The sequence below is a fragment of the Thalassobacillus pellis genome, assembly GCF_016908295.1.
Lineage (GTDB): Bacteria > Bacillota > Bacilli > Bacillales > Halobacillaceae > Thalassobacillus > Thalassobacillus pellis.
Genome location: NZ_JAFBDO010000002.1, coordinates 518,368 through 576,038, shown reverse-complemented (window position 1 = coordinate 576,038; position 57,671 = coordinate 518,368). Strand labels below are relative to the sequence as shown.

Annotated in this window: 55 protein-coding genes and 1 other annotated feature (1 of these 56 running past the window's edge); of the genes, 52 read left to right on the top strand and 3 right to left on the bottom strand. The window is 44.1% G+C overall.

Going from position 1 to position 57,671, the window contains the following annotated elements:
- The 33 genes from murD to JOC33_RS08525 form a co-directional block, all read left to right on the top strand.
- Positions 1-885: the 3' portion of a UDP-N-acetylmuramoyl-L-alanine--D-glutamate ligase gene (gene murD / locus JOC33_RS08680; RefSeq protein WP_205092096.1), read on the top strand. The gene continues 465 nt to the left of window position 1, outside the view; the window shows 885 of its 1,350 coding nt (coding positions 466-1,350); its start codon lies off the left edge, out of view; the stop codon is at positions 883-885.
- Positions 886-969: 84 nt separating this feature from the next.
- On the top strand, positions 970-2,052 hold the full coding sequence (spoVE, locus tag JOC33_RS08675) for a stage V sporulation protein E (protein ID WP_205092474.1): 1,083 nt from the start codon (positions 970-972) through the stop codon (positions 2,050-2,052).
- Between the two features lie 395 nt (positions 2,053-2,447).
- Positions 2,448-2,582 (top strand): hypothetical protein, encoded by a 135-nt coding sequence (locus JOC33_RS20530; RefSeq protein ID WP_275576977.1) that lies wholly within the window; start codon positions 2,448-2,450, stop codon positions 2,580-2,582.
- Positions 2,554-3,366: a cell division protein FtsQ/DivIB gene (locus tag JOC33_RS08670; protein ID WP_205092095.1), complete on the top strand. Its 813-nt coding sequence runs from the start codon at positions 2,554-2,556 to the stop codon at positions 3,364-3,366. The genes JOC33_RS20530 and JOC33_RS08670 overlap by 29 nt, the downstream gene beginning before the upstream one ends.
- On the top strand, positions 3,350-4,051 hold the full coding sequence (locus JOC33_RS08665) for a DUF881 domain-containing protein (protein ID WP_205092094.1): 702 nt from the start codon (positions 3,350-3,352) through the stop codon (positions 4,049-4,051). The genes JOC33_RS08670 and JOC33_RS08665 overlap by 17 nt, the downstream gene beginning before the upstream one ends.
- A gap of 5 nt (positions 4,052-4,056) precedes the next feature.
- A complete protein-coding gene (locus JOC33_RS08660; protein WP_205092093.1) occupies positions 4,057-4,782 on the top strand; it encodes a DUF881 domain-containing protein in 726 nt (241 codons plus the stop codon).
- A complete protein-coding gene (locus JOC33_RS08655) occupies positions 4,782-5,150 on the top strand; it encodes a small basic family protein (RefSeq protein WP_205092092.1) in 369 nt (122 codons plus the stop codon). Before JOC33_RS08660 ends, JOC33_RS08655 begins: the two co-directional genes overlap by 1 nt.
- Positions 5,151-5,335: 185 nt before the next feature.
- A complete protein-coding gene (gene ftsA / locus JOC33_RS08650) occupies positions 5,336-6,634 on the top strand; it encodes a cell division protein FtsA (protein ID WP_205092091.1) in 1,299 nt (432 codons plus the stop codon).
- 74 nt (positions 6,635-6,708) lie between these two features.
- Positions 6,709-7,866 carry a cell division protein FtsZ gene (gene ftsZ, locus JOC33_RS08645; protein ID WP_205092090.1) on the top strand — a complete coding sequence of 386 codons (1,158 nt, stop codon included), beginning with the start codon at positions 6,709-6,711 and terminating at the stop codon, positions 7,864-7,866.
- Between the two features lie 725 nt (positions 7,867-8,591).
- A complete protein-coding gene (spoIIGA, locus tag JOC33_RS08640) occupies positions 8,592-9,503 on the top strand; it encodes a sigma-E processing peptidase SpoIIGA (protein ID WP_205092089.1) in 912 nt (303 codons plus the stop codon).
- Positions 9,504-9,521: 18 nt separating this feature from the next.
- Positions 9,522-10,241 carry an RNA polymerase sporulation sigma factor SigE gene (gene sigE, locus JOC33_RS08635; RefSeq protein ID WP_205092088.1) on the top strand — a complete coding sequence of 240 codons (720 nt, stop codon included), beginning with the start codon at positions 9,522-9,524 and terminating at the stop codon, positions 10,239-10,241.
- A gap of 116 nt (positions 10,242-10,357) precedes the next feature.
- On the top strand, positions 10,358-11,137 hold the full coding sequence (sigG, locus tag JOC33_RS08630) for an RNA polymerase sporulation sigma factor SigG (RefSeq protein WP_205092087.1): 780 nt from the start codon (positions 10,358-10,360) through the stop codon (positions 11,135-11,137).
- A 296-nt stretch (positions 11,138-11,433) separates the two neighbouring features.
- Positions 11,434-11,700 carry a YlmC/YmxH family sporulation protein gene (locus JOC33_RS08625; protein ID WP_205092086.1) on the top strand — a complete coding sequence of 89 codons (267 nt, stop codon included), beginning with the start codon at positions 11,434-11,436 and terminating at the stop codon, positions 11,698-11,700.
- A 64-nt stretch (positions 11,701-11,764) separates the two neighbouring features.
- Positions 11,765-12,574 (top strand): peptidoglycan editing factor PgeF, encoded by an 810-nt coding sequence (gene pgeF, locus JOC33_RS08620; protein WP_205092085.1) that lies wholly within the window; start codon positions 11,765-11,767, stop codon positions 12,572-12,574.
- A 16-nt stretch (positions 12,575-12,590) separates the two neighbouring features.
- Entirely contained in the window at positions 12,591-13,262 is a 672-nt protein-coding gene (locus JOC33_RS08615; RefSeq protein WP_205092084.1) for a YggS family pyridoxal phosphate-dependent enzyme, read from the top strand.
- A 21-nt stretch (positions 13,263-13,283) separates the two neighbouring features.
- On the top strand, positions 13,284-13,733 hold the full coding sequence (locus JOC33_RS08610) for a cell division protein SepF (protein ID WP_205092083.1): 450 nt from the start codon (positions 13,284-13,286) through the stop codon (positions 13,731-13,733).
- Positions 13,734-13,737: 4 nt separating this feature from the next.
- Positions 13,738-14,001 carry a YggT family protein gene (locus JOC33_RS08605; protein WP_205092082.1) on the top strand — a complete coding sequence of 88 codons (264 nt, stop codon included), beginning with the start codon at positions 13,738-13,740 and terminating at the stop codon, positions 13,999-14,001.
- Between the two features lie 93 nt (positions 14,002-14,094).
- Positions 14,095-14,868, top strand: coding sequence for a YlmH family RNA-binding protein (locus tag JOC33_RS08600; protein ID WP_205092081.1), 774 nt, complete (start codon positions 14,095-14,097; stop codon positions 14,866-14,868).
- An 88-nt stretch (positions 14,869-14,956) separates the two neighbouring features.
- Complete coding sequence (locus tag JOC33_RS08595) at positions 14,957-15,472, top strand: DivIVA domain-containing protein (protein WP_205092080.1); 516 nt, start codon at positions 14,957-14,959, stop codon at positions 15,470-15,472.
- Between the two features lie 61 nt (positions 15,473-15,533).
- Positions 15,534-15,756 (top strand) — a binding site (T-box leader).
- A 224-nt stretch (positions 15,757-15,980) separates the two neighbouring features.
- Complete coding sequence (gene ileS, locus JOC33_RS08590; RefSeq protein ID WP_205092079.1) at positions 15,981-18,737, top strand: isoleucine--tRNA ligase; 2,757 nt, start codon at positions 15,981-15,983, stop codon at positions 18,735-18,737.
- Positions 18,738-18,993: 256 nt separating this feature from the next.
- Positions 18,994-19,464 (top strand): signal peptidase II, encoded by a 471-nt coding sequence (gene lspA / locus JOC33_RS08585; protein WP_205092078.1) that lies wholly within the window; start codon positions 18,994-18,996, stop codon positions 19,462-19,464.
- Positions 19,461-20,369: an RluA family pseudouridine synthase gene (locus tag JOC33_RS08580; RefSeq protein ID WP_205092077.1), complete on the top strand. Its 909-nt coding sequence runs from the start codon at positions 19,461-19,463 to the stop codon at positions 20,367-20,369. The genes lspA and JOC33_RS08580 overlap by 4 nt, the downstream gene beginning before the upstream one ends.
- A gap of 165 nt (positions 20,370-20,534) precedes the next feature.
- The gene (pyrR, locus tag JOC33_RS08575; RefSeq protein WP_205092076.1) at positions 20,535-21,074 is read left to right on the top strand and encodes a bifunctional pyr operon transcriptional regulator/uracil phosphoribosyltransferase PyrR; all 540 of its coding nucleotides are present in this window, start codon (positions 20,535-20,537) and stop codon (positions 21,072-21,074) included.
- Positions 21,075-21,399: 325 nt separating this feature from the next.
- Positions 21,400-22,791, top strand: a complete 1,392-nt coding sequence (locus JOC33_RS08570) for a solute carrier family 23 protein (protein WP_205092075.1) — start codon at positions 21,400-21,402, stop codon at positions 22,789-22,791.
- A 442-nt stretch (positions 22,792-23,233) separates the two neighbouring features.
- The gene (locus tag JOC33_RS08565; RefSeq protein ID WP_205092074.1) at positions 23,234-24,112 is read left to right on the top strand and encodes an aspartate carbamoyltransferase catalytic subunit; all 879 of its coding nucleotides are present in this window, start codon (positions 23,234-23,236) and stop codon (positions 24,110-24,112) included.
- Between the two features lie 2 nt (positions 24,113-24,114).
- On the top strand, positions 24,115-25,386 hold the full coding sequence (locus JOC33_RS08560; RefSeq protein ID WP_205092073.1) for a dihydroorotase: 1,272 nt from the start codon (positions 24,115-24,117) through the stop codon (positions 25,384-25,386).
- Between the two features lies 1 nt (position 25,387).
- Entirely contained in the window at positions 25,388-26,503 is a 1,116-nt protein-coding gene (locus JOC33_RS08555) for a carbamoyl phosphate synthase small subunit (protein WP_205092072.1), read from the top strand.
- Positions 26,482-29,679: a carbamoyl-phosphate synthase large subunit gene (gene carB, locus JOC33_RS08550; RefSeq protein ID WP_205092071.1), complete on the top strand. Its 3,198-nt coding sequence runs from the start codon at positions 26,482-26,484 to the stop codon at positions 29,677-29,679. Before JOC33_RS08555 ends, carB begins: the two co-directional genes overlap by 22 nt.
- Before the next feature lie 2 nt (positions 29,680-29,681).
- Complete coding sequence (locus JOC33_RS08545; protein WP_205092473.1) at positions 29,682-30,446, top strand: dihydroorotate dehydrogenase electron transfer subunit; 765 nt, start codon at positions 29,682-29,684, stop codon at positions 30,444-30,446.
- A complete protein-coding gene (locus JOC33_RS08540) occupies positions 30,443-31,354 on the top strand; it encodes a dihydroorotate dehydrogenase (protein ID WP_205092070.1) in 912 nt (303 codons plus the stop codon). The genes JOC33_RS08545 and JOC33_RS08540 overlap by 4 nt, the downstream gene beginning before the upstream one ends.
- Positions 31,355-31,356: 2 nt before the next feature.
- Positions 31,357-32,064 (top strand): orotidine-5'-phosphate decarboxylase, encoded by a 708-nt coding sequence (gene pyrF / locus JOC33_RS08535; protein WP_420825707.1) that lies wholly within the window; start codon positions 31,357-31,359, stop codon positions 32,062-32,064.
- Positions 32,057-32,686 carry an orotate phosphoribosyltransferase gene (gene pyrE, locus JOC33_RS08530; RefSeq protein ID WP_205092069.1) on the top strand — a complete coding sequence of 210 codons (630 nt, stop codon included), beginning with the start codon at positions 32,057-32,059 and terminating at the stop codon, positions 32,684-32,686. Before pyrF ends, pyrE begins: the two co-directional genes overlap by 8 nt.
- A gap of 60 nt (positions 32,687-32,746) precedes the next feature.
- Entirely contained in the window at positions 32,747-33,016 is a 270-nt protein-coding gene (locus JOC33_RS08525; RefSeq protein WP_239534065.1) for a hypothetical protein, read from the top strand.
- Positions 33,017-33,288: 272 nt separating this feature from the next.
- Here JOC33_RS08525 and JOC33_RS08520 read toward each other — a convergent pair whose 3' ends face one another.
- On the bottom strand, positions 33,289-35,025 hold the full coding sequence (locus JOC33_RS08520; RefSeq protein WP_205092067.1) for an Rqc2 family fibronectin-binding protein: 1,737 nt from the start codon (positions 35,023-35,025) through the stop codon (positions 33,289-33,291).
- Between the two features lie 224 nt (positions 35,026-35,249).
- Between JOC33_RS08520 and JOC33_RS08515 the strand changes: the two genes are divergently transcribed.
- The 14 genes from JOC33_RS08515 (at position 35,250) to spoVM (ending at position 49,191) form a co-directional block, all read left to right on the top strand.
- Positions 35,250-36,131 (top strand): YicC/YloC family endoribonuclease, encoded by an 882-nt coding sequence (locus JOC33_RS08515; RefSeq protein WP_205092066.1) that lies wholly within the window; start codon positions 35,250-35,252, stop codon positions 36,129-36,131.
- 144 nt (positions 36,132-36,275) lie between these two features.
- Positions 36,276-36,539, top strand: a complete 264-nt coding sequence (gene remA, locus JOC33_RS08510; protein WP_205092065.1) for an extracellular matrix/biofilm regulator RemA — start codon at positions 36,276-36,278, stop codon at positions 36,537-36,539.
- Between the two features lie 11 nt (positions 36,540-36,550).
- Complete coding sequence (gene gmk, locus JOC33_RS08505) at positions 36,551-37,171, top strand: guanylate kinase (RefSeq protein ID WP_205092064.1); 621 nt, start codon at positions 36,551-36,553, stop codon at positions 37,169-37,171.
- Positions 37,168-37,389, top strand: coding sequence for a DNA-directed RNA polymerase subunit omega (gene rpoZ / locus JOC33_RS08500; protein ID WP_205092063.1), 222 nt, complete (start codon positions 37,168-37,170; stop codon positions 37,387-37,389). Before gmk ends, rpoZ begins: the two co-directional genes overlap by 4 nt.
- 356 nt (positions 37,390-37,745) lie before the next feature.
- A complete protein-coding gene (coaBC, locus tag JOC33_RS08495) occupies positions 37,746-38,945 on the top strand; it encodes a bifunctional phosphopantothenoylcysteine decarboxylase/phosphopantothenate--cysteine ligase CoaBC (protein ID WP_205092062.1) in 1,200 nt (399 codons plus the stop codon).
- A gap of 1 nt (position 38,946) precedes the next feature.
- On the top strand, positions 38,947-41,355 hold the full coding sequence (gene priA, locus JOC33_RS08490; RefSeq protein ID WP_205092061.1) for a primosomal protein N': 2,409 nt from the start codon (positions 38,947-38,949) through the stop codon (positions 41,353-41,355).
- A gap of 16 nt (positions 41,356-41,371) precedes the next feature.
- On the top strand, positions 41,372-42,316 hold the full coding sequence (fmt, locus tag JOC33_RS08485; protein ID WP_205092060.1) for a methionyl-tRNA formyltransferase: 945 nt from the start codon (positions 41,372-41,374) through the stop codon (positions 42,314-42,316).
- The gene (rsmB, locus tag JOC33_RS08480; protein ID WP_205092059.1) at positions 42,313-43,662 is read left to right on the top strand and encodes a 16S rRNA (cytosine(967)-C(5))-methyltransferase RsmB; all 1,350 of its coding nucleotides are present in this window, start codon (positions 42,313-42,315) and stop codon (positions 43,660-43,662) included. The genes fmt and rsmB overlap by 4 nt, the downstream gene beginning before the upstream one ends.
- A 93-nt stretch (positions 43,663-43,755) precedes the next feature.
- On the top strand, positions 43,756-44,523 hold the full coding sequence (locus JOC33_RS08475; RefSeq protein ID WP_205092058.1) for a Stp1/IreP family PP2C-type Ser/Thr phosphatase: 768 nt from the start codon (positions 43,756-43,758) through the stop codon (positions 44,521-44,523).
- Positions 44,513-46,612, top strand: a complete 2,100-nt coding sequence (gene pknB / locus JOC33_RS08470) for a Stk1 family PASTA domain-containing Ser/Thr kinase (RefSeq protein WP_205092057.1) — start codon at positions 44,513-44,515, stop codon at positions 46,610-46,612. The genes JOC33_RS08475 and pknB overlap by 11 nt, the downstream gene beginning before the upstream one ends.
- Before the next feature lie 12 nt (positions 46,613-46,624).
- Complete coding sequence (gene rsgA, locus JOC33_RS08465) at positions 46,625-47,506, top strand: ribosome small subunit-dependent GTPase A (protein WP_205092056.1); 882 nt, start codon at positions 46,625-46,627, stop codon at positions 47,504-47,506.
- A 1-nt stretch (position 47,507) separates the two neighbouring features.
- On the top strand, positions 47,508-48,158 hold the full coding sequence (gene rpe / locus JOC33_RS08460; RefSeq protein WP_205092055.1) for a ribulose-phosphate 3-epimerase: 651 nt from the start codon (positions 47,508-47,510) through the stop codon (positions 48,156-48,158).
- 248 nt (positions 48,159-48,406) lie between these two features.
- A complete protein-coding gene (locus JOC33_RS08455) occupies positions 48,407-49,054 on the top strand; it encodes a thiamine diphosphokinase (protein WP_205092054.1) in 648 nt (215 codons plus the stop codon).
- Positions 49,055-49,110: 56 nt separating this feature from the next.
- Positions 49,111-49,191, top strand: a complete 81-nt coding sequence (gene spoVM / locus JOC33_RS08450) for a stage V sporulation protein SpoVM (RefSeq protein WP_205092471.1) — start codon at positions 49,111-49,113, stop codon at positions 49,189-49,191.
- Positions 49,192-49,258: 67 nt separating this feature from the next.
- Here the strand turns inward: spoVM and rpmB are convergent, their stop codons facing one another.
- A complete protein-coding gene (gene rpmB / locus JOC33_RS08445; protein ID WP_205092053.1) occupies positions 49,259-49,447 on the bottom strand; it encodes a 50S ribosomal protein L28 in 189 nt (62 codons plus the stop codon).
- Positions 49,448-49,707: 260 nt separating this feature from the next.
- Between rpmB and JOC33_RS08440 the strand changes: the two genes are divergently transcribed.
- Positions 49,708-50,073, top strand: coding sequence for an Asp23/Gls24 family envelope stress response protein (locus tag JOC33_RS08440; protein ID WP_205092052.1), 366 nt, complete (start codon positions 49,708-49,710; stop codon positions 50,071-50,073).
- A 46-nt stretch (positions 50,074-50,119) separates the two neighbouring features.
- On the top strand, positions 50,120-51,790 hold the full coding sequence (locus tag JOC33_RS08435) for a DAK2 domain-containing protein (RefSeq protein WP_205092051.1): 1,671 nt from the start codon (positions 50,120-50,122) through the stop codon (positions 51,788-51,790).
- A 338-nt stretch (positions 51,791-52,128) separates the two neighbouring features.
- On the opposite strand, the gene JOC33_RS08430 is transcribed toward JOC33_RS08435, so the two are convergent.
- Positions 52,129-53,406, bottom strand: a complete 1,278-nt coding sequence (locus JOC33_RS08430) for an NCS2 family permease (RefSeq protein WP_205092050.1) — start codon at positions 53,404-53,406, stop codon at positions 52,129-52,131.
- Positions 53,407-53,655: 249 nt separating this feature from the next.
- Between JOC33_RS08430 and sdaAB the strand changes: the two genes are divergently transcribed.
- From sdaAB to recG, 3 genes are read left to right on the top strand one after another with little or no spacing between them, the layout of a single operon-like run.
- Entirely contained in the window at positions 53,656-54,318 is a 663-nt protein-coding gene (gene sdaAB, locus JOC33_RS08425) for an L-serine ammonia-lyase, iron-sulfur-dependent subunit beta (RefSeq protein ID WP_205092049.1), read from the top strand.
- Positions 54,319-54,365: 47 nt separating this feature from the next.
- Complete coding sequence (sdaAA, locus tag JOC33_RS08420) at positions 54,366-55,250, top strand: L-serine ammonia-lyase, iron-sulfur-dependent, subunit alpha (RefSeq protein ID WP_205092048.1); 885 nt, start codon at positions 54,366-54,368, stop codon at positions 55,248-55,250.
- A 6-nt stretch (positions 55,251-55,256) separates the two neighbouring features.
- Entirely contained in the window at positions 55,257-57,293 is a 2,037-nt protein-coding gene (recG, locus tag JOC33_RS08415) for an ATP-dependent DNA helicase RecG (protein ID WP_205092047.1), read from the top strand.
- The last annotated feature ends 378 nt before the right edge of the window (positions 57,294-57,671 follow it).

Below are 57,671 nucleotides of genomic sequence, written 5' to 3'. Positions count from 1 at the left end.
GAAACCTCAGAAGAGGATCGCCTTGTTATTGAGCTGTCATCTTTTCAACTGATGGGCATTGATGAATTTAAACCCTCTGTAGCTGTCCTGTTGAATATATATGAAGCCCATTTGGATTATCATAAAACATTGGAAAATTATCAACAGGCAAAAGCGAACATTTTCAAAAATCAGACTGCTGAGGATCATCTTGTCTACAATGCGGAAAATGAAACGATACAGGCTTTCCTTGATCAGGCGGAAGGAAAGAAAGTTCCATTTTCAACTAAAAGAAAGGTGGAGCATGGCGGCTATTTAGAAGATGGATCTATTTTTTTCCAGGGAGAAAAAATAATCGACCTGGACGAAGTAGTGCTTGTCGGTGAACATAATTTAGAAAATATTCTTGCCGCGGTGTCTGCCGCAAAGCTGACTGGTGCCACCAACGAGGGCATTCGGGAAGTGCTGACAACCTTCAGCGGTGTCGAGCATCGCCTCCAGTTTGTGAAGAATTTGCACGACCGCTTTTTTTATAATGACTCAAAAGCTACAAACATTTTAGCGACATCGAAAGCCCTGGAAGCATTCAGTCAGCCGGTCCATTTACTTGCAGGCGGATTGGATCGTGGGAATGAATTCGATGAGCTCATCCCTTTTCTTGAAAATGTCAAGTCGCTTATTGTCTTTGGGGAAACAGCCGAAAAGTTAACTAAGGCAGGTCACCAGGCGGGTATAAGTACAATTAAACAAGTCGATAATGTGGAACAGGCAGCTAGGAAAGCTTATGAGCTTTCCGATCCGATGGACGTGATTCTTTTGTCCCCGGCGTGTGCCAGCTGGGATCAGTACCGGACTTTTGAAGAAAGAGGTCATAAGTTCGTCCAAGCGGTGCATAAGCTGAAGTAGGGGCTTGTTCCACGCAAAAAGCCCCGTTTCCAAGGTAGTTGGAGGAGGGGTTTTTCGTTGCGCAAAAATAGTAAACCAAAAGCAATGCCGGACATCCTTTTAGTGACGGGGATCTTTTCCTTGCTGATAATTGGAGTCATAATGGTTTACAGCTCTTCAAGCGTCTGGGCTGCTTATAAGTTTGATGATTCATTCTTTTTTGCTAAACGGCAGATACTTTTTGCAGTTGTCGGCATCATTGCTATGTTTGTATTAGCACGCATTCCTTACATGACCTGGCGAAATCATGCCAAAACCATATTGATCATCTGTTTCATTTTTTTGGTAGCTGTACTCATTCCAGGAGTCGGGATGGTCCGGGGTGGTGCCCAGAGCTGGATCGGGGTCGGTGCATTCAGCATTCAGCCTTCTGAGTTCATGAAGCTCGGGCTGATTATGTTCCTGGCAAAATTCCTGTCCGAACGCCAGAAATACATTACTTCATTTCAAAATGGTTTTCTGCCGGCTTTGTCGATTGTTTTGATGGCTTTCGGATTGATTATGCTTCAGCCCGATCTTGGTACAGGAGTGGTCCTTGTAGGTACTTGTATGCTGATGATTTTTGTTTCGGGTGCACGGATTGCGCACTTCATTGGGCTTGGAATGCTTGGACTTGCTGGTTTTGTCAGTTTAATTGCTTCTGCACCTTACCGGATCAAGCGGATAACGGCTTTCTTGAACCCCTGGGAAGATCCACTGGGCAGTGGCTTTCAAATCATTCAGTCCCTTTATGCCATAGGTCCCGGTGGTTTGATGGGGCTGGGACTCGGGCAGAGCCTTCAGAAGTTCTTTTATTTACCTGAACCGCAGACAGACTTCATTTTTGCCATTTTGGCAGAAGAACTTGGATTCATCGGTGGTACTTTTGTCCTGTTATTATTTTTACTAGTTTTATGGCGCGGTATCCGCGTTTCCATCTATGCCCCTGATTTGTATGGCAGTTTGCTTGCCCTGGGTATAGTATCCATGATTTCCATCCAGGTAATGATCAATATCAGTGTAGTAACCGGTTTAATCCCGGTAACAGGTATCACATTGCCATTTTTGAGTTATGGCGGATCTTCTTTGACTCTGACGCTGTGCTCTGTCGGAATCCTGCTCAGTGTAAGCAGATACTCAAAATTATAGACAGTCGATTCTTTAACAAATTTGTGAACGACCTCAATAAGGAACAACACAGCATCGAAGCTATGTAATTGGCCATAGTTTCGATGCTTTTTGTGGTCAAATCATTTTTATGGAAGGATATGGGAGATTCGATACCAGCGTCCATTGTCTGAGCTCTCCTTAAGCTTTGCCGTGGTGGACAAGGCAGTTCAGGATATGCTTATCTTTTACCTTTTAATAAACTGATTTAAAAATTTCTGAAAAAAAGATTTGTATTTTTATAACAATGGTCACAAATTCCCGGTTAACATGATAAAATGAGAAATGGAAACAGGTTTATGGAACTGCTCGCCCGGGAATACTTCAAAGGGTTTTTTCTGATAGGGACGATCCAGGCATGTTTGCAGAATTTTTATATGAGCACATGGTACCTGGCAGGACAAGCCAGTACACTTGATGGTTATGCAGCTAGCATCACACCAGGACTCCAACAGAACACATTATTAAGGGGAAATCACCATTATGGAGAAGAAAAATATTGTATCCATTGAGGATCGCATCCCGAAGCTGAAACAGGCTCGAAAGAAAAAAACCAACAGGCGTCTGATATTTTACCTGACTATTCTGTTCATTCTGATTGCGGCAGTTGTTTATTTGCAATCTCCCCTCAGTCATGTTAGACAGGTCACAGTCTCTGAAAATAAACATGTCGCAACGAAAGTAATCAAGGAAATGAGCCAGATTCCAGATAACCAGAACATCTGGCAGGTTGATAACCGGAAAATCGAACAGAGAGTGGAGGCGCACCCGGAAATAAAAAGTGCCGAGGTGACTCGTAAGCTGCCGAGCACCGTTAATGTCCAGGTGTCCGAGTACAACCGGGTCGGATACGTCAAAGATGAAGGTAACTTTTATCCGATTCTGGAGAATGGCAAGCGCCTGGACTCTTATCAGCTTAATGCAACTAATGGAGACGCCCCGCTGCTGATTGGTTTTACGAAGGCCACTTATTTGGAAGAGATGTCCAAAGAGTTGCTTCAATTACCGAAGAGTATAGCGGCGCTCATTTCCGAAATACATTGGACTCCTACAGATGATAATCCATATCAGATCAAGTTGTATATGAATGATGGGTTCGAAGTACAGGGAACAATCAGGAACTTTTCCAAGAAAATCAGGGCTTATCCCTCCATAGTTGCTCAGTTGGGGCCGGAGGATAAGGGGATCATCCATATCGGTGTAGGAGCTTATTTCGAAGCTTATCCGGATACCAGTGACAAAGATGCAGAACAAGACAAAGAAAAAGAGGATTCCGAGAATGAAGATCAAGGGTAAGCATGTAATCCTTGCCCTGGTCCTGCTTGTATCTGGTTTTCTGATTTCGTATAGTTATGCGCAGACAGACAAAGAACCGGAGCTTGTAAAATTATCCGATCGGAAATGGGAAAAGGAATATTTCTATCGTAAACAATTGTTAGAAATCGAAGAGCTAAACAGACAGCTCCGTGAAAAACTTGAAGAGAAGAGGGAGAAGGTACAGCAGTTTGAAAATAAGCTGGCTGAATCCGAACAGCAGATAGCAGATTTTGTCGAACGGAAAGAAAAGCTTCAGATTCTCACTGGGGAGTTGCCGGTTGAAGGTCCAGGAGTAAAAGTAACCCTTAGTGATGCCGACTACATTCCGGACGAGGAAAATGTCAATAATTATATCGTCCATGAACCACATGTCCATAAAGTGATCAATGAATTAAGGAGTGCAGGGGCAAAAGCCATTGCTATCAATGGCCAGCGTTTTCTGAGCAACAGTTACATCTCGTGTACAGGCCCTGTGATCACTGTGGATGGTACGCAGCATCCGGCGCCGTTCGTCATTTCCGCGATCGGGGATCCTGCAGTTTTGTTTTCAAGTCTATCCCTTACCAATGGCGTCATCGACCAGCTGGTACAGGATAATATTGAAGTTGAGCTGGAGAAGTCTGATACCGTCCTGATGGATGCCAGGCTTTCCAGTGAAGGATGAAAGTAATGAAAAATCAGACAAAGTGGATTATTTCTGTCATTTTCGGGGTTGTCGGTTTTATGATTGCGATTCAATTTCAAACAGCCAATTCAGAGCCGGAGCTCCGTGACACCCGTGACCAATGGGAAATTAGACAGGAGCTTCAAAAACAACAAAAAATACAACAGGAGCTCTTACAAAAGATTTCTAAAACTGATCGTACACTTGAAGATTATAAAGAAACTTCCGACGTGAAGAAGAAAAAGACACTGCAGAATACGATCGAGCAGCTAGAAAAAAAAGCAGGGCTGACCGACCTGGCAGGCAGTGGAATTAAGATAACCCTTGAACCGATATTTCAGGAACTCGAGGATTCAGCAGCAGTATATCCGGCTTTATCCCCGGAGCTTTTGGCTCGGTTGATCAATGAGCTTAACACATATGGGGCAGAGGGGATTGCGATTGAAAATGAGCGGCTTATAAGCTTATCGCCGATTCGGAATGTCAATGGTCAAGTATATGTGAATAACCGGCCATTGAAATCACTTCCCGTCGAGATTTACGTTATTGCTCATAATCCGAAGAAATTGCTGGACTATGTTCAGGCGAGCCCCACGAGGGATTTCTTTGCAATGGAAAGTATCGGGCTTACTGCAGAACTGTCAAGGAGCATCACCCTGCCGAAATACGATGACCCATTGAATCTGGAAGAGATTCGAGTTCATACATCTCAAGAAACAGGTGAAGCATAATGTGGCTGCCAGTCATTTTTCTGATAGTTGGAGTTACCATCGGGCTGCTTACAGATTTCCGTATACCGGATGAATATGCTAATTATTTATCCATTGCTGTTCTGGCTGCATTCGATACCTTATTTGGGGGTATACGTGCCCAATTGGAAAAGAAGTTTGATGATGTTGTATTTCTCACTGGTTTCTTTTCCAACGTCATTCTTGCCGCATTCCTGGCTTTCTTAGGTGTCCAACTGGGAATTGACCTTTACCTTGCGGCGGTGTTTGCTTTCGGGGTACGGATTTTCCAGAACATAGCAATTATCAGACGCTATTTACTCGATGAAAAAATCATTTCCCGTAAACAGAAAAAAATTAGTCAGAAATAAGAGGATTATCCTTTCCTTCTGTGGAAAAACAAACATAGATTGATGTTTTTTACCAGTTGTGTGAGTGAAAAGGACCACACAATATATCAATCTATTTACGAAAGCTGAAATCCGTTGTAATTTCTTCTTATATTCGATAATATTTGAACTATTCATATGCCTTTAGTGCAGGAGGTGCATCGCTTTTGAACCAAAATGAAGTATTAGTAAGTTTAGATATAGGAACCACCCGGACCAAAGTGATCATTGGTGAAGTATTGAATGATTCCTTGAACATCATCGGGGTGGGGACAGCTAAATCAAATGGGATGAAAAAAGGAGCGATCGTTGATATCGACCAGACAGTGCAGTCGATCCGCTCCGCAGTAGAACAAGCAGAACGAATGGTCGATATAAAAATAGACAGGGTAGTTGTCGGTGTTAACGGCAACCATATCCAGTTACAGCCATGTCATGGTGTCGTTGCCGTATCAAGTGAGGATCGTGAAATCGGCAATGAAGATATCAAACGGGTCATCGATGCCGCGCAGGTAGTATCTATACCTCCGGAAAGAGAGATTGTCGATGTCATTCCTAAACAATTTATTGTGGATGGACAAGATGAAATTACAGACCCGCGTGGTATGATTGGTGTCCGACTTGAAATGGAAGGAACCATCATCACTTGTTCCAAAACCGTACTACATAACATTCTGAAGTGTGTAGAAAAAGCTGGGTTACAAGTTCTTGATATTTGTCTACAACCACTTGCAGCAGGTACCGTAGCGCTTTCCGATGATGAGCGGAATCTTGGTGTCGCCTTGATTGATATCGGTGGCGGCAGTACGACGGTTTCCGTATTTGAGGATGGCCACATGAAGGGTACTAGCATGACTTCTTTAGGCGGGGACAATATCACGAAAGATCTGTCGATCGGACTGCGGACATCAACAGAAGAAGCGGAGGAAATTAAACTTGAGCATGGCCATGCTTTTTTTGATGATGCCCGGGAAGAAGAACAGTTTGATGTGACGATTATTGGAAGTAATCGAAAACAAGCATTCAATCAATTGCAAATCTCTGATATGATTGAAGCTAGGCTAGAAGAAATCTATATATTCGCAGCCCAGGAAATTCATCATATGGGAGTTAAGGATCTTCCAGGCGGATTTGTATTGACTGGTGGTACAATGAGCATGCCCGGCGTAATGGAGTTAGCACAGGACATTTTCCATGCCAATGTCAGGCTTGCCATACCGGACTATATCGGCGTGCGGGAACCTCAGTTCACGAGCGGAGTAGGTATCTTGCAATTCGCTTATCGTAATGCGAAAATACAAGGAAAAGAAATTTTTCCTTCTGTATCGATGGACGAATTCACTCCTAGGCCGAAAAAACAAAAAAGAAGCACGAAACAGCAGGAAGTAAGTGAAAGCCAGCCGAAAGAAAAAGAAGAGAAAAAGGAAAAAGGCTTCTCTAATCTGTTGAAGTACTTTTTCGATTAAAACGCGTTTCCTTCATGTAAACGAACGGAAGCTCAATATAAGTCTAGTAATCTTTGAAGTGGGAGGAACGAATCATGTTAGATTTTGATACAAGTATGGATCAATTGGCAACGATAAAAGTTATCGGTGTCGGAGGTGGCGGAAGCAACGCCGTCAACCGAATGATTGAGCACGGGGTACAAGGAGTAGAGTTCATCGCTGTTAATACGGATGCTCAGGCACTTAACCTGTCAAAAGCAGAGGTAAAAATGCAAATCGGCGGCAAGCTGACCAGGGGACTTGGTGCCGGTGCAAATCCGGAAGTCGGTAAAAAAGCTGCAGAAGAAAGTAAAGAGCAGCTGGAAGAAGCTCTTCAAGGAGCTGACATGGTATTTGTCACTGCTGGAATGGGCGGAGGTACAGGTACCGGTGCTGCACCAGTCATCGCTCAGGTAGCCAAGGAATTAGGCGCCTTGACAGTAGGTGTAGTCACACGCCCATTTACATTTGAAGGCCGAAAACGTTCCACTCAGGCAACTGGCGGAATTGATGGATTGAAGAGTGCGGTCGACACACTTATCGTCATTCCGAATGACCGGCTTTTGGAAATTGTAGATAAGAATACCCCAATGCTGGAAGCGTTCCGTGAAGCCGATAATGTACTTCGTCAAGGTGTACAAGGTATTTCCGATTTGATTGCAGTTCCAGGTCTGATCAATGTCGACTTTGCTGACGTCAAGACGATCATGATGGATAAAGGGTCTGCATTGATGGGGATTGGTATTGCGACAGGTGAAAGCCGTGCTGTGGAAGCCGCGAAAAAAGCTATTTCCTCACCATTGCTTGAAACGTCTATTGATGGTGCGCATGGTGTGCTGATGAATATCACAGGTGGCGCCAATCTCAGCCTTTATGAAGTACAAGAAGCTGCTGATATTGTAACAAGCGCAGCTGATCAGGAAGTTAACGTCATTTTCGGTTCTGTCATCAATGAAAACCTGAAAGACGAAATTGTTGTTACTGTCATTGCTACTGGTTTTGATGAGGCTCAACTAAGTCAGAATCAGCCAAAACAACGCCCTGCACTTGGACAGATGGGCAGCGGCGGTCAGCAGCAGCAACCTGAGCGTATGGAGAGAAGAAGGGAAGAGCCTGCTCGTCAACACGAAATGCCTTCTCAGCAAAAAACGAATCAAGAAGAAGACACACTTGATATTCCAACATTCCTACGAAACAGAAATCGCAGAAGATAAATAAAAAAAAGCTGCCCACAAGTCTCAAGCGAGACTTTCAGGGGCAGCTTTTTTACTGTCCAGAAATTTATCATCATGGATGTTTGTGGGTAACCCTTTTAAAAAGGTTTTCATCCAGATTCAGCGACTACCCCCCTCGAGGTCATAAGCTGATCCTTTCTGTGACAGAGAACGTCACGTCGAAGCTTGGCTTAAGTTTGTATTAGGGTGAGTAAGGCGCTTCAGCTTTTGTTCCTAATTAAAAATGTATTGGCTTAGTGAAGAAGCTCGGTCACACGTCCGCTGGAAGGAGATACTGCTAAAACAATGATTAGCGGAAAGTTTAGAAAAGGTCGATTTAAAAAACGGTCTGTATGATGTATTAATGTCCATACTGGCCGTTTTATTATTCATTTTAAGGGATTACGTGACTTTTATTTCACGATGAGCGAGAGGTGGTGACGCCTGCGGGAACAGCGCGAGCCGAAGATCCACTTGTTCAAGTGATCTTCTTGACCTAGAAGGCTTGAGGCCGTTCCAGCGGCAAGCATCCGCCGGTAAGCGGTTCGTCAGAAACTACTACTAGCTTTAACAGACCCTAGCGATAATAAAGGACTTTCCATTATTTTTCTTCTGACAAAACCCGCTAAAAATAGTCCGCACCTGCTCTCACATTGTGACAGACTTCTGACCATGCATGTCTTATACTTGGAAGCATCATTTGTTCAGGAAGGACGAAAGAGGTGATGATCTATTTAGATGCCGTCTGGCTGTTGAACTTTTTGCTCGATGGAATGATTCTCACTTTGACACTGGCAGTTACCAAATCGTATGCACCAAAAGGCAGAGTCATGACTGCTGCCTTTGTCGCCTCGTTGATTGTTCCGCTAACGATTTACTTCCCGGATTCTTTTCTCACATCTCCGGCAGGTAAATTCATCTATTCTATTGCTATCATTTCTGTTGCTTTTTCTTTCAAGTCGTTAAAAATTTTTCTTCGTAACTTGGTCACTTTTTATTTCATCACTTTCGCCCTAGGCGGTGCACTGATGGCAGGTCACTTTTTCATCCAGTCCAATATCCATCTTTCTTCAGACGGTATGGTAACTTTCTCAGGTGGTTATGGTGATCCAGTCAGTTGGCTGTTTGTGCTCATCGGGTTTCCTGTCGCCTGGTATTTCACAAAAAAACGTCTGGAAGGAATCGCTGTCCTGAAAATGAAATACGAGGAAATATATGATGTCTCTATCGAGTGGAAGGGAAAGACAGTTTCCTCGCGCGGATTAGTGGACAGTGGCAATCATTTGCGTGATCCAATTACGAATAAGTTGGTATTTTTAGGGGATCAGGTAGTTTTTGAATCGTTTTTTAATGGGGATGAATGGTCGTTACTAAAAGAAGTTGGAGAAAGCTTTGATATCGGCAAAATTCCTGAGCGACTTCAAAAAGATATAAGGTTCATCCCTTATCAGGGGGCTAGCGGGGGAAGTCAATTCATGCTGGCATTGCAGGTCGATGCAATTACAGTTCACACGAAAGAGAATACCATTCTTCTTCAAAAGGTGCTTCTTGGCCTGCAATTTGGAAATATGACCGAGGATGACAGTTATCATGTACTGCTGCATCCTTTGATGATGCAAAAAGGAAAAGTAGCTTAACAAGGAAGGGATGCTGCTATGAGCAAGTGGAAATTAAAACTGAAACTCTGGTACTACCGTGTGTTAATGAAGCTTGGATTAAAAAGCAACGAGATTTACTATATTGGCGGTAGTGAAGCATTGCCACCCCCCTTATCCAGGGAGGAGGAAGCCGAATTATTAAAACGCTTGCCTGTAGGGGATAAGGCAGCGAGGGCAATGCTGATCGAGCGAAATTTGCGACTGGTTGTCTATATTGCACGTAAATTTGAAAACACGGGGGTCAACATAGAAGATTTGATCAGTATCGGTACCATCGGGCTGATTAAAGCGGTCAATACATTCAATCCAGAAAAGAAGATCAAACTAGCCACCTATGCTTCGAGATGTATCGAAAACGAAATTCTTATGCATCTCCGTAAAAGTAACAAACTCAAATCTGAAGTTTCCTTCGATGAACCCTTGAACATTGATTGGGACGGTAATGAACTACTCCTGTCTGACATCCTTGGTACCGATGATGATATTATCACCAAGGATTTAGAAGACCGTGTGGACAAGAGGCTTTTGAAAAAAGCACTAGAGCAGCTGAATGACCGCGAGAAACAGATCATGGAATTGAGGTTCGGTTTAGTAGATAAGCAAGAAAAGACACAAAAGGATGTTGCGGACATGCTCGGGATATCACAGTCCTATATTTCACGGCTTGAGAAAAAAATTATTAAGCGTTTGAAAAGGGAATTTAACAAGATGGTATAAGTTTTCAGAGGTTGTTTTCGAACGTATATTCGCATGTGTGCAAGGAAACTTCATGCATAAATTCCCAGCCCAGGGAGATACTGAATTTTGAATAGCTTCCTGGGAGGGTAAAATTCGTGACAAGACATAAAGTTGAAATTTGTGGTGTTGATACATCCAAGCTTCCAGTACTGAAAAACGATAAAATGCGAATCCTATTCAAACGGATGCAGGAGGGAGACCTCTCCGCCAGGGAAGAACTTGTAAATGGCAATTTAAGGCTGGTATTAAGCGTCATCCAACGTTTCAACAACCGAGGGGAATACGTAGATGACTTGTTCCAGGTTGGATGCATTGGCTTGATGAAATCCATTGATAACTTTGACTTGAGCCATAATGTGAAATTCTCCACCTATGCGGTTCCGATGATCATCGGGGAAATTCGCCGTTATCTACGGGATAATAACCCTATCCGTGTATCGCGATCACTCAGAGATACAGCCTATAAGGCGCTTCAGGTCAGAGAGAAGCTGATCAGTGAGCGTTCTAAAGATCCAGCTCCTGCTGAGATTGCTAAAGAAATGGGTGTGCCACACGAAGATGTCGTTTTCGCAATGGATGCCATACAAGACCCTGTTTCCCTATTTGAGCCTATTTACAATGATGGCGGAGATCCGATATTTGTCATGGATCAGCTGAAAGATGAGAAACATAAAGATTCAGTCTGGCTTGATGAACTTTCTTTGAGGGAAGGAATGAAACGCCTGAACGACCGGGAAAAAATGATACTTACGAAACGATTTTTCCAGGGAAAAACCCAGATGGAAGTTGCCGAAGAGATCGGTATTTCCCAGGCACAAGTGTCGAGATTGGAAAAAGCCGCTATCAAAGAAATGAATGCAACCATGTTCGAATAAGTGTAAAAACTAAGCTATTCAAGGCTCGCCTGTCAAAGGCGGGCTTTTTCTTTTGTGCTTTTTCAGAAGGGAGCTCGGTGCAGTGGTGAAATTTTGAGTATAAGTAAAACTAAACCAATCACGTGTGGTCGAGTGAATGCTGATTTTCTAACACTTTAACTAAGGCTTTCGCCATAAGGACTTGGCGACAAGCCAAGTTTTTCTAATCAAAATTTCAACGCGGATTCGTAACCTTAATTTTTTGTCCATGTCCGGCCACTTTCCTGCATAGAATGGAATAAAGGATGGTGATGGATATGATGATTTCAGAATTACAATTAAAGGATATCATCGCCCTGGAAACAGGAGAACGTCTTGGGCAGATAACTGATTTGGACATAGATGTCGACAATGGGAACGTAAAAGCGATCATTATAACCTTAAAAGGGAAAATGATGGGGCTGTTTGGGAAAGAGGAAGAAGTGGTCATACCCTGGGAACAAATTATCAATATCGGTGCTGATGTCATTTTAGTCAAAAAACCATTTGCATTCCCACCACCATCGACAAAAGAGAACGAATAATGTTGGATAAAAGGAGAAATATGACTATTTCTGTGGTAAAATAAATGGCAACTGAGGTGTTATAATGACAGAACCATTTCAACAATCAAACGAAGCGTATTTATCGCTTTCTCCGTGGTTAACTATAGCTCCTAATCTTGTAGCAGGGATATCTACCAGGAATGGCGGAGTAAGCAAGATCCCGTATGATACACTGAATTTAGGCCTTCACATACCGGATGAACCGAAGGATGTCCTTACGAACCGGAACATCCTGGCAGATCATGTCGGTATACCATTAAAGCGATGGGTTGTCGGTGAACAGGTACACGGGACGGAAGCAGCAGTAGTTTCTGACAAAGCTGCAGGGATGGGCACCCACAGCCATCAGACTGCATTAAAAGGAATCGACGGACTTATCACTAACGAGCGGAACCTGCTGCTCACTGCATTTTTTGCTGACTGTGTCCCATTGTTCTTCATTGCCCCTGACCGTGGCTGGATCGGCATTGCTCATGCAGGATGGAAAGGGACGGTCGGGAATATGGCTGCGGAAATGGTGGAAGCATTTAACAAACAAGGGATCCATCCAGATGAACTTTTTGCAGCCGTAGGTCCTTGTATTGGGAAGCAAGCGTATGAAGTTGATCAGAATGTTGTTGGAAAAATTGATGGATATTTAAAAGATCAAGTAGTAACACCCCTTAACAATGGAAAATTCGTGTTGAATTTGAGAGAATTGAATCGGTTACTTTTACTTGAAGCAGGTATAAGAAAATCTGCTCTGGAAGTCACCGGACATTGTACATACCAAGATAGCAACAGATTTTATTCCCACCGTCGAGATCAGGGAAAGACCGGCCGAATGCTTGGATTTATCGGCTGGGCTGACTGAAAAGGAGACGTGTTGTATGAGTGTAATGGACAATTGGCAAGAGATCCGGAAAACAATCGGACAAGCCTGCGAAAACTGCGGGCGAGACCTCGAAGAGATAAAAGTAGTAGCAGTAACAAAATATGTAACCATTGAACGTGCCAGGGAAGCTCTGGCCGCGGGTGTCAGCAATTTAGGTGAAAATAGGATGAAAGGATTTCTGGAAAAATACGAAGCGATTGGCGATGATGCTGTCTGGCATTTCATCGGCTCCTTGCAATCCAGAAAAGTGAAAGACATCATTGACCATGTCGATTATATCCATTCCCTTGACCGGAAATCATTAGCGAAAGAGATCAATAAACGGGCCAAACAGCCCGTCCAATGCTTTGTACAGGTGAATGTAAGCGGAGAAGAGTCGAAGCATGGCCTTGTCATGGAAGAAGTAGAAGATTTCATCGAAACATTGAAGGATTATCCGAATATTAAAGTTATCGGCCTCATGACAATGGCTCCACATGTCGATGATGAAGAGCTTCTAAGAGGAATTTTCCGTAAATTGCGGGCACTTAGGGACAAGATCAGGGATAAACAATATCTGCATGCTCCATGTAAAGAACTGTCTATGGGGATGAGCAACGATTACAGGATCGCTATTGAAGAAGGCTCGACCTTCGTTCGCATTGGATCCAGTCTGGTCGGCCAATAATATAATATAGAGGTGGTAGGAATGAGTATGAAAAATAAATTCAAATCTTTTTTCACATTGGATGATGAATATGAATACGTCGAAGAGACAGTGGAAGATACGGAAGAAAATGAATTTGCGTCAAGACAACAGCATAAAAGCAGCGAACAGAAAGCTCCCAACGTCGTCAGCCTGAAAAGTGCCCAATCATCCGCCCGAATGATGCTTTGTGAACCGAGGAACTATAACGAAGCCCAGGATATCGCTGACCACCTTGTTAACCGCCGTGCCGTTGTCATTAACCTCCAGCGAGTGGATCATCAACAGGCAAAGCGGATTGTAGATTTTTTAAGTGGAACCGTTTATGCTATAGGGGGAGACATCCAGAAGCTGGGCATGCAGACGTTTCTGTGCACGCCCGATAATGTAGAGATTTCTGGGTCGATCTCTGAAATACTTGCACAGGAAGATGATTTAGATAGAAGGTGGTAGTCAAATGGATCAAATTTTTTATATCGTTTCACGTGCGTTAGAATTTTACAGCTATGCACTGATCATTTATATTTTGATGTCATGGTTTCCGGGAGCCAGGGAATCGGCGATTGGTTCCTTTCTGGCTAAAATCTGTGAACCTTTTCTCGAGCCATTCAGGAAGATCATTCCTCCGCTTGGAATGATCGATATATCCCCTATTGTAGCAATTCTAGTATTGAATTTTGCCAATATGGGACTTAGCCAGCTGTACATGATGTTACTATAAGCAAATCCATACCTAGTAAAGCTGCACGCCCTAAAGGCACGGCTTTACTATTTCTGTTTATATACTGATATTTTTAGATTAGAGGAGTAAGCGATGGATATTTATCAGCATTTCAGGCCTGAAGAAAGACCCTTTATCGACCAGGTGCTCTCCTGGCAAGAGGAGGTAAGCAGGAGTTACCAGAGTAAATTGACCGATTTTCTCGACCCTCGCGAACAGCATATCTTCCAGACTATTCTAGGGAATCATCCTGATTTCCGTTGGGAACTTTATGGAGGAAGTGAGGGAGCAGAACGTAAAAGGGGGGTTCTTGCCCCCTATTACGAACATATTGATCAGGAAAGCTTCCAGATAACCTTGCTGCAGGCAACCTTCCCTGAGAAGTTCGTAACTGTCAGCCACCCGGATGTTCTTGGTGCCTTTATGTCTCTAGGTATAAAAAGGAAAAAGGTTGGCGATCTTATTGTAAAGGATGGCACCATCCAACTAGTTGTGGCAGCTGAAATCACTGATTACGTCCGGATGAACCTTACCGGTATTAAAAAGGCTAGTGTCCAATTCGATGAAATTCCTCTGGATCAGTTAGTGGAAAATAAAGAGCACTGGCAGCATACAGATGCTACTGTATCGTCTTTGCGCCTCGATGTTATCGTGAAAGAAATTTATGGAATGTCCCGGCAAAAAGCATCATTACTGATTGAAAAAGGCGAAGTCAAGGTCAACTTTCGTGTTGTGGAAGACAGCTCTTTTCAACTGGAGTCTGGAGATATGATTTCTATCCGCGGAAAAGGAAGAAGTAAATTGACCGAAATTCTGGGCAAGACAAAAAAAGAGAAGTATAAAATTTCCACTTCCCAACTCAAATAATCTGTTCAGACGGCAGGAATCCAATCATTTTTGTCGAAAAGGAAATATTACCAAAACTTTTTGGACGTATGACTAGGAGGTGGCTGGTGTGCCATTAACACCATTGGATATTCATAATAAAGAATTCACCAGGGGATTCAGGGGCTATGATGAAGATGAAGTGAATGAATTCCTTGATCAGGTCATCAAAGATTATGAACGGATCATCAGGGATAAAAAGGCCCTGGAGGAAAAAGTGGATCACATGAATGAACGGCTTGGTCATTTCAATAATATTGAAAGCACTTTGAATAAATCGATCCTTGTCGCACAGGAATCAGCAGAAGAGGTACGAAGCAACGCCAACAAAGAATCAAAACTGATCGTGAAGGAAGCAGAAAAAAATGCGGATCGGATCATCAATGAGGCATTGCAGAAATCCCACAGGATATCAGTGGAGGTAGAAGAGCTCAAAAAGCAGGCAAAAGTATTTAAAACCCGTCTTAGAATGCTTGTAGAGACGCAGCTTGAGATGATTGAAAATGAAGATTGGGATCACCTTTTTGATATGGAAATGGATGAGGAAACGGAAGCAGAAAAACAGATGATCGAAAATAATTCTTGACGAATCCAGCAATTTTACATATAATTCATTAACATGAAAAGATGTCAGGATACAATATATAATGCGAACGATGATAGGGAAAGTACTTGAGGGCCAATGTCTAGCAGCGATCCAGGGAGGGTGAAAGCCTGGAACACGCCCTTAGAGGAAAATCACCCTGGAGTTTTCCATTCGAAAAGGAATGAGTAGAAATGGACGCTTTATCCACGTTACGGATGTTCTGAGGGGAATCATCGCATGATGATTCTACAAGGGTGGTACCGCGAGACCTTCTCGTCCCTTTTTAGGGATGAGGAGGCTTTTTTTATACTTTTAGAAAGTTTACCTTTGTTAAAGGATTAAAGTATAAGGTAAAACTAAGGCTTTCGCCATATGGACTTGGCGATAAGACAGATTTTTTCGAAGTATAAAATCCTTGAACACACTTTAACGTCCTGGAAAGGAAAACTCACAAAAGAGAGTCAATGGGAGTTTTCCTAATGGAGACACCGATGAAGGAGGAATTAGAATGAACTATAAAGAAACGCTGCTGATGCCGAAAACGGATTTTCCGATGCGTGGTAACTTACCAAATCGTGAGCCGAAGCTTCAAGAACAATGGGAGGAGCTTAATATCTACGAGAAGGTTCAGAAAAGGACAGAAGGCCGTCCCTTGTTTGTCCTTCATGACGGCCCTCCATATGCCAACGGTGACCTGCACATGGGTCATGCATTAAATAAGACTTTGAAGGACTTCATCGTCCGCTACAAGTCCATGTCAGGCTACCATGCTCCATATGTACCCGGCTGGGATACCCATGGTCTGCCAATCGAAACTGCTTTGACCAAAAAGAAAAAAGTGGACCGTAAGAAAATGTCTGTGGCGGAATTCCGTCAAAAATGCGCGGAGTATGCAATGGGACAACTGGATAATCAGCGTAAGGAATTCAAGCGCATGGGCGTCCGCGGTGATTGGGATAACCCATATGTAACGTTGAATAAAGATTATGAAGCAGAACAGATTAAAGTGTTCGGGGAAATGGCAAAGAAGGGTTATATCTATAAAGGATTAAAGCCTGTCTATTGGTCCCCTTCTTCCGAGTCAGCACTTGCTGAAGCGGAAATCGAATACCAGGATAAGCGTTCCCCGTCCATTTATGTCTCATTTAAAGTCAAAGATGGGAAAGATTTGCTTGACGGTGGTGAGAAATTCATCATCTGGACGACTACCCCTTGGACGATTCCTTCAAACCTTGGTATCGCATTGAACCCTGAATATAATTATGTAGTGGTTCAAGTAAATGCTGACAAATTTGTCATCGCAGAAGATCTGCTCGAAGAAGTAACGAAAGCTTTAGAATGGGAAAACCCAGAAATCCTGAAGACATTCAAAGGAAAAGAAGCAGAACGTATCACTACCCAGCACCCGTTTTATGATCGAGAATCACTCGTCATTCTTGGTGACCACGTCACTGTCGACGGAGGTACTGGTTGTGTCCATACTGCGCCAGGTCACGGGGAGGATGACTTCTGGATTGGAAAACAATATGGTCTGGATGTGCTATGCCCTGTAGATGAAAAAGGTGTCTTTACCGATGAAGCTCCGGGATTTGAAGGGCAATTTTATGACAAAGCTAACAAAGATATCACGGAAAAACTGAAAGAAGCGGGTGCTCTGGAGAAGCTTGATTTCATCACGCACTCCTATCCACATGACTGGCGTACGAAAAAGCCGACGATCTTCCGTGCGACGGATCAGTGGTTTGCATCCATCAAAGATTTCCGTGATACCCTGCTAGAGGAAATCAATCAGGTCAAGTGGGTGCCACGCTGGGGGGAAACACGTCTTTACAACATGGTACGCGACCGGGAAGACTGGTGTATTTCCAGACAGCGGACATGGGGTGTGCCAATCCCTGTCTTCTACGGAGAAGATGGGACACCGATCATTACGGATGAGACGATTGATCATGTGGCTGGTTTATTCCGCGACCATGGTTCCAATGTATGGTTCGAGCGGGAAGCGAAGGATTTGCTGCCAGAAGGTTTCACTTCTGATCATAGCCCGAATGGAGAATTTACCAAGGAAGAAGACATCATGGATGTATGGTTCGATTCAGGCTCTTCCCATCAATCTGTTCTCCATCAGCGTCCAGAGCTCCAGCGTCCTGCTGATCTTTACTTGGAAGGCTCAGACCAATACCGCGGTTGGTTCAACTCTTCATTGTCCACTTCAGTTGCAGTTACAGGCAAGGCGCCTTTCAAAGGCATTTTGAGCCATGGCTTTGCGCTGGATGGTAAAGGACGTAAAATGAGTAAATCCATCGGTAACGTCATTCTTCCGGATAAAGTCATCAAACAGCTTGGTGCAGAAATTATCCGCCTATGGGTAGCAAGCTCAGATTACCAGGCAGATGTCCGGGTATCAGACGACATTCTGAAGCAGGTGTCAGAGGTTTATCGTAAAATCAGGAACACATTCCGTTTCCTGCTCGGTAACCTCCATGACTTTGATCCTGCTGTCCACACGGTAGCTGATGACCAGCTGGAAGAAGTGGACCGTTATATGAAAATGCGCCTGGATACTTTAGTTAAAAAGGTGAGGAAAGCTTATGACAATTACGAGTTCAATGTCATCTATCATCAGGTGCACAATTTCTGTACGATCGATTTAAGCTCTTTCTACCTTGATTTCGCAAAAGATATCCTTTATATTGAAGCACCGGATCATCCAAGGAGAAGAAGTATTCAGACAGTATACTATGAAACCCTGACTACTTTGCTCAAACTGTTGTCTCCGATCATTCCGCATACAACAGATGAAGTATGGGGGTTCATTCAAGGCGTAGATGAGGAAAGTGTCCAACTGACTGATATGCCAGATGAGATTGCTGTCATCGAGAGCGAAGATTTGAAAAATAAATGGGACCATTTCATGGAAATCCGTGACGATGTTTTGAAGGCACTGGAAGATGCACGCAATGAAAAAGTCATCGGTAAATCATTGGAAGCACGTGTCACAATCGTACCTAAGGATGAAAATACCCAAAGTGTTCTGAAAAATATTGGACACCTTCATCAGCTATTGATTGTTTCTGAAGCTGAAGTTGCCTTGTCCCACCCGGATGCAAAAGCCTATGATCACGTTGACGTTTATGTAGAAAAACATAACGGGGAAAAATGTGAACGCTGCTGGGTAGCAGCCGATGACGTGGGAGAAGATTCTGATCATCCGAGTTTATGTGTCAGATGTGCCAATGTCGTAAAGGAACATTATGAAGGATAAACTAATGTAAGTTAAACCCGCGGAAAGTTTTCCCCGCGGGTTTTCAAGCTGTCGAGAAATTATCGACAGCTTTTTCTCTTCCATACACACCAAAGGGTCTTCATCGCGGATATGGGTTATTAAAAAAATGCATAGTAGTCCATATTATATTTACGTCAAATATAATATTATTATGTTAACAAACAAACGTATGTGTTGCCATAGAGGGAACTATGGTACAATTAAAAAATGGAAAATTAATCTTTGGAGGACGCTTATGGTTTGGTATTACTTAGTTGCTGCAGTCATAATCCTGCTTGACCAATGGACGAAGATGCTCGTAGTCAAAAACATGTTTATTGGAGAAAGCATCACACTGATCGAAAACTTCTTATATTTAACTTCCCATCGGAATCGTGGAGCGGCCTGGGGAATTTTACAGGGTCAGATGATGTTTTTCTACATAGTGACAGTAATCGTAATCGGCTTCATAATTTATTACCTGCACCAGTACGGAAAAGAGAACGTGCTTGCTGGTATTGCTCTGTCTTTCATTCTGGCAGGGGCAATCGGCAACTTTATTGACCGGTTATTCAGGAAGGAAGTCGTCGATTTTGTTGATACACTCATTTTCGGATACGATTTCCCCATTTTCAATATAGCCGATTCTTCGCTGGTAGTGGGTGTTGGGCTAGTTTTTATAGCAACTTTACTGGATGAACGGAAGAAAGGGAGTAAAAAGAAGTGAGTGAACATTATCAAGTGAACGACCAGGATCAAGGGAAAAGAATTGATAAACTGATGACGGAAGTAGAACCATCCGCATCAAGAACACAGGTACAAAGCTGGATAAAAGATGGTCTCGTTAAGGTAGACGGCTCATCAGTGAAAAGCAACTATAAGATCCAGGGAAATGAAAAGGTGGAATGGGTGATTCCAGAGCCTGAAGTTTTAGATGTAAAAGCTGAAAATATCCCGATTGATATTGTATATGAAGATAAAGATGTAATTGTTGTCAATAAACAGCGTGGAATGGTCGTCCATCCATCCGCAGGGCATCCAGCCGGGACGCTTGTCAATGCCTTGCTGCATCACTGTGATGACCTTTCCGGGATTAATGGTGCTTACAGGCCAGGTATCGTTCATCGGATTGACAAAGACACCAGCGGGTTATTGATGGTGGCAAAGAATGACCATGCCCATCAATCTTTAGCAGGGCAATTAGCAGAGAAGACAATAGACAGGAAGTATGAGGCAATTGTTCATGGAGAAATCCAGCATGAGTATGGGACTATCGAGGCACCGATCGGGCGCGATCCGAAAGACAGGCAATCCAGAGCGGTAGTGGAAAACGGGAAGCCTGCTGTTACACACTTTAAAGTTTTGAAATTGTATAAGGACTTCACACATGTGGAATGTGTATTGGAAACAGGAAGGACACATCAGATCCGTGTCCACATGAAGTACATCAATCATCCTCTGGCAGGAGACCCTAAATATGGACCACGTAAATCATTACCGATTGATGGCCAAGCCTTGCATGCCCGTACATTAGGGTTTATCCATCCTGTTACAGGGGAAAAAATGGAGTTTAGTGTCGAACCACCAGGGGATTTCATAGAAATGCTAGAATTTTTGCAGAAGCGCCGTTGACAAACCAGTTTATCTCTGTGATAATCAATAGAAGAATTGAATAAGCCCTTTAAAGACAGTCCTGCGAGGCTGAAAAGGATTACGGATGTCAAGTTGACTACTCATACCCTTTTTCTGTCCTTCTGCAGAAAAAGGGTTTTTATATGGAAGTGGAGGTGGATAGCTATGATTCCCAAAAAAACAGTAATGGATGAAGCTGCCATCAGGCGGGCTTTAACAAGAATCTCCCACGAAATCATTGAAAAGAACAAAGGGGTAGAGGATCTTATACTTGTTGGCATAAAGACAAGAGGCGTGCCACTGGCAAGCCGCCTGAAGGAAAAAATCAATGACATTGAAGGTATCCATTTGCCAAGCGGGGAACTCGATATCACCCTTTACAGAGATGACCTTACCACGAATAAGGCTGAGCCTGAACTGAAAGAGACCAATATAGATACGGATATTGATGGAAAGAAAGTTGTTTTGGTCGATGACGTTCTATACACTGGTCGAACGGTAAGAGCGGCGATGGACGCCTTGATGGATCATGGAAGGCCGACCCAAATACAACTGGCTGTCCTGATTGACCGAGGTCACCGCGAGCTTCCGATCCGGGCTGATTTCGTAGGAAAAAATGTACCTACCTCCTTAGATGAAATTGTAGAAGTAAATGTCTCTGAAACAGATGAGGCAGACGCAGTTACGATATTTGAAAAAGAATAATGCTCGCACCTTTAAATAAGTCCAGTGAGGCTTGAAAGGTCGCAAACATGCTCGTACCCTGATATTTCAGGATACGACTACCTCTTTGCGGTTTTTCAGGCAAAGAGGTTTTTTTATACCCTGAGAATTGCAAAGAAGCTGGTCGGGGGTAAGCAAGGCGCTTCCGCTTTTGTATCATCCAGCTGCAGCGCCTACCCCCTCGAGGTCTTAAGTCGATCCTCTCTGTGACAAGAAACGTCACGGCGAGGCTCGCATTAAGCTGGTCGGGGGTAAGCAAGGCGCTTCCGCTTTTGTTTAGAAAATTTTTACCTGGGAGGAATTATAAATGGATTCTAAAAATGTGGCATTAGGTATCAGAGAAGTACCTAAAATGCATAAATGGATTACATTAAGTATCCAGCACTTGTTTGCGATGTTTGGCGCGACTATTCTAGTGCCGTTTTTGACAGGGCTGTCGCCATCCGTAGCTTTAATATCAAGTGGACTGGGGACACTTGCCTATCTGATAATTACAAAAGGAAGAATTCCGGCATATCTAGGATCAAGTTTTGCATTCATCGCCCCGGTGATTGCGGCAAGTACTGCTGCAGGAGTTCCGGGTGCTATGATTGGAAGCTTTCTCGCCGGGCTCGTCTACGGTGTGGTTGCTATGCTGATCGGAATCTTCGGTATGGACTGGCTCATCAAGCTCCTCCCTCCTGTAGTTGTCGGACCGGTGATCATCGTTATTGGGCTTGGTCTTGCTACGACTGCAATCGACATGGCGATGTATGTACCTGGAATTGATAAGGAAGTTTACAGCATGACGCATTTTAGTGTAGCACTGGTTACACTGGCAATCACCATCTTAGCTTCAGTGTTTTTCAAAGGGTTTTTCAGTCTGATTCCGATACTCGTTGGTATCGTAGGCGGCTATTCATTCGCCCTGTATCAGGGAATCGTTGATACTGCGAAAATCAAAGCGGAATGGGCTGCAATAACTGCAGCCGATTCTATCGGAGCATTTTTCACAGCGATTTTTGAAATGCCGGACTTTGTCGTGCCATTCGTTGACTACTCTCCACTCAGTGTATTCAGCTGGGAAATCGTCCTGATTATGGTTCCAGTCGCACTTGTTACTATCACAGAACATATCGGTGACCAAATGGTCCTTTCCAAAGTAGTTGGTCGTAACTTCCTGAAGGAGCCAGGCTTGAACCGTTCTATTCTCGGTGACGGTACAGCAACCATCATCGCTTCTTTCCTGGGAGGTCCACCGAATACAACTTATGGCGAAAATATAGGTGTGCTGGCCATCACTCGCGTGTTCAGCGTATTCGTCATCGGAGGGGCTGCAGTATTCGCTTTATTGTTCGGGTTTATCGGAATGAGTACAGCTGTCATCGGGTCGATACCATCTGCTGTCATGGGCGGAGTTTCCATCCTATTGTTCGGTATCATTGCTTCCAGCGGACTTCGGATGCTGATTGATAACCAGGTGGATTTAGGAGAAAAACGGAATCTTATCATCGCTTCTGTCATCCTGGTAATCGGAATTGGCGGAGCATTTATCCAGATTAGTGATCAGTTGCAAATTGCCGGAATGGCATTGTCTGCGATCATCGGTGTTTTCCTGAACTTAATTCTTCCGGGTAAAGAAAAAGGACACGGTAATGGAAATATGTTTAAAGCAGAAACGGAAACAAACAAAAATTCAAATGATCCACATGCAGCGTAAACAAATGAAAGCTTGACACTTTTTAATAAAATCCTGTGAGATTTTAAAGGGTGTAGGAGAGCGATTCAGTTTGCCGTGTTTTATCATGGCTGCCGAAAAGCATCCCCACACCCGGGGGTGCTTTTTTCTTTGCCCTGACTAAGCAAGGCGCTTCCGCTTTTGTTTCATCCAGCTGCAGCGCCTATCCCCTCGAGGTCTTAAGTCAATCCTCTCTGTGACAAAGACCGCCACGGCGAGGATCGGCTTAAGCTGGTCGGGGATGAGCAAGGCGCTTCCGCTTTTGTTTCATCCAGCTGCAGCGCCTATCCCCTCGAGGTCTTAAGTCAATCCTCTCTGTGACAAAGACCGCCACGGCGAGGATCGACTTAAGCTGGTCGGGGATGAGCAAGGCGCTTCCGCTTTTGTTCGCCCCTGAAAAAATAATCGTTTGGAGGTAAGAACGATGAAAGATATTTTATCCATGGAAGATCTGACTGATGCTCAAATATATCAACTACTGGAAACAGCAGAGAAAATTGAAAGTGAAGGCAGTTTTCCATTTCATGATCAAAAATACGCTGCCAATCTTTTTTTAGAGCCAAGCACAAGGACAAAAAATAGTTTTTTTATCGCCGAACGACGCCTCGGAATGGAGGTAATGGATGTTTCAGGCTCGGATTCGAGTTTGACAAAAGGGGAGTCTTTATATGATACTGTTAAAACATTATACACTATAGGTGCAAGTTTATGCATTATCAGACAATCGCAGAATGGTATTCTGAGAGAGATTGCAAACGAGGTCGATGTACCAATCATCAATGCAGGCGACGGCACAGGGCAGCATCCCTCCCAGAGTCTGCTTGACCTATATACCATCTACCAGGAATTCGGGGGATTTACAGGCATCAAGGTGGCGATAGTCGGCGATATTAAACACAGCCGTGTTGCTCGTTCCAATGGCAAAGCCCTCGAGCGGCTAGGAGCCGAGGTATTCTATGCTTCCAAACCTGAATGGCAGGATGATAGCATTTCTACAAACTATCTATCTATCGATCAAGCAGTAGAGCTTGCAGATGTTGTCATGCTGCTCAGAATCCAGCATGAACGACACGAACAAAAAGCGGAGTCGGACAGCTATCTGGAAGCATTTGGCTTAACTGAAGAACGAGAGAAGAAAATGAATAAAAATGCAATTATTATGCATCCTGCTCCGGTTAATAGAGGTGTGGAAATTGCGGGCAGTCTAGTTGAAGCTCCCAGATCACGAATTTTTACACAGATGAAAAATGGCGTAACAATCCGCATGGCAATGATCAACGCATTACTTAAGGAGGAGCTGTAATAATGAAAACCTTGCTGAAAAACGTGAAGTTACATGTGAACGAAGAATGGGTGGACAGGGAGCTTTTAATGGAAGATAAAGCGATCGTTCAGATTGCCGAAAGCATCGAAACAGAACCGGACCAGATCATCGATGGCAATGGTAACCTTCTAGCACCTGGATTTGTCGATATCCACATCCATCTCAGGGAACCAGGCGGCGAGAAAAAAGAAACTATTGCTACAGGAACAAGAGCGGCTGCAAGAGGCGGTTTCACAACTGTATGTTCCATGCCAAACACACAGCCTGTTCCAGATGATGCTGAGACGATGGGAAAACTCATGGAACGGATCGAGTCGGATGCAACTGTTCGAGTGCTGCCTTATGCTGCCATCACCAAGAGGCAGTTAGGCAAAGAACTGGTCGATATGAAAGCTTTGAAACATGCTGGAGCAGTCGCTTTCACCGATGATGGGGTCGGTGTGCAGGAAGCAGGGCAGATGCTGCGTGCCATGGAGCAGGCAGCGCAGGATAACCACAGCATCGTCGCTCATTGCGAAGACAACAGCTTAAAGCAGGGCGGGGCTATCCATAAAGGGAAAACGAGTGAAAAACTCGGCATACCTGGAATACCATCTGTTTGTGAATCGGTCCACATTGCCAGGGATGTTTTACTGGCAGAAGCGGCAGGATGCCATTACCATGTCTGCCACGTCAGTACAAAAGAATCGGTGCGTGTGATCCGTGATGCAAAGCGGGCAGGCATAAATGTTACAGCTGAAGTCACACCTCACCATCTATTACTGAACGAGGAAGATATCAGACAGGATGACACGATGTTCAAGATGAACCCACCACTTAGGAGCAAGGAAGACCAGCAAGCGCTGATCGACGGTTTATTGGATGGTACGATCGATTGCATCGCGACTGATCATGCTCCTCATACAGAAGCAGATAAACAGGAGGATATTTTGACTGCTCCGTTCGGAATCGTCGGGCTGGAAACGGCATTCCCACTCCTTTACTCACATCTGGTGAAAAAAGATATTCTTACCTTGGAACAACTGATTGACATGCTGACGGTAAAACCGGCAAACGTTTTTGGACTGCCGTATGGAAAGATCGTCGAAGGTGCCCCTGCTGATTTGACGCTGCTGGATATAGAACATAAACAGACAATTGACAGGCACAACTTTTACTCCAAAGGAAAAAATACTCCATTTCATGGCTGGGATGTCATTGGATTTCCAGCAATGACCATAGCTGAAGGAAAAATAGTCTGGGAGGCGGAATAATATGACACAGAAACAACTCGTACTGGAAGATGGAACACAATTTATCGGTCATGGTTTCGGCAGTGACCGTGAGACGGTCGGAGAAATTGTCTTTAATACAGGAATGACAGGATATCAGGAAACCATTTCGGATCCATCCTATTGCGGACAGATTGTGACATTCACCTACCCATTGATCGGAAACTATGGTATCAATCGCGATGATTTTGAAACCGTCGACCCTGCTATTCTGGGAATTGTGGTAAAGGAACACTGCGAACACCCTTCCAACTTCCGTAATGAAGAAACATTGGATTCATTTTTGAAAGCCAAGGGGATACCGGGGATTGCCGGAATTGATACACGGAAGCTGACAAAAATCATCCGGAGACACGGGACGATGAAGGCGACGATTACTTCTCTTGATAGATCAGTAGACAGCGTAGTAGAGAGCCTGAAGTTGACTCAGCTGAAAAGAGATCAGGTAAGACAGGTTTCCACCGTTAAGCCTTATGTAGTCCCTGGCCGGGGCTGTCGCATCGTACTTGTTGATTTTGGAATGAAGCATGGCATTCTACGTGAATTTACCAAACGTAAGTGTCACGTGACAGTTGTGCCTTACAACACCACAGCACAGGAAATTGAACGGTTAAAACCGGACGGCATCATGCTGACCAATGGGCCAGGAGACCCGAAGGATGTACCCGAAGCGATTGAAACGATCCATGAGCTGATTGGCAGAATTCCGATTTTCGGGATTTGTCTCGGCCATCAGTTGATTGCCCTTGCTTCAGGTGCTGATACCGAAAAAATGAAATTTGGACACAGAGGGCTAAATCAGCCTGTCAAAGACAAGCACACAGGAAGAACTTATATCACTTCTCAAAACCACGGATATGCAGTAAGTGCAGGATCCCTGAGCGGAACAGAACTAGAACTTACACAAGTATCGTTAAATGATGCATCCGTAGAAGGCCTGAAACACACTATTCACCCAGTCTTTTCTGTTCAGTACCATCCGGAGAGCTCTCCGGGTCCGGAAGACACCGATAATTTGTTTGATGAATTTCTAGAACTTATCCGCAGCAGCCAATTGAAACAAAAGGAGGAAGCAACATGCCTAAACGTACTGACCTAAACAAAATCCTTGTCATCGGATCCGGTCCGATCATTATCGGCCAGGCAGCAGAGTTCGATTATTCAGGTACCCAGGCATGCCAGGCGTTGAAGGAAGAAGGGTATGAAGTCATACTGGCCAACTCTAATCCTGCAACGATCATGACCGATTATACATTTGCCGATGAAGTATATATGGAACCACTTACAGTTGAATTCATGACAAAAATTATCCGTAAAGAACAGCCTGACGCCATCCTTCCGACCCTTGGCGGTCAGACTGGTCTGAATTTGGCAATGGAATTGAGCAAAACAGGCATTCTTGAGGAATATAGCGTCGAGCTTCTTGGTACACGTATGGAAGCGATCGAGCAAGCGGAAGACCGCGCCATGTTCCGTGACTTAATGTATGAACTGGGACAGCCTGTGCCTGAAAGTACCATTGTCAGCACTGTGGATGCAGCGGCTGATTTTGCATCGGAGATCGGTTACCCCGTTATCGTCCGCCCTGCCTATACGATGGGGGGAACAGGCGGGGGAATGTGCAATAACGAAGCGGAACTACGTGAAATTGCACGGAATGGTCTTTCTCTTTCTCCGGTCAATCAGTGTCTTATCGAAAAGAATATCGCAGGCTTCAAGGAAGTCGAATACGAAGTCATGCGGGACAAAAGTGATCACGCCATTGTTGTCTGTAACATGGAAAACTTCGACCCCGTCGGTATCCATACGGGAGATTCCATTGTTGTCGCTCCTTCCCAGACGTTAAGCGACCGGGAATATCAGATGCTTCGGAACGCATCCCTCACAATCATCCGTTCACTTGGTATTGAAGGAGGGTGTAATGTCCAGCTGGCTCTTGATCCTGACAGCTTCCAGTACTATGTCATCGAGGTAAACCCACGTGTCAGCCGTTCATCTGCCCTCGCCTCTAAAGCGACCGGCTATCCAATTGCTAAATTGGCAGCAAAAATTGCAATTGGCTTGACACTTGATGAAATACCTAATCCTGTAACCGGGACAACCTATGCCTGTTTTGAACCGGCACTCGATTACGTTGTCACTAAAATACCTAGGTGGCCGTTCGATAAATTTGCCAAAGGTAACCGAATCCTGGGTACGCAAATGAAGGCAACCGGAGAAATCATGTCAATAGGGCGTAATTTCGAAGAATCCCTTTTAAAAGGAGTGCGTTCTTTAGAAGGGAAAACGGAAGAGCTGTACCTGAAAACTCTTATCGATCTTGATGACGAGTCTATCAATCATCGTCTCGTAAAAGCGGATGACGAACGAATTTTCGTGTTGGCCGAAGCATTGCGCCGTAATCGTACGATAGAAGAATTGCATGACCTGACGGGAATCGATTTGTTTTTCCTGAATAAATTGAAGCGGATTATTGATCTTGAAAAAGCAATAGAAGAAAATCCATGGGACCTTACTGATATTAGACTGGCTAAACAGCTCGGATTTGCAGATGCCCATCTCGCCCGTCTGCTGGAAAGCGATGTTGATAAAGTTTATCAATTCCGTCTTGACCATGGCATTATGCCGGTATATAAAATGGTAGACACTTGTGCGGGAGAGTTTGCTTCGGAAACACCTTATTTCTACAGCAGTTATGAAGAAGAGAACGAATCAGTGGTGAGTGAAACGAAGAAAGTCCTCGTCATCGGGTCCGGACCAATTCGGATTGGTCAAGGTGTAGAATTCGACTATGCAACCGTCCATTCCGTACTTGCCCTGAAGGAACTTGGTTATGAAGCGATCATTATGAATAACAATCCAGAAACGGTATCGACTGATTTCAGTGTATCAGACAAATTGTACTTCGAGCCTCTTTCTTTAGAAGATGTCATGCATGTCATCGAACTAGAAAAACCCGAGGGAGTCATTGTTCAATTTGGGGGGCAGACAGCAATCAACCTTGTCGATGGTCTTAACCGAAGAGGGGTAAAAATTCTCGGGACCACAATGGAAGCGATCAATGAAACAGAGGATAGGGATTTATTTGAACAATTGTTAAACCGCCTTGATATTGCGAAGCCAGGCGGGGAAAGTGTAACCAGCGTTGGAGAAGCAGTGAAAATAGCCGATAAAATCGGATATCCTGTTGTGGTACGTCCATCTTATGTACTTGGCGGACGGGCAATGGAGATTGTCTATGGGGAAGATGAACTGCTTACGTATATGGAGGAAGCTGTCAGGGATTACAGCGACCATCCGATACTTGTCGATAAGTACTTGACTGGCATGGAAATCGAAGTCGATGCGATCAGTGACGGGGAGACCGTGGTTATCCCTGGTGTCATGGAACACATCGAGCGCGCAGGGGTGCACTCTGGAGATTCCATGGCTGTTTATCCGACACAGCGCTTAAGTAAGGAATTAGAACAGCAATGCATTGACGCAACGGTGAAAATCGCTCGGGAACTCAATATGCAGGGATTAATCAATATTCAGTTTGTGGTTCATGGGGATACAGCGTATGTACTTGAAGTTAATCCAAGGGCCAGCCGAACGGTGCCTTTCTTGAGTAAAATAACCGGGGTAACAATGGCGAATTTGGCGACCAAGGTGATCATGGGAGAGAAGCTAAGCGAACATGGATACCATTCTGGCATCGTAGGGAAGCCGGAAGGTGTCTATGTGAAAGTCCCTGTCTTCTCGTTTGAAAAGCTGCGTAGTGTGGATACGACGCTTGGACCTGAGATGAAATCGACTGGTGAAGTTATCGGTTATGATCAGACACTTGAAAAAGCGCTCTATAAAGGTATGACGGCTTCAGGGCTGAAAATACCGACAGAAGGATCTGTCCTTCTTACTGTTGCTGATAAAGACAAACAGGAAATGCTGCAGATCGCCCGTACATTCCATCAGTTAGGCTTCCAGCTGTACGCGACGGAAGGAACAGCTAATGCGATTGCTAAGGCAGCTATTCCCGTTACCACAGTCAGCAAAGTAGGTGCAGAAGATATGAATGTCATCGATATCATCCAATCCGGAAAAGTGCAATTCGTGGTGAACACACTGACGAAGGGCCTTCAATCGCGCAGTGATGGATTCCGGATCAGAAGGGAAGCTGTCGAACATGGTATTGCCTGCCTTACCAGCCTCGATACGGCAAGGGCGATTGTAGATGTCATTGATTCAATGTCCTTTACAGCAAGAGCAATCGGGCAAAAGGAGGTTATCCTCTGATGATGAAGCGTGAATGGATGGATATCCTTCACCACGAGAAAGTGGCGACAGATACCTACCAAATGGTTCTGAACGGGGATATACCAGGGAGCGGAATCAGGCCTGGCCAGTTCGTCCATATCCTGGTGGATGATAACTTTTTCTTAAGGCGGCCAATATCGATCGCTGATGTGGATGAACAGGCAGGAACGCTAACTATCCTATATAAGGTACTGGGAAAAGGTACGAAGTCGTTAACCGCAAAGCAGCAGGGGGATAAACTTGACGTATTGGGACCTGGGGGAAACGGGTTTCCAATGGAAGAATTGAAGACAAAACGTGCTTTGCTGATAGGCGGAGGAATCGGCGTACCACCCCTTCATTATCTTGGGCGGCAGCTGGTGGAGCAGGGGATCGAAGTCATTTCGGTCCTCGGCTTTCAGAGTAAAGAATACATTTTCTTTGAAAAGCAATTCAACGAACTTGGTGAAGTATATGTTGCTACCAATGATGGTTCTTATGGCCATCATGGCTTTGTCACGGATATTTTACCGGGACTTGAAGGCAGGTTTGACACTTATTTTTCCTGTGGTCCAGCAGTGATGCTAAAAGCAGTGTCGAAAGAATTAACTGGCTATGATGGATACTTGTCCATTGAAGAACGGATGGGATGCGGAGTTGGTGCCTGTTTTGCCTGTGTCGTCCCAACCCCTGAAAGTGATGCGAAAGGTTATAGGAAAATTTGCCGGGATGGGCCAGTCTTTAAACCGGAGGAGGTAGTATTATGAGTAATCTGTCTATTAATCTTCCAGGATTAAAGTTGAAAAACCCAGTGATGCCAGCGTCTGGTTGTTTCGGTTTCGGAAAAGAGTTCAGTGATTTTTACGATTTGTCTGAACTTGGCGGAATCATCATCAAAGCAGCAACTGGAGAGCAACGTTACGGCAATCCGACTCCGAGAGTTGCAGAGACCTCATCCGGTATGTTGAATGCTATCGGTCTGCAAAATCCAGGGGTAGATCAAATCATCACGGATGAACTGCCATTCTTAGGAGAATTTGATACTCCGATCATTGCAAATGTTGCTGGAAGTACGGTGGAGGAGTATATCGAAGTCGCGAGAAAAATTTCCCGTTCAGAACAAATTTCAGCCATCGAGCTCAATATTTCCTGTCCGAATGTCAAAGAAGGCGGTGTCCAGTTTGGTACTGAACCGGATTTGGCCGCAGAAGTGACCAGGCAGGTTAAAGCTGTGAGCGATGTGCCAGTTTACGTGAAGCTGTCTCCTAATGTCAGCGATATCGTCAGCATGGCAAAGGCAGTGGAACAAGCAGGAGCCGATGGCTTGTCTATGATCAATACCCTGACTGGAATGAGACTGGATCTTAACAGCAGAAAACCGATTATTGCCAACGGAACTGGAGGTTTATCCGGTCCTGCAATTAAACCTGTGGCCATACGTATGATTTATCATGTGTATCAGCAAGTCAACATACCGATAATCGGAATGGGCGGTATAGAGACGGCAGAAGACGTCATGGAGTATTTGCTTGCAGGTGCAAGTGCTGTAGCGGTAGGAAGTGTTAATTTCAAAAATCCTTTTGCCTGTAAGGACATCATTGATGCTCTTCCGGAAACGATGAATAAATATGGGTTTTCCTCCTTAGAGGAAATTATCGGGGGGGCACATCGATGATGATTAACAGCCAGATTTATATCGCACTCGATTTTGAAAGCGGGGAAAAGGCACTCGCCTTCCTGGATGAACACAGCCTTACCGGAGTTGCTGTAAAAGTAGGAATGGAATTGTTTTATCGTGAAGGACCTTGGATCATCAAACAATTACAAAAAAGAGGCCATCCGGTTTTCCTTGATCTGAAGCTCCATGACATCCCGAATACGGTAAAAAAAGCAATGAAGAATCTTGCCTCACTTGGCGTTGATGTAGTTAATGTCCACGCTCAGGGCGGTTCTGAAATGATGAAAGCAGCAAGAGAAGGATTGGATGAAGGTGCAGGAAACGGCAAACGCCCGATGTTATTGGCGGTCACCCAGTTGACCTCAACTGATGAGCAGATGCTTTCAGAAGAATTGCAAGTGATAAGCAAGGTGGAGGATTCAGTCATTCATCTGGCTAAGCTGGCAAAGGAATCTGGTGCTGATGGTGTCGTTTGCTCGGTCCATGAGGTTGCCGGTATTAAAGCCTCGTGTGGAGAGGAATTTAAGACAGTAACCCCGGGAATCAGGCTTGTTAGTAGTGAGCAGCATGACCAAAAGCGGGTTGCAACACCAAAAGAAGCAAAAAGGCAAACAACGGACGCTATAGTGGTAGGTCGGGGTATAACGCAGCATCCATCCCCTAAAGAGGCCTATCGTCAAGTTGAGAAGGAGTGGGAATATGAGTGAAAGAGAACGCATTTCAAGTGATTTACTGGCTATTGAAGCTGTCCAGATCCGGCCAGATGACCCATTTACCTGGACATCTGGAATTAAGTCCCCAATTTATTGCGATAACAGACTGACGATGTCATATCCAGATATCAGGGGACGAATAAGAGATGCTTTTGTCAGTCATATAAAGGAACTGCCAGAGAAGATCGACATTATTGCCGGATGCGCAACAGCAGGTATTCCGCATGCTGCATTCATTGCAGAATCCATGGGGCTGCCAATGGTCTATGTAAGGTCCTCTTCAAAAAAGCATGGAAAAGGAAATCAGATCGAAGGCTTGGTTAAGGAAGGCGACAGAGTAGTCGTGATCGAAGACTTGATTTCCACAGGTAAATCATCCATAAATGCTGCCAAAGCTCTAGAGGGTGCAGGGGCTGAAGTAGTGCAAATTCTTGCGATATTCAGTTACGGTTTACCTGCTGCAGAAGAAGCATTTGGTGCTGAAGGGTTTACTTACAACACATTGACAGACTTCTCCGCACTATTAGACCATATGAAAAAGCAGCAGTCATTTGATGAACAGACGGAAGCGAAAATATGGGAATGGCAGAGGGATCCTGCCTCTTTCAAAGGATAGGGATTGTAACTGGCCACCTTTCTCTGTACCATGAGAGTGAGGAGAAAAGGTGATGTTGACATGAAATCTCGCAAACATTCCTTATTCATAGTAGTGAACGCTATATTAGGGGTTGCAAGTTGTTTTGGTTATTTATACACTTGGCTGACATTTTCTTTCATGGATAGCATGCTTGCTTTCCCGCCGGTAATCGCATTTATAGTATTTTTAGGTGTATTTTATGTGTGGAATAAATGGATGCTGCGGAAGGAACGAAAAAAATATTGGCTACAGGCAGTGTTTTCTTACATTGCAACCATACTGGTATTCATCTATTTTCTTAAACTGTGAAAAAAGGGTTGATTGAAGTAAATCTTACACATAAACCGTCTTCCCCGCGGAAAGGGAATCGTTTCCCTGCCCTCCTGCTGCGATATCAACAATAACGAAAAGGGCTGCCCCAATTAGTCTATTACAGACTTATAGGACAGCCCCTTTAAATTGGCCGATATAAAAGTTTCGACATACAGTTATATCATGGTTCCGCGATGGGCGTTCGGTGGGGACGCCTGCGGGAACAGCGCGAGTCGAAGGTCCCCTTGGTCAAGTTTGATTCCTGATTGTCAGGAGTCAGTCCCTTTTCCCTGATGAGAGTTTTCTTTTAACTGCTTTACAATAGAAGCATCAGGTGTCACAAATAATGTCTGCTGATGATCGTATATGACAAAGCCTGGTTTTGCACCTGATGGCTTTTTTACATGCCTGATGAGAGTATAATCGACAGGTACCGATGAGGAATGCTGGCTCTTGCTATAGTTAGCAGCAAGCTGGGCTGCTTCTAAAAGCGTATCCTCGGTCGGTTCCGTAGATTTGATTACCACGTGTGAGCCGGGGATATCCTTCGTATGAAGCCAGGTATCATTTTTTCCAGCCAGTCGGTTTGTCAAGTATTCGTTCTGCTTGTTATTCCTGCCTACATAAATAGGAGTTCCATCACTTGATAAGAATTTATCCGGCTCTGGCTTGTTGGCTTTATTTTTACGTTTGGACTGCTGTCTTTTCTTTTTCAGGTAGCCTTCTTCCCGCAATTCTTCCCTTATTTCTTCAATGTCCTGTTCCCTGGCACTCTCGACTTGCTGAAGCAGCTGATCCAGGTAATCGATTTCTCCACGGGCCTTTTTTATTTCTTCCTGGACGACTTGTTTCGATTTTTTCATCTTTTGATATTGCTGAAACAAGGCCTGTGCATTTTCGCTTGGTGATTTATTCGGATTCAGGTTAATCATAATGGTTTTCTGGTCAGGATCATAATAATCGATGACCTCTACAGTTTCATCTCCATGCTGTACGAGATGGAGGTGGGCGGTCAGGAGTTCGCCTTCTCTTTGGTATTTGTCTGCATTTTCTGCTTTTCTCAATGTCTCTTCATGTTTCTTTATTTTCCTGATATTTTTATCGCGTTCATTTTTCAGCAAACGATGAAGATCTCCGGCCTGCTGTTTTACTCGATCCCGTTCCGCTTTGCCGGAGTAGTAAGCATCCAGCATACTGCTTACCGTCCGGAATGTTGTGAATGAATCACCGGCAGTATCAAGGGGGAGGACATAGAATATTTCTTTATCCCCATGATAAATACGGGGAGCATAATCATGGAAGGACAACCGTTCTCTAAAAGTCCGATATACGCTTTCATAAGTGTTTTTCGATCCGAGGAAGGCTTCGTGGGCAATTTCCTTCGTAATTAATGGAGAACACCCCATTAATATACCGAGAATTTGTCGATCCATTTTGCCAGCATTAAAATCCAGTTTCTTTACGAATTCCTCCGGCTCCAGATCCACAGGGTTAGTTTTACCCTGTTCGGGAGGCAGCTTGTATAGTTGACCAGGCATGACAGTGCGATGCCTGTTTTGGGAAGGTGGAAGATGTTTGATACTGTCCAGGATGTGCCCCTTTTCCTGGTCGATGAGAATAATGTTGCTGTGTTTCCCCATTACTTCCATAATCAAAGTTTTCGTAGTCTCATCCCCTAGTTCATTACGGGATTTAATATGAAACTTTACTATCCTCTCCATTTCAACCTGTTCGATGCTTATAATGAACCCGCCGACAAGATGCTTGCGGAGAAGCATGCACAGCATAGGGGGTTCCTTTGGATTATGGTAATTATCTTCAGTAAGATGGAACCTGGCATAGCTCGGATGAGCGGAAAGCAGCAGCGAATGGTTTTTTCGCTGGGCCCTTATTGTAAACACCAGTTCCGTATCCGTAGGCTGATAGATTTTCATGACTCTTCCTGTTGTCAATGTCTGATTAAGTTCATGTGTGACCGCTCTGGTCACAATACCATCAAATGACATGGTGATTCACCTCTCAATGTGCCTAGTATAGCATGTAAACCAGCCAGTTAACTATTACCGGCATGGAAAAAACTGCACTGACATTCTTAGAAAGTGCCGAAAGACTGTATTATTCGAATCTGCCAGTAATATAAGTCTTTCTTAATTATTCTAGCTTACAAAAATACTTTTTGATAAGATAGAGTACAGGTTGGTCGTAAATAAGAAAACGGGTGTGATAGACAGTGGTTAGAAGTATGACAGGTTACGGAAGAGAAACAGCAGAAATCGAGGGGACAAGGCTGACGATAGAAGTCAGGTCCGTGAACCATCGTTTCTTGGATATTTCAGCAAAGATGCCTCGTACCTTTCTATTTCTTGAGGATAAAATGAAAAAGTTGATCAAGAACGACATCTCCAGGGGAAGGGTAGATGTTTATGTCACCATGGAAGGGGAAGGAATTACCGAAAGAAGCCTGAAGGTCGACTGGGACTTATTGGAGCAGTATATCAATCAATTGAAGGTAGTCAAGGGCCATTACGGCTTGACGGGAGATGTGTCGGTTGATATCGTAACAAAGTTGGAAGACTTATTTACTGTGCAGGAGACAGATCAGCACCAGGATGAACTTCAGCAGATGCTTCTTGACAGCCTTCAAAAAGCCGTAGGTAAACTTGTGGACATGCGCAAGGATGAAGGAGATGCACTGAGGGACGATCTGAAGGCACGTCTTGGTGAAGTTAGGAATTTCGTAAATCAGCTGGAAGATAGACGGGAACTTGTCATCGATACTTATAAAAATCGGATAAAGAGCAGAATCCAGGAATATGTAAGGGAATCATTTCAGATAGAGGATTCCCGGATCATGCAGGAAGTAGCCCTGCTTGCTGAAAAAGGGGATATCACAGAGGAAATAACAAGGCTTCATTCTCATATCGATCAATTTAGCTCAACTCTCGGAAAACAGCAGTCAATTGGACGTCAGCTTGATTTTATCGTTCAGGAAATGCACCGGGAGGTAAATACGATCGGCTCTAAATCTAATGATGCTAAAATTAGTGAATGGGTGGTATCATTAAAGAGTGAAATCGAAAAAATGAAAGAACAAGTGCAAAATGTGGAGTAAGCCGGTTTATAAAGAGGATTGAAGAAATGTCAGACTGGCTATACTGGACTTGAGGATCAGTCAGCAGTACAAGTTTCACATTCCTGCACTTTTTTCTTATAATAGAATTGATGTTATAGTACGTGCCATGAAGGAGGAACCATTTTGAGTCTTAAGTTAATCAATATCGGTTTTGGAAATGTCGTATCCGCAAACAGGATCATTTCCATTGTATCCCCGGAGTCTGCACCAATTAAACGGATTATTACGGTAGCCAGGGATAATAATAAATTAGTAGATGCTACATACGGCCGGCGCACCCGCGCGGTCATCATCACCGACAGTGATCATGTTGTGCTATCTGCGGTCCAGCCGGAAACAGTCGGCCAACGGGTCTTGAGTCATGATGATATTTCTGATGAAAACTAGGAGGGCATGAATTGATTGAGGAAAAAGGTATTTTATTTGTTTTATCCGGGCCTTCCGGTGTCGGAAAAGGCACGGTCAGAAAATCATTGTTTGAACAATCAACAGATCTTAGCTACTCTATATCGATGACTACCAGAGGTCCCCGGGAAGGTGAAACGGATGGAGTAGATTACTTTTTCAAAAGCCGGGATGAGTTCGAAAAATTGATCGCCGAAGGTAAATTGCTTGAACATGCGGAATATGTCGGTAACTATTACGGCACTCCGAGGGAATATGTCGAAGAGACACTCGAGCAAGGAAAAGATGTCTTCCTTGAAATAGAAGTTCAAGGAGCACTACAGGTCAAAGAAAATTTCCCTCAGGGGGTATTTATCTTCCTTATCCCGCCAAGTCTCGAAGAACTGAAGGACCGGATAGTAAGCCGAGGCACAGAAACCGAGGAGAAAGTAAAAAACCGGCTTCATACGGCAAGAGAAGAAATTGAGATGATGGACGCTTACGATTATGTGGTGGTCAACGATCAAGTTGATAACGCTGTTTCGAAAGTCAAATCTATTGTCGTTAGTGAACATTGCAAACGGGAACGTGTCGCAAAACAATACAAGAAAGCATTGGAGGCTGGTCAATCATGATGTTAGAACCATCAATCGATTCCCTGCAAAAGCAAATCAAATCCAAATACACGTTAGTCACTTTATCTGCACGCCGCGCGCGTGATCTCCAGCAAGATGGGGTGCCGATGATCGAGAAGCCTACGTCCCACAAATATGTTGGAGTAGCGCTAGAAGAAATCCGTGATGGTAAGTTGACGTATTCCTTTGCGAGCGAAATTCAGGAACGACAGTTTTAAGTCGCGAAATGGAAAGAAACCTTCACAGGTATCATGTCAAATTGTATGATAAAAGCCGCGCTGACCGTTTGTATCTAGCGCGGTTTTCTTTATACTTTAAGAAAGTTTAACTTTGTTAAGGGATTAAAGCATAAGTAGAACTAAGGCTTTCGCCATAAGAACTTGGCGACAAGCTAAGTTTTTCTAATACTTTTAGAAGATATATAATTTTTTCTAAGGAAACCTGAGCTGTATGAATCAAGCTGTTCGGTTAGTAGTCTGCCTTCAGGGTTCACAGATTACCATTATCGTATAAATTAATTGCCGCATCACCAAAATCTCTCAATTAATTTGTTTAATCTTAAGGAGACGATCACATGCTTAAGGGAAAAAAGATAGTTCTTGGCGTTTCTGGAGGCATTGCGGTCTATAAAGCAAGCGCTCTTACCAGCAAGCTGGTACAAGCAGGAGCTGAAGTCAAAGTGATTATGACCGATAGCGCGCAGAACTTTGTCACACCGCTTACCTTCCAGGCGTTATCAAGAAATCCAGTATATACCGACACCTTCGATGAAAAAGACCCCCGTTACATAGCTCATATTGACCTTGCTGACTGGGCGGATATGTTTTTGATCGCCCCTGCAACAGCAAATATTCTTGGAAAAATGGCAAATGGTATTGCTGATGATATGCTCTCAACAACCTTGCTTGCAACGGAAGCTCCGGTCTATATCGCGCCTGCGATGAATGTACATATGTATGCCCACCCTGCCGTTAAGGAGAATATGGTGACGCTCGAAAAGTGGGGATACCGATTCATTGAGCCTGGGGAAGGTTATCTTGCGTGCGGTTATGTTGGGAAAGGAAGGCTGGAAGAGCCTGAAACCATTGTGCATGTACTGGAAGAGCAATATAAGAATACTGGCTGGCTGCAAGGCAAAAAGGTACTCGTAACCGCGGGGCCAACACAAGAAAAAATTGACCCTGTCCGGTATTTTACCAATCCTTCGACTGGAAAAATGGGATTTTCCTTAGCTGCTGAAGCAGCAAGGCTTGGGGCGGAAGTGACACTTATCGCCGGTCCTGTGCAGCTAGATACGCCAGCTGGAGTTCATCGTGTGGATGTGACGACAGCGGAGGAAATGTTTGGGGCTGTAACCACTCATTTTCCAACACAGGATATCGTCATTAAATCAGCAGCCGTGGCTGATTATCGCCCTAAAGTGGTTCATGAAGAGAAGATGAAAAAGGAACCAGGAGATTACGCTGTGGAAATGGAGCGGACAAAGGATATTTTAAAATATCTAGGGGAAAACAAACAGCACCAATTTTTATTAGGGTTTGCGGCAGAAACGACTAATCCAATAGCATATGCCAAACAAAAGCTCGAAAATAAGCGGCTCGATGCGATTGTTGTCAACAATATCAAACAGCCTGGCACTGGATTTGCTCATGACACCAATACTGTCGTATACATCAATCGGGCCTTGGAGGAAATCAGCCTTCCATTAATGCAAAAAACGGAGATAGCCGGGCATATTTTTCAGCAGATTAAGAAAGACATAGAGGGTGAGTGAATTGGATATTGCACGTGTAGTAGTCGATGTACCCTCCTCCCAGACAAACCGTCCCTTTGATTATAGAGTACCAGACAAATTCCGGGGGATCGTGGAGAAGGGTGTGAGGGTGATCGTCCCATTTGGTCCGCGCAAAATCATGGGTTACGTTGTGGCCATGACAAATAAAAGTGAATTCGACAGGCTGAAGCCGATTGAAGATGTACTTGATTTGACCCCGATTCTCACCGAGGAATTACTGGATCTTGGAAACTGGCTTACGGAACAGACATTAAGCTTTTATATTTCTTCTTTTCAGGTAATGCTTCCACAAGTATTGAAAGCGAAATACAAGAAAGAGCTTTGGCGGCAGGAGGAAGAGTTGCTTCCTGAGAATCTCGAAAGCCTGTTCGGAGGCAGGGAGGTCATTGAATTTGAGGAATTCGAACAATCCGGGATAAGTTATCATCAGCTGCAAAAAACAATCCAGGAAGGCATCATCGATGTCCATTATGAAGTGAAAAGCAGGGAAACGAAAAAGACCACAACTATGATTCAGCCGGAGAAAGATCCAGTCAGCCTGGAAGAAGCTTTCGTTGATTTGCCTGCGCAGGCAAAAAAACAAAAAGAAATCGTGCAATATTTTATTGAAGCCCCAGAGCCCGTCTCCCAAAAGTTTCTTCTTGGCCAACTAGGTACTACCAGAGCTTCCCTCAAGTCGTTACTTGATAAGGGACTGTTAAAAGAATTCAAACAGGAAATCTACCGGGATCCCTATGAGAACAAGGAATTCGAACGGACAGAAGCATTTGAACTTACGGACGAGCAACAGGAGGCAATCACACCGATTCTTCGATGTATGGAGGATGGCAAACATGAAGTGATGCTGCTCCATGGAGTAACCGGCAGTGGTAAAACCGAAATCTATCTCCAATCGATCCAGCAAGTAATGGACAAGGGGATGGAAGCGATCATGCTGGTACCTGAAATAGCTTTAACACCACAAATGGTTGAGCGTTTTAAAGGCAGGTTCGGTTCTCGTGTGGCGGTTATGCACAGTGCTTTATCAGCAGGCGAAAAATATGACGAATGGCGAAAAATTCAGCGTAAAGAGGTACAGGTCGTTGTTGGTGCCCGTTCTGCCATATTTGCTCCGTTTACAAAACTGGGTATCATTATTATCGATGAAGAGCATGAAACCAGCTATAAACAGGAAGACCACCCCCGCTACCATGCGAGGGATATTGCAATTCAGCGTGGGATAAAGCATAATTGCCCTGTCGTTTTAGGCAGTGCCACACCAACACTAGAGTCTTTCGCCCGTGCGAAAAAGGGGAATTATCAGCTGCTGACACTTTCAAAAAGGATGAATGATGCGACCATGCCGGAAGTGGAGGTCGTTGATATGAGGGATGAACTGCATGCTGGAAATCGCTCCATGTTTTCACGTGCCTTAATGGAAAAAATAACGGACCGGTTGAAGCGCAAGGAACAAGTTGTTTTATTTTTAAACAGAAGAGGTTATTCGACGTTTGTCATGTGCCGGGACTGCGGCCATGTGATCGAATGTCCCCACTGTGATATTGCACTTACCTACCATCGCAGGCAGGAAAAACTGAAATGTCACTATTGCTCTTATGAGGAGCCCATGCCATCAAGGTGTCCGGAATGTGATAGTGAAACCATCCGCTATTTTGGAACGGGTACACAAAAAGTAGAGGAGAACTTGCAGCAGCACCTGCCAGAAGCACGAGTGATTCGGATGGATGTCGATACGACCAGGCGGAAGGGAGCTCATGAAAAACTACTCTCTCAATTCGGCGCAGGGGAGGCAGACATTCTGCTGGGTACCCAAATGATTGCGAAAGGCCTTGATTTCGAAAACGTCACCCTGGTAGGCGTGTTGACAGCGGATTCTTTATTGAACCTGCCGGATTTCCGGGCTGCTGAGAAAACGTTTCAGCTGCTAACCCAGGTAAGCGGGAGGGCCGGGCGCCATCTTAAACCTGGAGAAGTTGTCGTACAGACGTATACCCCTGAGCATTACAGCGTAGAAATGGCCAGTGAATATGATTACGAACGGTTTTTCAACCATGAAATGAAGCTCAGAAAAGCTTTTCAGTATCCGCCTTATTTTTTCTTGACACTGATTACCGTCTCGCATCCGAATCAGTTGAAAGTTCAAGAGGTTACGCAGAAAATCTGCAAATTTATGAAAACCAAATTATCCGAAGAAGCGACAGTTCTTGGACCGACACCATCAGCCCTTACCCGGATCAAAGATAGATATCGCTTTCAATGCATGATAAAATACAAACAGGAACCAGAGCAGCGGAAATTATTGAAACGGATCCTTCATTATTATGACGATGAAATAAGACAGGATGATTTACAGATTTCAATCGACTTCCAGCCATACCAGTTAATGTAGAAAGGAGTATGCACCCATGACGAAAATTGCATTTATGGGAACTCCGGATTTTGCCGTACCCGTATTAGAGAAATTGATTGAAGAAGGCTACGATATTGTATGTGCCGTCACACAACCCGATAGGCCGAAAGGGAGAAAAAGGGTCATGACGCCGCCCCCTGTTAAAGAAGCGGCTGAGAAACATGGCATTCCAGTCTTCCAGCCTGAAAAAATTAAAACAGAATACGCACACGTACTGGAGTATGATCCGGATTTGATTATCACAGCAGCATTCGGCCAGATTCTCCCAAAAGAATTGCTGGAAGCTCCGAAATATGGCTGTATAAATGTACATGCATCCTTGCTTCCCGAGTTTAGGGGAGGTGCGCCAATTCATTATTCTATTCTCGAAGGAAAAAAGGAAACAGGCGTTACAATCATGTATATGGTGGAAAAACTGGATGCCGGCGACATGCTGTCACAAGTCAAAGTCCCGATTACAGATAAAGACCATGTCGGCACCCTCCACGATAAACTGGCCGAGGCAGGAGCGAACCTGCTTAGCATTACCTTGCCTGAACTATTAGATGGCAAGCTTGAAGCGACCAGGCAAGATGAATCAAAAGTGACCTTTGCAGGCAACATTAAAAGGGAACAGGAAAAGATTGATTGGACCAATGATCAAGAAACAGTTTACAACCATATCAGAGGATTACATCCATGGCCGGTGGCATTCACTACCTGGCGCGGTAAGCCAATGAAGGTGTGGTGGGGAGAAAAAATCGAAAAGAATACTGGTGGAAAACCTGGTGAAATTATTTCTATTGCCGATGATGGCTTCATTGTTGCTACAGGCGATAATAAAGGAATAAAAGTAACCGAATTGCAGCCTTCAGGAAAAAAACGTATGTCAGCACAGGATTTTTTGAATGGGGCAGGCAGTGATATGGAACGTGGGGAACAGTTAGGAGATTCGGAATGAAGAAATTTGCTGTGCGTGAAACAGCTCTTGAATTGTTGACTCGGATAGGTGAACAGGGCGGTTTCAGCCATGTACTAATCGATCGGGCTATGAAGCAGGAAGGATTGTCTCAAAGGGATGGAGCTTTACTGACAGAAATCGTTTATGGGACGCTGCAGCGCAGAGACCTTCTTGCTTATTATGTAAAAGACAGAGTAAAAGGAAAAAAGAAATTACAGCCATGGGTGAAATGGTTGTTATACATGTCAATTTACCAAATGACTTTCCTGGATAAAATTCCTGATCACGCCATCATCCATGAAGCCGTGGAAATAGCAAAGAAACGTGGACACAAAGGTATCGCCTCCCTTGTAAACGGCATGCTTAGAAATATTCAGCGCAGCGGTGTTTCCGACCTGAGTGAATTAAAAGAACCGATTAATCGTCTGGCCATTGAAACGAGTCATCCTGAATGGATGGTGAAACGCTGGGTTGATATGTATGGCTTTGAAGTAACCAAGGAAATGTGTTTTTCCAATTTGACATATAAGCCGATGAGTGTCAGAGTCCAGACATTGAAAATTTCACGTCAGGATGCCATTGAACTATTAAAGGCTGATGGCTATGAAGTGACTGCTTCCTTGCTTTCACCACAGGGGATCATTATCGAATCTGGTAACATTCTAAAGCATGATCTCTTCCTTTCTGGAAAAGTGACTATTCAGGATCAAAGCTCAATGCTTGTAGGAGAAATGATGGATGTGACCCCTGGGATGAAAGTGCTTGATGCCTGTAGTGCACCGGGAGGAAAAACAACCCATATTGCAGAAAAAATGGAAAATGAAGGGCAAATTATTGCTTATGATCTGCATGCCAAAAAAGCAAAGCTAGTCACAGAGAAAGCAGCACAGCTTGACCTTCATATCATCGAAGCAGGGCAGGCGGACAGTCGAAATCTCTGTGAAAAACATTCGGAGGAATCATTTGATCGAATATTACTCGATGCTCCTTGTTCAGGCCTTGGGGTATTGAGAGGAAAACCCGACATCAAATACCATAAACAGGAAAAAGACATAGTTGCACTTTCTTCGATTCAAGAGGAATTATTGGAAAGTGTAGCACCATTACTAAAGTCGGGTGGAAAAATGATTTATAGTACCTGTACTGTGGACAGAGAAGAAAACGAGCGAGTAGTTGAACGATTCCTGGAGAAACATAATTCTTTTAAAGTCGACCCGTCTTTTGAGAAGGATCTCCCTAATGTCCTGGCTGAATCTGCCGGAATCAGTAAGAGTGGGCTGCAGTTGTTTCCCCAGCATTTTGACACGGATGGTTTTTTCTTAACAAGATTGGTCAAGACTGATTAAAAAAACAATTTTGGATCGCATACTGACTTTGTGAAAGCTCGCAACAGTATGCGATCTATAATCTTTGCACGAAATGGGATACGAGGTGAGATAATGAATGGTTATTTTTTGACGGACAAAGGGCAGGTCAGAAACCATAATGAAGATGCTGGAGGACTGTTCATCAATAACAATCAGCAGACATTAGCCGTTGTCGCTGATGGCATGGGCGGGCATCGTGCCGGGGATGTGGCGAGTGAAATGGCGACATCCAACTTACATAAAACGTGGCAGACAGCTACACGAATGGATTCCCCTGATAAAGCGGAAGAATGGCTGCAACAAGCGATTGCCCAAGTGAACGAAACGATATTTTCCCATTCCGAGCAAAATGACGATTGTAAAGGGATGGGAACTACTGTAGTGGCTGCAATTTGTACAAGTGAATTCGTTTCCATCGCTCATATAGGCGACAGCCGATGCTATCTGGCCAATCAATATGGCTTCAAGCAGGTAACGGAGGATCACTCCCTTGTTAATGAACTGGTACGGTCTGGCCAAATCACCCGGGAAGATGCAGAACAGCATCCAAGAAAAAATGTCCTTTTGAAAGCGTTAGGCACAGAAAGGAACGTAACCGTTGATACACACTCCCTTGAATGGGAAAAAGGAGATATATTACTCCTATGTTCCGATGGGCTGACGAATAAACTTGATGATAACGAGCTGTATGAACTTGTCAAAAACTCTCAGGAACCGGAAAATGTTGCAGAAAAACTCGTCCACGTAGCTAATGATCGCGGAGGCGAAGATAATATCACATTGGTATTAGTTCATTATGATTCTCCTGGCGGGAAAGTGGTGGATCATAATGCTGAATAATCGGCTATTGAACGAACGTTATTTGCTTAAAGAGATGATTGGCGGAGGCGGAATGGCGAACGTTTATTTAGCTCAGGATACAATTCTGGAAAGAGAAGTGGCAATCAAAGTATTGCGTCTTGAATACGGCAATGATGAAGAATTTATCGCTCGTTTTCATAGGGAAGCTCAATCAGCCACTAGTCTTTCGCACCCTAATATTGTCAATATTTATGATGTTGGGGAAGAAGAAGATATTTATTATATGGTGATGGAACATATAGATGGGATGACTTTGAAAAAATACATACAAACCAATAGCCCAGTTGACGTGAATGATGCTATTGATATCATGCATCAGGTAACGTCCGCGATTGGACATGCCCATGATAACGGAATTGTCCACAGGGATATTAAACCAGAGAATATTCTTATCGATCATTATGGGCAAGTAAAAGTGACTGACTTCGGGATAGCGATGGCGCTTAGTGCAACAGCACTTACGCAGACAAATTCAATCCTGGGCTCTGTTCATTACTTGTCACCCGAACAGGCTAGAGGAGGCGTAGCAACGAAGAAGTCGGATATCTATTCTATTGGTATCGTATTTTTCGAGCTATTGACCGGAAGGCTTCCTTTTTCTGGTGAATCAGCAGTTTCAGTCGCATTGAAGCATCTGCAAAATGATACACCATCCCTAAAAAGGTGGAACCCTGATCTGCCCCAAAGCGTGGAAAATGTCGTATTAAAAGCTACAGCGAAGGATCCATTTCATCGGTATGCCTACGTTCAGGAAATGGAGGAGGATTTGGATACTGCGTTAGACCCGGAAAGGTATGACGAACCTCCATTTGTACCAGAGGAAGATGATGACGGGGAGAAGACAAAAGCGATTCCAGTCATTACTCAAGAAGCTTTTAAAGATCAACAGCACGATGAAACGATTATCCATACAAACGGTGGAAATACGAAGAACGTCCCAATAACAGATGAAGTCAAAAAGGATGAGAAAAAAGACAAGAATAAAACGAAAAAAAAGAAGAAAAAAGTTTGGGGGTGGCTGCTTGGCATCTTGCTGTTCCTTGTAGCTGCCGGTATTGCTGCTATTATTTTCCTGCCTGAATTAATGCAGCCAAAAGACGTCGAAATGATTGATGTGACCGGAATGGAATACGAAGAAGCCTACAGCAAACTCCGCAATTTGAATTTGAAGGTAGAACGGGAAACCGTTTATTCGGACACCGTGGAAGAGGGCTTTGTGGTAAAAACGGACCCGAACGCGGGGATGGTGACGAAAGAAGGAGCGACAGTCACAGTTTTTTCAAGCCGTGGCAAGGAAAAAATGGAATTTGGCGACTATGTGGGTGAGGAGTTTGAAAAAATTAAAGCAGAACTGGAAGCGAAGGGGTATAAAAATATCCTGCCGATCAGGGAGAACTCCGATCAGCCTGCTGGAGAGATCATAGAGCAGATTCAGCCACAGCCAGATGAGCAAGTTGTTCCTGAAGAAGCGCGTGTGATCTTCAAAGTAAGCTCGGGACCGCCGACTGTCATGTTGAAGCCTTTGAAAAATTTATCCCAGCAGGAGGCAGAGTCTTATCTGACGGAAAACGAACTGAATATGAAAGTCAGTGAAGATTATTCTGATTCTGTTGAAGAAGGAATGATCATTTCTCAATCACCAGCTCCCTATACGGAAGTTGAACAGGGATCGACGATTGAAGTCGTTGTATCTAAAGGCCAGAAGGAACAGCCGCCGCGGACTGAAAATGTCAGTGTAACCGTTCCTTATACGGCTCAGCCCGAGGAAGAACCTCAGGATGAAAATAACGGCGAAGGAAATAACAATGAAAATGGGAACAAAAACGGAGAAGGAAACGAGAACAACGAAAACAAAAATAAACAAGATCCTAATGAAAGTCCGCCTGCTCAAGAAGTGATCATTTATATAGAAGATATGGAACACGATATATCCGAGGTATACAGAAAAGAAACAATAACAGAGGATACTACATTCGAGTTTCCGTTAACGATTGCACCAGGGACCGAAGCAAGTTATAAAGTATTAAGAGGTGAAGAGGTTGTTGAAGAAGCTACAATCCCTTACTAGGATGGTGAAGGTATGCCGGCAGGAAAAATAATGAAAGCTTTGAGTGGGTTTTATTATGTCTACTCAGGGGGAGAAATTTTTCAATGCAGAGGAAGAGGTGTCTTCCGAAAACAAAAAATCACCCCTCTGGTGGGAGATGAAGTGACCTTTGAAGCTGAAAATTATGAAGAGGGATACGTCCTATCTATCAGTGAGCGAAAAAATGAATTGGTCCGGCCGCCGATCGCTAATATCGATCAGGCGATAATCGTCACTTCTGCAAAACAACCTGCCTTTAACTCCCTACTTTTGGACAGGTTTTTGGTTCTTGTAGAATCCAATCATATCAAGCCATTGATCGTCATTTCAAAAATGGATTCTCTGACCACAGCGGAGAGTAAGGAGATAGATGATTATTTAAGTGTTTATGAGAAAGCTGGCTACTCGGTAGTAATGACTACTGTAGAAGACGAAGCACATATAGAAAAGATTAAGCCATACTTGAAAGACCAGGTGACAGTTATCGCAGGCCAGTCGGGAGTAGGAAAATCCACCATTCTGAATGTACTTTCTCCGGAACTTGATATTGAGACGAATGATATTTCTGCCAGTTTGGGCAGAGGTAAGCATACAACCAGGCATGTCGAACTTTTTGAAGTTGCTGGTGGCCTTGTCGCAGATACACCTGGTTTCAGTTCGCTTGATTTCCAGACTATAGAAGTAGAACAACTGCCGGAATGTCTGCCCGAATTTCGGGAAGTACAGCATCTTTGTAAGTTCCGGGGATGTCTGCATAACAAAGAACCAAAGTGCGCAGTGAAAGAAAGTGTAGCTGCCGGTGAAATCTCTCAGACCAGGTACGATCACTACCTGCAATTTCTTGAAGAAATACAAAACAGAAAGCCGAGGTATTAACATGACAAAAATTGCACCCTCCATACTATCTGCCGATTTTTCCAGGCTCGGTGAAGAAATTAATGACGTAGTGAAAGGCGGAGCGGATTATATCCATGTAGACGTGATGGATGGACATTTCGTTCCTAATATCACAATTGGCCCCTTGATCGTAGACGCCATTCGGCCGTTCACTGATTTGCCACTTGATGTTCATTTAATGATTGAAAATCCCGATCAGTACATTGAAGCGTTTGCCAAGGCAGGTGCGGATTATCTTTCTGTGCATCAGGAAGCATGTCCGCATCTCCACCGAACCATTCAGCTGATTAAAAGTCACGGTGTGAAAGCTGGAGTCGTTCTGAATCCAGCCACACCTGCGGAAGCGGTTAAGCCGATTCTACCAGACGTCGACCTTGTACTGGTGATGACAGTCAACCCGGGGTTTGGCGGACAGTCTTTCATTAACTCGACCGTTCCTAAAATAAGACAGCTTGCTGACTGGAAAAATGAAATGGGATTGTCTTATGAAATTGAAGTAGATGGCGGTGTCAATGAAGAAACAGCAGTGATATGTAAAGAAGCAGGCGCAGATGTGTTAGTTGCAGGAAGTGCTGTTTTCAAAAAAGATGATCGGAAACAGGCAATCAGCCAAATCAAGCATTCTAAATGATCAAGTAGCCGCACGCCATTGTTGTGCGGCTTTTCTTTCTTGTACTTTAAGAATATTTAAGTTTGTTAAAGGATTAAAGTATAAGTGAAACTAAGGCTTTCGCCATAAGGACTTGGCGATAAGCCAAATTTTTCTAATCAGGATGAGGTTATAAATGGCATCCAGTTCACCACCCCCTCCTGACGCGGGCATTTAATGCTTGTCAAGTGCGGGAGAGGCGCATACCTTTCTAAATGGAGGAATTAAATATGAACATCATCGCTATCATAGGGGGAGGGCCGAAACGCTATATCCCTGATTTACAGCCTTATTATGAAGAAACAGTCCATTGGATCGGAGCCGACCGAGGGGCAGAAGTCCTTCTGGAACGGGGAGTGCCAATTACAAAAGCTCTAGGGGACTTTGATTCTGTCACATCCGCTACCCTAAAACAGATAAAGGCCAAGGCTGCTGAGGTGGACGTTTATCCTGAAGAAAAGGATGACACAGACCTGGAAATAGCTGTAATGGAAGCCATGAAGATGAAACCTGACAAAATACTGCTGTTTGGTGTAACAGGAGGAAGGATTGATCATACACTGGCGAACATTCAGTTATTGTACACCCTCTTAAAAGCAGAGATTCCCTGTACAATTATCGACACTCAAAATCAGATGGAACTGACATCCCCTGGTACACATGCTGTTACAAGGAACACCGACTATCCCTATATTTCCTTCCTTCCGTTAACGATGGAGGTCACTGGACTGCACTTAGAGGGATTTTATTATCCTTTGGAAAATAACGATTTACCTATAGGGTCAACATTGTGTATGTCTAATAAGCTTGTAAAAGATATTGGTACTTTTTCATACACTCAGGGCATACTATTGTTAATAAGGAGTCGTGATATTTGAAATAGTACGTCCAGTAGTAGTTTCATATGGGATTAGGGAAAGAGGAGGGGGACTCATTGAAATTTTATACGATTAAACTCCCAAAATTCCTTGGTGGCTTTGTCCGAGCTGTCATTGGAACTTTCAAAAAAGGCTGACAAAAAAAGCACCCCGCTCCAGGGTGCTTTTTTTGCACTTAAATTATAATGTGTAAATTCGTTCAAATTAAACGCGTTCTACTTTACCAGATTTAAGTGCTCGGGCAGATACATAAACCTTTTTAGGTTTTCCATCGACCAAAATACGTACTTTCTGTACATTTGATTTGAATTTACGTTTATTGGCGTTCATCGCGTGTGAACGATTGTTACCTGAAGTAGTTTTGCGTCCAGTTACGACACATTTACGTCCCATGGTAATCCCTCCTAATGCAGACATGTATATCTTGAAATACTTATCCAATGTACCATATCACCCGTATGTTTGCAATATATCCAGAAAAATTATATCAAGAATTTTCACTTGACAGATCAATGGAATTCCCCCAAAGTATTATAAGGAAAGTAGTAACAGATTGCTGCCCAGGTAAGTTGGACAGCTCTTCTTGATAGGCATGGATAAATGGAAATGTGTTATACTGTAATGACTAAAGTAATGGGCGAAGGGGGATCACCATGTCCGTAGATTTGAATACGAAATATGGTCATGTAACCATCAGCAATGAGGTCATATCCACAATCGCAGGAGGGGCAGCTGTCGAATGCTACGGCATCGTTGGAATGGCATCAAAAAACCAGCTCCGTGACGGGATTGCAGAAATTCTTCGGAAAGAGAATTTTTCCAAAGGGGTCGTTGTACGCCAGGAAGAAGATTACTTGCATATCGACATGTACATTATCGTCAGTTATGGCACAAAAATTTCTGAAGTAGCTCATAACGTACAATCTCAAGTGAAATATACGCTAAATAAAACGGTTGGATTATCCGTCAACTCTGTGAACATTTATATTCAAGGAGTACGTGTTTCCAACGAAGGATAATGACGCCACCATAGATTAACTAGTAGAGACAGAGGAGGAAGCAGGCGTGACGGTAAACAAATTGGACGGCAAGACGTTCGCAGAAATGGTCCTTGCGGGGGCGAAACATTTAACGAACAATGCCCAAATGATCGATGCGCTTAATGTATTTCCAGTTCCAGACGGGGATACTGGCACGAATATGAATTTATCGATGACCTCAGGTGCGAATGAGGTCAATAATGTAGAAGAGAATCATGCAGGAAAGGTGGCACAGGCACTGGCTAAAGGCCTCCTTATGGGTGCGCGGGGAAATTCCGGTGTCATTCTGTCACAACTTTTCCGTGGTTTCGGAAGAGAAGCTGCTCCGCTGGAAGAGTTGACTGCCAAAGATTTTGCGAAAGCTCTCGATGCAGGTGTGGGTACTGCCTACAAGGCTGTTATGAAGCCTGTGGAAGGAACAATTCTTACAGTGGCAAAGGATACAGCTAAGGAAGCAGTTAAAATCGCCAAAACAGAAGATGACCTTATCATTTTTATGGAAAAAGTCGTTGCAGAAGCAAAGGCTTCTTTGAAGCGGACACCGGACCTTCTTCCTGTTTTAAAAGAGGTCGGAGTAGTTGATAGTGGTGGTCAGGGTCTATTAACCATCTATGAAGGGTTTTTGGCTAACTTAAAAGGGGAAGCCCTGCCTGAAACCGAAGACACAGTGACGATGGACGACCTGGTTAGTGCCGAACATCACAAACTTGCCCAGGATTTCATGAATACAGAGGATATCGAATTTGGTTACTGTACAGAGTTCATGGTTAAGTTTGAGGAAGACAAGCTAAAGGATAATCCTTATGACGAAGAGAAGTTCCGCAATGAACTCAGTGAATTAGGTGATTCTTTATTAGTCGTTTCTGATGAGGAACTGATTAAGGTACACGTGCATGCGGAGTATCCGGGCAAAGCTATGACGTTAGGTCAGCGATACGGCAGTCTTATCAATATGAAGATTGAAAATATGCGTGAACAACACACCGCAATCGTTGGTGACAAGAAGAAAAATGTCTCCCAGCCACCGAAAGAAAAAGCTGACTATGGCATCATTGCCGTATCGATGGGAGATGGGCTGAGAAGGATGTTTGAAAGCCTTGGTGCAAGTGTGATTATTCAGGGCGGCCAGACGATGAACCCAAGTACAAAAGATATTTCGGATGCCATTAAAGAGGCCCATGCGAGACAAATCATCATCCTTCCAAACAATAAAAATATCGTTATGGCTGCTGAACAGGCAGCGGAACTGGCCGATGAAAAGATAGCTGTAGTTCCAACCAGGTCGATACCACAAGGAATGAGCGCATTGTTGGCCTTTAATCCCGATAACGACTTATCTACAAATAAAGAGGAAATGGCTGCTATGATGGAAACGGTCAAAACGGGTCAAATCACCTATGCAGTGCGGGATACACAGATTGAAGGAATGACGATTGAAAAAGGCAATTTCATGGGAATTCTTGATGGATCAATCAAAGCTACTAACATAGATAAAATAGAAACAGTACGTGAGTTGCTGAAACAGATGATTGACGAAGATGAAGATGAAATTTTGACGGTACTTGCCGGAGAAGAAGCTTCGGAAGATGAAGTCGCTGCCATTGAATCATATATGGAAGAGGCATTCGAAGATATGGAAGTCGAAGTTCATAAAGGCGGCCAGCCTATCTATTCGTTCATTTTCTCGGTAGAATAATGAAAGAGGTTCTAATTGAAGGTTTATAGTGTAGCTGATTGCTGAACAAAAATACCGAACAATGTGTACAAATGGGAAAGAGACAAAGATCTAGCATTGACAAGGGCTGCCTGTCTGAACATAATAATACTCTCCTCCATCTAGCCAAGTGTGAGCTAGGTGAAGGAGAGCTTTTTTTGTCTCAAGGAAATTCCAAGGAGCAAGGACCCTTCCACTCCAGCGGAAGAACGTGTAGGCCGAGATCGCCGATCGCGGGCTTCGCGAGGAAGCTCGGGTGCTCGTCCGCGGAAAGGGAAGGGTCTTTTGCTCCTGGCGGCAAGAAAAGCCTGCGGAAAACTTTAATGTCCTAACGCTCGAAGGACAAAATCTGCCAAGAAAAGCATGGCTATGCACACAATAGGAAGAGACAGATCCCGTTGCTTCCCAATCGCAAGTTTTACGAGCGGGTAGGCGATAAACCCAAATGCCATACCGTCTGCAATCGAGTAAGTGAAAGGAATCATAACGATGATCAGGAATGCCGGCATCATTTCGGATACCTGATCAAGCTTGATATGCTTTATATTCTGTACCATTAACGCGCCAACAATGATCAAGATTGGACTTATTGCGGTTCCAGGGACAAGTGTCAGCCAAGGAATGAAAAACAATGTTGCAAGGAAAAGTATTGCCATCGTTATGGCCGCTCTTCCTGTTTTCCCTTTAGAAGCGATGACTGCCGCACTTTCCGCGGACGAAACAGTTGGAGAAGTTCCGAGAAACCCGCTTACCAGAACAGAAAAAGCGGTAGCCTGATAGGCTTTCGGGAATTTTTCTTCCTTGCCCAGCATGCCAAGCTGACCGTGGACAAGCCCCATATTTTCAAATATCAGAACAATGCTGAGCGGAAAGACAGCCATCCAGAATGTCAAAGTACCAGCACCGCTAAAATCAGGCATCCACAGGAATGGTCTGTCAGTAACTGCCACAGCTTGCCCTGTTTCTCCTGTAAGCCCAAAGCTATAAGCAATTAAAGTTCCAATAACCATGGTAATCAGAAAATTTCCAGGAACATTTCTGGTGAATAAAAACACACCAATAAACATCGTCAGCAGGCTGGTAATAACTAATTCAGATGAAGGGTTGCCTAGAGTAATAAGTGAATGCTCCCCTCTGACAACCAGACCGCCTTTTTCCAGGCCGATCAATGTCAGAAACAACCCAAGCCCTACCGTAATGGCATGCTTTAACGAATCAGGAATAGCATTTTTCAGCCAATTTCCAAGACGAGTAAATGCAGTCAGCAGAAAAATCACAGAAGCTGTAACGACTACAGCTAGTCCCTGGTGGACATCCATCTCAGTTCCTTGTACGATAGTATAGGCAAATAAAGCATTTACACCCATTCCAGGAATAAGTACCATCGGGGCGTTTGCATAAATTCCCATTAAAAGACATCCTGCGAAGCTGGCCAAAATAGTGGCAATCATACCACTCCCTACAGGAATTCCTGCATCGTTAAGGATCGAACTATTGACCGCCACGATATATACGGTAGTGAAATAGCCGATGAAACCTGCCACCACATCATTTTTCCAACCAGATGACTTTCGTAATGTCATATGCTTTGAAAGCATGTGTATCCCTCTATATAGTTTTAGCCCTCTCCCACCCGGTTGATCACGCAACCCACAAAAGTACATTATAGTATCGAAGTCTATGAAAGGCAAGTATGCCTGCGGTTTATTTAATAGACCAGCGAAAAATGTGGAAAACACTTGTTCCGGAAAGCGTTTTCCGTTTAAGATATAATAGGAACCAGGTATGCCTCCTTTTCATATGTACTACTACAATTTTTACAACCTGCAGAAAGAGAAGGTGTTACGATGAAGTATAAATCTGTTTTTGATATTATTGGACCAGTAATGATCGGTCCTTCCAGTTCTCATACAGCAGGAGCGGCACGAATCGGGCGAGCCGCCCGCAATTTATTCGGCAGGGAACCGAAATGGGCAGATATCCATCTGTATGGTTCTTTTGCAAAAACCTATAAAGGACATGGTACGGATGTCGCCATAGTCGGTGGTATACTCGACTATGACACATATGATACACGTATCAGCAGTGCCCTCGAGACAGCAAAACAAAAAGGAATCAGAGTGAAATTCCATGAGGAAGAAGCTCACACGGATCATCCGAATACTGCTAAAGTGAGAATCGGGGATGATGACGGTGACTTAGAACTGGTCGGTATTTCCATCGGTGGCGGAATGGCAGAGATTGTAGAGCTTAATGGATTTGAACTTCGCTTGTCCGGCAATCACCCAGCTGTGCTGTTGATCCATAATGATCGATACGGAGCGATTGCTTCCGTTACTTCAATTCTGGCCAAGCATGAAATCAATATTGGGCATATGGAGGTTTCCAGAAAAGAAGAAGGAAAACGGGCTTTGATGGTGATAGAAGTGGACCAAAACCTTGATGACACTATATTGAAAGAGCTTGAACAAGGTGACCATATATTGCAAGTAGCTAAAATAGTAGATTAATAACAATAACTAGCATGTAATTTTACAACTGGAAAGGAGCGGGTCGTATGTTTCGTAATGTTGCTGAACTCGTAGAGCTTGCCGAAAGTGAAGGCATTCAAATATCTGAAGTGATGATTCGCCAGGAAATGGAAGTGAAAGAAAAGACAAGAGAAGAAGTTGTCGGCCAAATGGAACGTAACCTGGATGTCATGGAAAAAGCAGTTGAGGATGGCTTAAAAGGTGTTCGTTCCCACAGCGGGCTGACTGGTGGAGATGCAGTGCTCATCCAAAAATATATGCAGGAAAAAGAGCCTCTGTCCGGTCCAATACTGATGGATGCTGTGAGTAAAGCAGTAGCGACTAATGAAGTGAACGCTGCCATGGGTACAATCTGTGCAACGCCTACCGCTGGAAGTGCCGGATGTGTCCCTGGAACGTTATTTGCAGTCAAAAATAAGCTGAATCCAACACGGGAGCAGATGGTCCGCTACCTGTTCACCTCGGGGGCATTCGGATTCGTAGTAGCGAATAATGCCTCTATCTCTGGTGCGGCAGGCGGCTGTCAGGCAGAAGTTGGGTCAGCAGCAGGTATGGCGGCTGCAGCCATTGTTGAAATGGCTGGTGGTACACCTTCTCAATCAGCGGAAGCGATGGCGATCACTTTAAAAAATATGCTTGGCCTTGTCTGCGACCCTGTTGCAGGACTTGTCGAAGTGCCTTGTGTAAAAAGAAATGCCATGGGAGCCTCCAATGCTGTCGTGGCAGCTGATATGGCCCTTGCCGGCGTTACAAGCAGGATTCCTTGTGATGAAGTAATTGATGCGATGTATAAAATCGGACAGACGATGCCTGTCGCATTACGTGAAACTGCACAGGGCGGCCTTGCTGCCACTCCAACCGGCAGGGAGTTAGAGGCTAAAGTTTATGGAATATCTTTAAAGAAAGAGTGAGAGCTGTTGTTGATGGAATCAGTGGCCAATGTGAACGGTGTTGGGGAAAAAGTCCAGGAGACTCTCCAGGAAATGGGTATCCATACAGTCGAGGATCTGCTGTTTTATTTCCCTTATCGCTATGATACGTATGAAGTTAAACCAATCACAGAACTCGTTCATGATGAAAAAGCAACGATTGAAGGGAAGGTAGTCGGAGAGCCTTCCCTTACCTATTATGGACGAAAAAAATCACGGTTGATGATGACCCTGCAAGTAGAGCAGTTTGCCATCAAAGCTGTCATGTTTAACCGGCCATTTGCCAAGAAGCAGATCAAGCCAGATGATATCATTACTGTTACGGGAAAATGGGATCAGCGCCGCCTTCAGATTACCGTGAGTCAGTACAAAAAAGGCCGGGCGGAAGCGCAGAATCCCATTCAGCCTGTCTATTCTTTAAAAGAGAATATTACACTCCAAAAAATGCGTAAACTGATCATGAATGCCATGGAAGCTTATGGGGATCAAGTGAATGAAATTCTTCCTGAAAAGCTGGTCATTGACTACAAACTTCCTGGCCGGCTCCATGCCTTGAACCAAATGCACTACCCGGAGTCTAGAGAGCAGTTGAAGCATGCCAGAAGAAGATTCATCTATGAAGAGTTTTTGATTTTCCAGTTAAAAATGCAGCTTTTCCGTAAACTGAAAAGGGAAGCTACTTCTGGCAATGCCCAGAATTATGATAATGACCAGCTTACGGGCTTCGTGCAGTCATTCCCTTTTGAACTTACTGATGCCCAAAAGCGTTCCCTCGCAGAAATTCTGAAAGATATGAAATCACCGTACCGGATGAACCGTCTCCTCCAGGGGGATGTCGGTTCCGGTAAAACCGCTGTCGCTGCGATCGCTTTGTATGCAGCCATCACCGTGGGCAACCAGGGTGCCATTATGGTACCCACAGAGATATTGGCCGAACAGCATTATGAGTCGTTAACGGAGTTGTTTGGAGATAAGGTATCCATTGTATTGCTGACAGGTTCAATTAAAGGGAAAAAGCGCCGGGAGTTGCTCGAGCAAGTGAAGGAACATACGGCAGATATCATTGTTGGCACACATGCCTTAATTCAGGACGAGGTTGAATTTGCGAAGCTCGGACTTGCTATTGTCGATGAGCAGCACCGTTTTGGTGTGAATCAGCGTAGGACGTTACGGGATAAAGGACTTTCTCCTGATGTTCTTTTCATGACTGCCACACCGATTCCCAGAACCCTTGCCATTACAGCCTTTGGCGACATGGATGTTTCGGTCATCGATGAAATGCCATCCGGGAGGAAACCGGTGGAAACCTATTGGGTAAAAGGGGAAATGATGGATCGTGTTCTTCAATTTATCCAGAAAGAAGTAGATCATGGACATCAGGCATATGTTATCTGCCCGTTAATCGAGGAATCCGATAAGCTTGACATCCAAAACGCAGTAGAGCTTCATCACCAGCTAACGACTTACTATGAGTCGTCCATGAATGTAGGCCTGATGCACGGCCGCCTTCATCAGGAAGAGAAAGAGCAAGTGATGCAGGATTTTGTAGAAAATAATATCCAGGTACTCGTTTCTACGACCGTTGTCGAAGTCGGTGTCAATGTGCCGAACGCAACCGTAATGGTTATTTATGACGCCGAGCGTTTTGGTCTTAGCCAACTCCACCAGCTGCGTGGACGTGTTGGACGTAGTGACGCTCAAAGTTATTGTATTTTGCTTGCTGACCCAAAAGGGGAAGTTGGCAAAGAGCGTATGCGGATAATGACCGAAACGACGGATGGATTCGAGCTGTCTGAACAAGATCTCCAATTGCGTGGCCCTGGTGATTTTTTTGGAAAAAAACAAAGCGGTATTCCAGAATTCAAAGTAGGAGATATGGTCCATGACTATCGGGCGCTGGAAACAGCAAGAAAAGACGCTGCCGCCATCATTGAGTCAGACAAATTTGAAACAGACAGCGAGTGGAAAGACCTTTGCAACTTATTATATAAAGATGAAATACTTCAAGGAGAAATTCTGGATTAATTTACACTTAAAATTTTGATATTCAGATCGAACATTTTTTAACTTGAATTTTTCTGAAGGGGCTGTCCCATAAGTCTGTAATAGACTAAATGGGTACAGCCTTTTCTTTATGTTGATACTGAAAAAAACTGACCGGAAAACAATATAGGCCACTGAAAAACTAAGAGAAAAGATAGTATTCATAAAAAAGGTCTGTATGGAGTTTTATGTCCATACAGACCGTTTTGTCACTAATTTAGCCCCCTGATGTATTAGCGGCATAATGTTATATAATAGTTGATTCTCGCGAAACGCGTGCATGCGTCACCACCTCCCTCCCATCGTGGAATCCACAGCAAGCTTAAGCAACTTCTTTAAACGTTTTTCTTGGCAGTAATG

What these genes read in the sequence shown, in the direction of transcription:
- spoVE (WP_205092474.1), top strand. Translation starts at nt 970, where the DNA reads ATGCCGGACATCCTTTTAGTGACGGGGATCTTTTCCTTGCTGATAATT.
- JOC33_RS20530 (WP_275576977.1), top strand. Translation starts at nt 2,448, where the DNA reads ATGAGCACATGGTACCTGGCAGGACAAGCCAGTACACTTGATGGTTAT.
- JOC33_RS08670 (WP_205092095.1), top strand. Translation starts at nt 2,554, where the DNA reads ATGGAGAAGAAAAATATTGTATCCATTGAGGATCGCATCCCGAAGCTG.
- JOC33_RS08665 (WP_205092094.1), top strand. Translation starts at nt 3,350, where the DNA reads ATGAAGATCAAGGGTAAGCATGTAATCCTTGCCCTGGTCCTGCTTGTA.
- JOC33_RS08660 (WP_205092093.1), top strand. Translation starts at nt 4,057, where the DNA reads ATGAAAAATCAGACAAAGTGGATTATTTCTGTCATTTTCGGGGTTGTC.
- JOC33_RS08655 (WP_205092092.1), top strand. Translation starts at nt 4,782, where the DNA reads ATGTGGCTGCCAGTCATTTTTCTGATAGTTGGAGTTACCATCGGGCTG.
- ftsZ (WP_205092090.1), top strand. Translation starts at nt 6,709, where the DNA reads ATGTTAGATTTTGATACAAGTATGGATCAATTGGCAACGATAAAAGTT.
- spoIIGA (WP_205092089.1), top strand. Translation starts at nt 8,592, where the DNA reads ATGATCTATTTAGATGCCGTCTGGCTGTTGAACTTTTTGCTCGATGGA.
- sigE (WP_205092088.1), top strand. Translation starts at nt 9,522, where the DNA reads ATGAGCAAGTGGAAATTAAAACTGAAACTCTGGTACTACCGTGTGTTA.
- JOC33_RS08625 (WP_205092086.1), top strand. Translation starts at nt 11,434, where the DNA reads ATGATGATTTCAGAATTACAATTAAAGGATATCATCGCCCTGGAAACA.
- pgeF (WP_205092085.1), top strand. Translation starts at nt 11,765, where the DNA reads ATGACAGAACCATTTCAACAATCAAACGAAGCGTATTTATCGCTTTCT.
- JOC33_RS08615 (WP_205092084.1), top strand. Translation starts at nt 12,591, where the DNA reads ATGAGTGTAATGGACAATTGGCAAGAGATCCGGAAAACAATCGGACAA.
- JOC33_RS08610 (WP_205092083.1), top strand. Translation starts at nt 13,284, where the DNA reads ATGAGTATGAAAAATAAATTCAAATCTTTTTTCACATTGGATGATGAA.
- JOC33_RS08605 (WP_205092082.1), top strand. Translation starts at nt 13,738, where the DNA reads ATGGATCAAATTTTTTATATCGTTTCACGTGCGTTAGAATTTTACAGC.
- JOC33_RS08600 (WP_205092081.1), top strand. Translation starts at nt 14,095, where the DNA reads ATGGATATTTATCAGCATTTCAGGCCTGAAGAAAGACCCTTTATCGAC.
- ileS (WP_205092079.1), top strand. Translation starts at nt 15,981, where the DNA reads ATGAACTATAAAGAAACGCTGCTGATGCCGAAAACGGATTTTCCGATG.
- lspA (WP_205092078.1), top strand. Translation starts at nt 18,994, where the DNA reads ATGGTTTGGTATTACTTAGTTGCTGCAGTCATAATCCTGCTTGACCAA.
- pyrR (WP_205092076.1), top strand. Translation starts at nt 20,535, where the DNA reads ATGATTCCCAAAAAAACAGTAATGGATGAAGCTGCCATCAGGCGGGCT.
- JOC33_RS08570 (WP_205092075.1), top strand. Translation starts at nt 21,400, where the DNA reads ATGGATTCTAAAAATGTGGCATTAGGTATCAGAGAAGTACCTAAAATG.
- JOC33_RS08565 (WP_205092074.1), top strand. Translation starts at nt 23,234, where the DNA reads ATGAAAGATATTTTATCCATGGAAGATCTGACTGATGCTCAAATATAT.
- JOC33_RS08560 (WP_205092073.1), top strand. Translation starts at nt 24,115, where the DNA reads ATGAAAACCTTGCTGAAAAACGTGAAGTTACATGTGAACGAAGAATGG.
- JOC33_RS08555 (WP_205092072.1), top strand. Translation starts at nt 25,388, where the DNA reads ATGACACAGAAACAACTCGTACTGGAAGATGGAACACAATTTATCGGT.
- carB (WP_205092071.1), top strand. Translation starts at nt 26,482, where the DNA reads ATGCCTAAACGTACTGACCTAAACAAAATCCTTGTCATCGGATCCGGT.
- JOC33_RS08545 (WP_205092473.1), top strand. Translation starts at nt 29,682, where the DNA reads ATGAAGCGTGAATGGATGGATATCCTTCACCACGAGAAAGTGGCGACA.
- JOC33_RS08540 (WP_205092070.1), top strand. Translation starts at nt 30,443, where the DNA reads ATGAGTAATCTGTCTATTAATCTTCCAGGATTAAAGTTGAAAAACCCA.
- pyrE (WP_205092069.1), top strand. Translation starts at nt 32,057, where the DNA reads ATGAGTGAAAGAGAACGCATTTCAAGTGATTTACTGGCTATTGAAGCT.
- JOC33_RS08525 (WP_239534065.1), top strand. Translation starts at nt 32,747, where the DNA reads ATGAAATCTCGCAAACATTCCTTATTCATAGTAGTGAACGCTATATTA.
- JOC33_RS08520 (WP_205092067.1), bottom strand. Translation starts at nt 35,025, where the DNA reads ATGTCATTTGATGGTATTGTGACCAGAGCGGTCACACATGAACTTAAT.
- rpoZ (WP_205092063.1), top strand. Translation starts at nt 37,168, where the DNA reads ATGATGTTAGAACCATCAATCGATTCCCTGCAAAAGCAAATCAAATCC.
- coaBC (WP_205092062.1), top strand. Translation starts at nt 37,746, where the DNA reads ATGCTTAAGGGAAAAAAGATAGTTCTTGGCGTTTCTGGAGGCATTGCG.
- fmt (WP_205092060.1), top strand. Translation starts at nt 41,372, where the DNA reads ATGACGAAAATTGCATTTATGGGAACTCCGGATTTTGCCGTACCCGTA.
- rsmB (WP_205092059.1), top strand. Translation starts at nt 42,313, where the DNA reads ATGAAGAAATTTGCTGTGCGTGAAACAGCTCTTGAATTGTTGACTCGG.
- JOC33_RS08475 (WP_205092058.1), top strand. Translation starts at nt 43,756, where the DNA reads ATGAATGGTTATTTTTTGACGGACAAAGGGCAGGTCAGAAACCATAAT.
- pknB (WP_205092057.1), top strand. Translation starts at nt 44,513, where the DNA reads ATGCTGAATAATCGGCTATTGAACGAACGTTATTTGCTTAAAGAGATG.
- rsgA (WP_205092056.1), top strand. Translation starts at nt 46,625, where the DNA reads ATGCCGGCAGGAAAAATAATGAAAGCTTTGAGTGGGTTTTATTATGTC.
- rpe (WP_205092055.1), top strand. Translation starts at nt 47,508, where the DNA reads ATGACAAAAATTGCACCCTCCATACTATCTGCCGATTTTTCCAGGCTC.
- JOC33_RS08455 (WP_205092054.1), top strand. Translation starts at nt 48,407, where the DNA reads ATGAACATCATCGCTATCATAGGGGGAGGGCCGAAACGCTATATCCCT.
- rpmB (WP_205092053.1), bottom strand. Translation starts at nt 49,447, where the DNA reads ATGGGACGTAAATGTGTCGTAACTGGACGCAAAACTACTTCAGGTAAC.
- JOC33_RS08440 (WP_205092052.1), top strand. Translation starts at nt 49,708, where the DNA reads ATGTCCGTAGATTTGAATACGAAATATGGTCATGTAACCATCAGCAAT.
- JOC33_RS08430 (WP_205092050.1), bottom strand. Translation starts at nt 53,406, where the DNA reads ATGCTTTCAAAGCATATGACATTACGAAAGTCATCTGGTTGGAAAAAT.
- sdaAB (WP_205092049.1), top strand. Translation starts at nt 53,656, where the DNA reads ATGAAGTATAAATCTGTTTTTGATATTATTGGACCAGTAATGATCGGT.
- sdaAA (WP_205092048.1), top strand. Translation starts at nt 54,366, where the DNA reads ATGTTTCGTAATGTTGCTGAACTCGTAGAGCTTGCCGAAAGTGAAGGC.